This is a genomic window from Nonomuraea sp. NPDC049378 (genome assembly GCF_055586745.1).
Genome location: NZ_JBVJHP010000002.1, coordinates 1 through 53451, shown reverse-complemented (window position 1 = coordinate 53451; position 53451 = coordinate 1). Strand labels below are relative to the sequence as shown.

62 protein-coding genes and 1 tRNA gene (1 of these 63 only partly in view) are annotated in these 53451 nt (G+C 69.6%); 39 read left to right on the top strand and 24 right to left on the bottom strand.

Going from position 1 to position 53451, the window contains the following annotated elements; genetic code table 11:
- From ACZ6SA_RS04995 to ACZ6SA_RS04980, 4 genes are all read left to right on the top strand, one after another.
- Positions 1-239: the 3' portion of an STAS domain-containing protein gene (locus ACZ6SA_RS04995; RefSeq protein WP_347616849.1), read on the top strand. It extends 100 nt beyond the left edge of the window; 239 of the gene's 339 nt are visible here — the last part of the coding sequence; its start codon lies off the left edge, out of view; its stop codon occupies positions 237-239.
- A 47-nt stretch (positions 240-286) separates the two neighbouring features.
- Positions 287-1060: an SDR family NAD(P)-dependent oxidoreductase gene (locus tag ACZ6SA_RS04990; RefSeq protein ID WP_347650555.1), complete on the top strand. Its 774-nt coding sequence runs from the start codon at positions 287-289 to the stop codon at positions 1058-1060.
- A 19-nt stretch (positions 1061-1079) separates the two neighbouring features.
- The gene (locus ACZ6SA_RS04985) at positions 1080-1844 is read left to right on the top strand and encodes a crotonase/enoyl-CoA hydratase family protein (protein ID WP_465826689.1); all 765 of its coding nucleotides are present in this window, start codon (positions 1080-1082) and stop codon (positions 1842-1844) included.
- A 107-nt stretch (positions 1845-1951) separates the two neighbouring features.
- The gene (locus ACZ6SA_RS04980; protein WP_347650553.1) at positions 1952-2575 is read left to right on the top strand and encodes a rhomboid family intramembrane serine protease; all 624 of its coding nucleotides are present in this window, start codon (positions 1952-1954) and stop codon (positions 2573-2575) included.
- A 52-nt stretch (positions 2576-2627) separates the two neighbouring features.
- Here ACZ6SA_RS04980 and serC read toward each other — a convergent pair whose 3' ends face one another.
- The gene (gene serC, locus ACZ6SA_RS04975) at positions 2628-3737 is read right to left on the bottom strand and encodes a phosphoserine transaminase (RefSeq protein WP_347650552.1); all 1110 of its coding nucleotides are present in this window, start codon (positions 3735-3737) and stop codon (positions 2628-2630) included.
- An 86-nt stretch (positions 3738-3823) separates the two neighbouring features.
- On the opposite strand from serC, the gene ACZ6SA_RS04970 reads away from it, so the two are divergent.
- A complete protein-coding gene (locus tag ACZ6SA_RS04970; RefSeq protein ID WP_347650551.1) occupies positions 3824-6490 on the top strand; it encodes a type 1 periplasmic-binding domain-containing protein in 2667 nt (888 codons plus the stop codon).
- Positions 6491-6538: 48 nt separating this feature from the next.
- Here ACZ6SA_RS04970 and ACZ6SA_RS04965 read toward each other — a convergent pair whose 3' ends face one another.
- Positions 6539-7645 (bottom strand): citrate synthase 2, encoded by a 1107-nt coding sequence (locus tag ACZ6SA_RS04965; RefSeq protein ID WP_347650550.1) that lies wholly within the window; start codon positions 7643-7645, stop codon positions 6539-6541.
- A gap of 253 nt (positions 7646-7898) precedes the next feature.
- Here ACZ6SA_RS04965 and pdxH point away from each other — a divergent pair, with 253 nt between their 5' ends.
- Both pdxH and ACZ6SA_RS04955 read left to right on the top strand, forming a co-directional pair.
- Complete coding sequence (pdxH, locus tag ACZ6SA_RS04960; protein ID WP_347650549.1) at positions 7899-8552, top strand: pyridoxamine 5'-phosphate oxidase; 654 nt, start codon at positions 7899-7901, stop codon at positions 8550-8552.
- A gap of 10 nt (positions 8553-8562) precedes the next feature.
- Positions 8563-9852, top strand: coding sequence for an MFS transporter (locus tag ACZ6SA_RS04955; RefSeq protein ID WP_465826687.1), 1290 nt, complete (start codon positions 8563-8565; stop codon positions 9850-9852).
- A gap of 78 nt (positions 9853-9930) precedes the next feature.
- On the opposite strand, the gene ACZ6SA_RS04950 is transcribed toward ACZ6SA_RS04955, so the two are convergent.
- Positions 9931-10542: a UdgX family uracil-DNA binding protein gene (locus ACZ6SA_RS04950; protein WP_465826686.1), complete on the bottom strand. Its 612-nt coding sequence runs from the start codon at positions 10540-10542 to the stop codon at positions 9931-9933.
- Between the two features lie 108 nt (positions 10543-10650).
- Between ACZ6SA_RS04950 and ACZ6SA_RS04945 the strand changes: the two genes are divergently transcribed.
- From ACZ6SA_RS04945 to ACZ6SA_RS04935, 3 genes are all read left to right on the top strand, one after another.
- Positions 10651-11355: a metal-dependent transcriptional regulator gene (locus ACZ6SA_RS04945; protein WP_443154690.1), complete on the top strand. Its 705-nt coding sequence runs from the start codon at positions 10651-10653 to the stop codon at positions 11353-11355.
- A 123-nt stretch (positions 11356-11478) separates the two neighbouring features.
- Positions 11479-13701 carry an ATP-binding SpoIIE family protein phosphatase gene (locus tag ACZ6SA_RS04940; RefSeq protein WP_443154691.1) on the top strand — a complete coding sequence of 741 codons (2223 nt, stop codon included), beginning with the start codon at positions 11479-11481 and terminating at the stop codon, positions 13699-13701.
- A gap of 16 nt (positions 13702-13717) precedes the next feature.
- Entirely contained in the window at positions 13718-14485 is a 768-nt protein-coding gene (locus ACZ6SA_RS04935; protein ID WP_347650544.1) for an alpha/beta fold hydrolase, read from the top strand.
- 4 nt (positions 14486-14489) lie between these two features.
- Here the strand turns inward: ACZ6SA_RS04935 and ACZ6SA_RS04930 are convergent, their stop codons facing one another.
- Together ACZ6SA_RS04930 and ACZ6SA_RS04925 are read right to left on the bottom strand one after the other, a co-directional pair.
- Entirely contained in the window at positions 14490-14651 is a 162-nt protein-coding gene (locus tag ACZ6SA_RS04930) for a hypothetical protein (RefSeq protein WP_347650543.1), read from the bottom strand.
- 45 nt (positions 14652-14696) lie between these two features.
- On the bottom strand, positions 14697-15842 hold the full coding sequence (locus ACZ6SA_RS04925) for an acyl-CoA dehydrogenase family protein (RefSeq protein ID WP_347650542.1): 1146 nt from the start codon (positions 15840-15842) through the stop codon (positions 14697-14699).
- A gap of 178 nt (positions 15843-16020) precedes the next feature.
- Between ACZ6SA_RS04925 and ACZ6SA_RS04920 the strand changes: the two genes are divergently transcribed.
- Positions 16021-17385 (top strand): hypothetical protein, encoded by a 1365-nt coding sequence (locus ACZ6SA_RS04920; protein WP_465826684.1) that lies wholly within the window; start codon positions 16021-16023, stop codon positions 17383-17385.
- On the top strand, positions 17382-18182 hold the full coding sequence (locus tag ACZ6SA_RS04915) for a class F sortase (protein ID WP_347650540.1): 801 nt from the start codon (positions 17382-17384) through the stop codon (positions 18180-18182). Before ACZ6SA_RS04920 ends, ACZ6SA_RS04915 begins: the two co-directional genes overlap by 4 nt.
- 358 nt (positions 18183-18540) lie before the next feature.
- Here the strand turns inward: ACZ6SA_RS04915 and ACZ6SA_RS04910 are convergent, their stop codons facing one another.
- On the bottom strand, positions 18541-18996 hold the full coding sequence (locus tag ACZ6SA_RS04910) for a hypothetical protein (protein WP_465826681.1): 456 nt from the start codon (positions 18994-18996) through the stop codon (positions 18541-18543).
- 137 nt (positions 18997-19133) lie between these two features.
- On the opposite strand from ACZ6SA_RS04910, the gene ACZ6SA_RS04905 reads away from it, so the two are divergent.
- From ACZ6SA_RS04905 to ACZ6SA_RS04895, 3 genes are all read left to right on the top strand, one after another.
- Positions 19134-19892, top strand: coding sequence for a class F sortase (locus ACZ6SA_RS04905; protein WP_465826680.1), 759 nt, complete (start codon positions 19134-19136; stop codon positions 19890-19892).
- A gap of 24 nt (positions 19893-19916) precedes the next feature.
- Positions 19917-20570, top strand: a complete 654-nt coding sequence (locus ACZ6SA_RS04900; protein ID WP_465826678.1) for a hypothetical protein — start codon at positions 19917-19919, stop codon at positions 20568-20570.
- Positions 20571-20638: 68 nt separating this feature from the next.
- Positions 20639-21784 carry an acetyl-CoA C-acetyltransferase gene (locus tag ACZ6SA_RS04895; protein WP_465826677.1) on the top strand — a complete coding sequence of 382 codons (1146 nt, stop codon included), beginning with the start codon at positions 20639-20641 and terminating at the stop codon, positions 21782-21784.
- A gap of 85 nt (positions 21785-21869) precedes the next feature.
- Here ACZ6SA_RS04895 and ACZ6SA_RS04890 read toward each other — a convergent pair whose 3' ends face one another.
- On the bottom strand, positions 21870-21992 hold the full coding sequence (locus ACZ6SA_RS04890) for a hypothetical protein (RefSeq protein ID WP_347650535.1): 123 nt from the start codon (positions 21990-21992) through the stop codon (positions 21870-21872).
- Positions 21993-22308: 316 nt separating this feature from the next.
- On the opposite strand from ACZ6SA_RS04890, the gene ACZ6SA_RS04885 reads away from it, so the two are divergent.
- The gene (locus tag ACZ6SA_RS04885; RefSeq protein ID WP_465826676.1) at positions 22309-22458 is read left to right on the top strand and encodes a hypothetical protein; all 150 of its coding nucleotides are present in this window, start codon (positions 22309-22311) and stop codon (positions 22456-22458) included.
- A 300-nt stretch (positions 22459-22758) separates the two neighbouring features.
- On the top strand, positions 22759-22881 hold the full coding sequence (locus ACZ6SA_RS04880) for a hypothetical protein (RefSeq protein ID WP_465826674.1): 123 nt from the start codon (positions 22759-22761) through the stop codon (positions 22879-22881).
- Positions 22882-22891: 10 nt separating this feature from the next.
- Here ACZ6SA_RS04880 and ACZ6SA_RS04875 read toward each other — a convergent pair whose 3' ends face one another.
- From ACZ6SA_RS04875 to ACZ6SA_RS04815, 13 genes are all read right to left on the bottom strand, one after another.
- Positions 22892-23209, bottom strand: a complete 318-nt coding sequence (locus ACZ6SA_RS04875) for a gas vesicle protein K (protein ID WP_347650534.1) — start codon at positions 23207-23209, stop codon at positions 22892-22894.
- Positions 23199-23402: a gas vesicle protein gene (locus ACZ6SA_RS04870; RefSeq protein ID WP_347650533.1), complete on the bottom strand. Its 204-nt coding sequence runs from the start codon at positions 23400-23402 to the stop codon at positions 23199-23201. Before ACZ6SA_RS04870 ends, ACZ6SA_RS04875 begins: the two co-directional genes overlap by 11 nt.
- Positions 23399-24181: a GvpL/GvpF family gas vesicle protein gene (locus ACZ6SA_RS04865; RefSeq protein ID WP_465826673.1), complete on the bottom strand. Its 783-nt coding sequence runs from the start codon at positions 24179-24181 to the stop codon at positions 23399-23401. The genes ACZ6SA_RS04870 and ACZ6SA_RS04865 overlap by 4 nt, the downstream gene beginning before the upstream one ends.
- Positions 24171-24584: a gas vesicle protein GvpJ gene (gene gvpJ, locus ACZ6SA_RS04860; protein WP_443154699.1), complete on the bottom strand. Its 414-nt coding sequence runs from the start codon at positions 24582-24584 to the stop codon at positions 24171-24173. The genes ACZ6SA_RS04865 and gvpJ (ACZ6SA_RS04860) overlap by 11 nt, the downstream gene beginning before the upstream one ends.
- Complete coding sequence (gene gvpO, locus ACZ6SA_RS04855) at positions 24581-24994, bottom strand: gas vesicle protein GvpO (protein ID WP_443154700.1); 414 nt, start codon at positions 24992-24994, stop codon at positions 24581-24583. Before gvpO ends, gvpJ (ACZ6SA_RS04860) begins: the two co-directional genes overlap by 4 nt.
- A 4-nt stretch (positions 24995-24998) precedes the next feature.
- Positions 24999-25241: a gas vesicle protein GvpG gene (locus ACZ6SA_RS04850; protein WP_347616821.1), complete on the bottom strand. Its 243-nt coding sequence runs from the start codon at positions 25239-25241 to the stop codon at positions 24999-25001.
- Positions 25241-26053, bottom strand: coding sequence for a GvpL/GvpF family gas vesicle protein (locus ACZ6SA_RS04845; protein ID WP_347650530.1), 813 nt, complete (start codon positions 26051-26053; stop codon positions 25241-25243). The genes ACZ6SA_RS04850 and ACZ6SA_RS04845 overlap by 1 nt, the downstream gene beginning before the upstream one ends.
- A 1-nt stretch (position 26054) precedes the next feature.
- Positions 26055-26462, bottom strand: coding sequence for a gas vesicle protein GvpJ (gene gvpJ, locus ACZ6SA_RS04840; protein ID WP_347650529.1), 408 nt, complete (start codon positions 26460-26462; stop codon positions 26055-26057).
- 35 nt (positions 26463-26497) lie between these two features.
- Complete coding sequence (locus tag ACZ6SA_RS04835) at positions 26498-27670, bottom strand: SRPBCC family protein (protein WP_465826670.1); 1173 nt, start codon at positions 27668-27670, stop codon at positions 26498-26500.
- A 5-nt stretch (positions 27671-27675) separates the two neighbouring features.
- Positions 27676-28242 (bottom strand): hypothetical protein, encoded by a 567-nt coding sequence (locus tag ACZ6SA_RS04830; RefSeq protein ID WP_465826669.1) that lies wholly within the window; start codon positions 28240-28242, stop codon positions 27676-27678.
- Positions 28243-28366: 124 nt separating this feature from the next.
- Positions 28367-28828 (bottom strand): Lrp/AsnC family transcriptional regulator, encoded by a 462-nt coding sequence (locus tag ACZ6SA_RS04825; RefSeq protein WP_347650526.1) that lies wholly within the window; start codon positions 28826-28828, stop codon positions 28367-28369.
- A gap of 27 nt (positions 28829-28855) precedes the next feature.
- Positions 28856-29533 (bottom strand): response regulator, encoded by a 678-nt coding sequence (locus tag ACZ6SA_RS04820; RefSeq protein ID WP_465826666.1) that lies wholly within the window; start codon positions 29531-29533, stop codon positions 28856-28858.
- Positions 29530-30657: a sensor histidine kinase gene (locus tag ACZ6SA_RS04815; protein WP_465826665.1), complete on the bottom strand. Its 1128-nt coding sequence runs from the start codon at positions 30655-30657 to the stop codon at positions 29530-29532. Before ACZ6SA_RS04815 ends, ACZ6SA_RS04820 begins: the two co-directional genes overlap by 4 nt.
- A gap of 157 nt (positions 30658-30814) precedes the next feature.
- Between ACZ6SA_RS04815 and ACZ6SA_RS04810 the strand changes: the two genes are divergently transcribed.
- The 5 genes from ACZ6SA_RS04810 to ACZ6SA_RS04790 all read left to right on the top strand — a co-directional run bounded on the left by ACZ6SA_RS04810 (position 30815) and on the right by ACZ6SA_RS04790 (position 36469).
- The gene (locus ACZ6SA_RS04810) at positions 30815-31306 is read left to right on the top strand and encodes a hypothetical protein (protein ID WP_347650523.1); all 492 of its coding nucleotides are present in this window, start codon (positions 30815-30817) and stop codon (positions 31304-31306) included.
- A 57-nt stretch (positions 31307-31363) separates the two neighbouring features.
- Complete coding sequence (locus ACZ6SA_RS04805) at positions 31364-33235, top strand: acyl-CoA dehydrogenase family protein (RefSeq protein ID WP_465826663.1); 1872 nt, start codon at positions 31364-31366, stop codon at positions 33233-33235.
- A gap of 203 nt (positions 33236-33438) precedes the next feature.
- Positions 33439-34695: an extracellular solute-binding protein gene (locus tag ACZ6SA_RS04800; protein WP_347650521.1), complete on the top strand. Its 1257-nt coding sequence runs from the start codon at positions 33439-33441 to the stop codon at positions 34693-34695.
- A gap of 2 nt (positions 34696-34697) precedes the next feature.
- Entirely contained in the window at positions 34698-35582 is an 885-nt protein-coding gene (locus ACZ6SA_RS04795) for a carbohydrate ABC transporter permease (protein WP_347650520.1), read from the top strand.
- Entirely contained in the window at positions 35582-36469 is an 888-nt protein-coding gene (locus ACZ6SA_RS04790) for a carbohydrate ABC transporter permease (RefSeq protein WP_347650519.1), read from the top strand. Before ACZ6SA_RS04795 ends, ACZ6SA_RS04790 begins: the two co-directional genes overlap by 1 nt.
- A gap of 37 nt (positions 36470-36506) precedes the next feature.
- Here the strand turns inward: ACZ6SA_RS04790 and ACZ6SA_RS04785 are convergent, their stop codons facing one another.
- A complete protein-coding gene (locus ACZ6SA_RS04785; protein ID WP_347650518.1) occupies positions 36507-37250 on the bottom strand; it encodes a class I SAM-dependent methyltransferase in 744 nt (247 codons plus the stop codon).
- 124 nt (positions 37251-37374) lie between these two features.
- Here ACZ6SA_RS04785 and ACZ6SA_RS04780 point away from each other — a divergent pair, with 124 nt between their 5' ends.
- Both ACZ6SA_RS04780 and ACZ6SA_RS04775 read left to right on the top strand, forming a co-directional pair.
- Positions 37375-37914 carry an RNA polymerase sigma factor gene (locus tag ACZ6SA_RS04780; protein ID WP_465826662.1) on the top strand — a complete coding sequence of 180 codons (540 nt, stop codon included), beginning with the start codon at positions 37375-37377 and terminating at the stop codon, positions 37912-37914.
- The gene (locus ACZ6SA_RS04775) at positions 37901-38758 is read left to right on the top strand and encodes a hypothetical protein (protein ID WP_465826660.1); all 858 of its coding nucleotides are present in this window, start codon (positions 37901-37903) and stop codon (positions 38756-38758) included. Before ACZ6SA_RS04780 ends, ACZ6SA_RS04775 begins: the two co-directional genes overlap by 14 nt.
- On the opposite strand, the gene ACZ6SA_RS04770 is transcribed toward ACZ6SA_RS04775, so the two are convergent.
- A complete protein-coding gene (locus ACZ6SA_RS04770) occupies positions 38747-39772 on the bottom strand; it encodes an adenosine deaminase (protein WP_465826659.1) in 1026 nt (341 codons plus the stop codon). The genes ACZ6SA_RS04775 and ACZ6SA_RS04770 overlap by 12 nt on opposite strands.
- A gap of 92 nt (positions 39773-39864) precedes the next feature.
- Between ACZ6SA_RS04770 and ACZ6SA_RS04765 the strand changes: the two genes are divergently transcribed.
- A complete protein-coding gene (locus ACZ6SA_RS04765; RefSeq protein ID WP_465826658.1) occupies positions 39865-40590 on the top strand; it encodes a hypothetical protein in 726 nt (241 codons plus the stop codon).
- Positions 40591-40635: 45 nt separating this feature from the next.
- Positions 40636-41187 (top strand): hypothetical protein, encoded by a 552-nt coding sequence (locus ACZ6SA_RS04760; protein WP_347650513.1) that lies wholly within the window; start codon positions 40636-40638, stop codon positions 41185-41187.
- Positions 41188-41243: 56 nt separating this feature from the next.
- On the opposite strand, the gene ACZ6SA_RS04755 is transcribed toward ACZ6SA_RS04760, so the two are convergent.
- On the bottom strand, positions 41244-42452 hold the full coding sequence (locus ACZ6SA_RS04755) for a pyridoxal phosphate-dependent aminotransferase (protein ID WP_465826656.1): 1209 nt from the start codon (positions 42450-42452) through the stop codon (positions 41244-41246).
- 178 nt (positions 42453-42630) lie between these two features.
- Here ACZ6SA_RS04755 and ACZ6SA_RS04750 point away from each other — a divergent pair.
- The 8 genes from ACZ6SA_RS04750 to rplL all read left to right on the top strand — a co-directional run bounded on the left by ACZ6SA_RS04750 (position 42631) and on the right by rplL (position 47507).
- Positions 42631-42703, top strand: a tRNA-Trp gene (locus ACZ6SA_RS04750).
- 78 nt (positions 42704-42781) lie between these two features.
- A complete protein-coding gene (gene secE / locus ACZ6SA_RS04745) occupies positions 42782-43027 on the top strand; it encodes a preprotein translocase subunit SecE (protein ID WP_347650511.1) in 246 nt (81 codons plus the stop codon).
- Between the two features lie 81 nt (positions 43028-43108).
- Complete coding sequence (gene nusG, locus ACZ6SA_RS04740) at positions 43109-43876, top strand: transcription termination/antitermination protein NusG (protein ID WP_347650510.1); 768 nt, start codon at positions 43109-43111, stop codon at positions 43874-43876.
- Positions 43877-43996: 120 nt separating this feature from the next.
- A complete protein-coding gene (gene rplK, locus ACZ6SA_RS04735) occupies positions 43997-44428 on the top strand; it encodes a 50S ribosomal protein L11 (RefSeq protein ID WP_347650509.1) in 432 nt (143 codons plus the stop codon).
- Between the two features lie 62 nt (positions 44429-44490).
- On the top strand, positions 44491-45210 hold the full coding sequence (gene rplA / locus ACZ6SA_RS04730; RefSeq protein ID WP_347650508.1) for a 50S ribosomal protein L1: 720 nt from the start codon (positions 44491-44493) through the stop codon (positions 45208-45210).
- A 251-nt stretch (positions 45211-45461) separates the two neighbouring features.
- Positions 45462-46280 carry an SCO4651 family lipoprotein gene (locus ACZ6SA_RS04725; RefSeq protein ID WP_465826654.1) on the top strand — a complete coding sequence of 273 codons (819 nt, stop codon included), beginning with the start codon at positions 45462-45464 and terminating at the stop codon, positions 46278-46280.
- Between the two features lie 237 nt (positions 46281-46517).
- Positions 46518-47042: a 50S ribosomal protein L10 gene (gene rplJ / locus ACZ6SA_RS04720; RefSeq protein ID WP_347650506.1), complete on the top strand. Its 525-nt coding sequence runs from the start codon at positions 46518-46520 to the stop codon at positions 47040-47042.
- A gap of 69 nt (positions 47043-47111) precedes the next feature.
- Positions 47112-47507, top strand: coding sequence for a 50S ribosomal protein L7/L12 (gene rplL, locus ACZ6SA_RS04715; RefSeq protein WP_132518411.1), 396 nt, complete (start codon positions 47112-47114; stop codon positions 47505-47507).
- 9 nt (positions 47508-47516) lie between these two features.
- On the opposite strand, the gene ACZ6SA_RS04710 is transcribed toward rplL, so the two are convergent.
- Positions 47517-47981 carry a nuclear transport factor 2 family protein gene (locus ACZ6SA_RS04710; protein WP_465826652.1) on the bottom strand — a complete coding sequence of 155 codons (465 nt, stop codon included), beginning with the start codon at positions 47979-47981 and terminating at the stop codon, positions 47517-47519.
- A gap of 85 nt (positions 47982-48066) precedes the next feature.
- Between ACZ6SA_RS04710 and ACZ6SA_RS04705 the strand changes: the two genes are divergently transcribed.
- The 5 genes from ACZ6SA_RS04705 to rpoB form a co-directional block, all read left to right on the top strand.
- Positions 48067-48651 (top strand): TetR/AcrR family transcriptional regulator, encoded by a 585-nt coding sequence (locus ACZ6SA_RS04705; protein WP_465826651.1) that lies wholly within the window; start codon positions 48067-48069, stop codon positions 48649-48651.
- Positions 48652-48740: 89 nt separating this feature from the next.
- Positions 48741-49742: an ABC transporter ATP-binding protein gene (locus ACZ6SA_RS04700; protein WP_347650503.1), complete on the top strand. Its 1002-nt coding sequence runs from the start codon at positions 48741-48743 to the stop codon at positions 49740-49742.
- A 205-nt stretch (positions 49743-49947) separates the two neighbouring features.
- On the top strand, positions 49948-50448 hold the full coding sequence (locus ACZ6SA_RS04695; RefSeq protein WP_347650502.1) for a hypothetical protein: 501 nt from the start codon (positions 49948-49950) through the stop codon (positions 50446-50448).
- On the top strand, positions 50445-50942 hold the full coding sequence (locus ACZ6SA_RS04690; protein ID WP_347650501.1) for a hypothetical protein: 498 nt from the start codon (positions 50445-50447) through the stop codon (positions 50940-50942). The genes ACZ6SA_RS04695 and ACZ6SA_RS04690 overlap by 4 nt, the downstream gene beginning before the upstream one ends.
- A 435-nt stretch (positions 50943-51377) precedes the next feature.
- Positions 51378-53451, top strand: a 2074-nt coding sequence (gene rpoB / locus ACZ6SA_RS04685) for a DNA-directed RNA polymerase subunit beta (RefSeq protein ID WP_465826649.1), incomplete at its 3' end; no start/stop codon positions are given.

The following is a 53451-nucleotide window of genomic DNA, read 5'->3' as shown; positions in this document are numbered from 1 at the left end:
TGCGTGACGCCATCAAACAGGACGGCGCCAGGCTCGTGCTCGACCTGCAGCAGCTGTCGTTCATGGATTCGAGCGGTCTGTCGGTGCTGATCGAGGCATGGCGGCTGGCGACGGGGGAGGGTGGTGGCGTGTCCCTCGCGGCGCCGCAGGCGCCGGTGGCGCGCATCCTCCGCACGACCGGCCTCGACCGGCGGATCAAGGTGTACGCCGACGTCGACACGGCTGTGGGAGCTATTTAGCGGCCCCGAGTAGAACTTCATTCGGTCGGCGCGTTAGGGTCCGGGATATGGACGTGAACGGATCTGCAGCAATCATCTCCGGCGGCGCCAGCGGCCTCGGCGAGGCCACCGCCCGCGAGCTGGCCCGGGCCGGCGCGACCGTGGTCGTCGCCGACCTCAACGAGGAGCGCGGCAAGGCCGTCGCCGACGAGATCGGCGGCGTCTTCGCCAGGACAGACGTGTCGGACGACGCCCAGGTGCAGGCGGCCGTGGACGCCGCCGTGGCGACCGGCAAGCCGCTGCGCGTCATCGTCAACAGCGCAGGCATCGGCTGGGCGGAGCGCACGGTCAACCGCGAAGGCAACCCGCACAACCCGGCCTCCTACCGCAAGGTCATCGAGGTCAACCTGATCGGCACGTTCAACCTCATGCGCATCGGCGCCGCCGCCGTCGCCAAGACCGAGCCGGCCGACGCCGACGGGCAGCGCGGCGTAGTGATCAACACGGCCTCCGTGGCGGCGCTTGAGGGACAGACCGGGCAGCTGGCGTACTCCGCCTCCAAGGGCGGCATCGTGGGCATGACGGTGCCCGCCGCGCGCGACCTGGCGGCGATCGGCGTACGCGTCAACACGATCTGCCCCGGCATCATCGACACGCCCATCTACGGCTTCAACGACAACGCCGAGGCGTTCAAGGCCAAGCTGGTGGCGCCGGTGGTGTTCCCCAAGCGCATGGGCCAGGCCGGCGAGTTCGCGCACCTCGTGCGGTCGCTGATCGAGAACGACTACATGAACGCCGAGGTCATCCGCTTCGACGGCGGCATCCGCTTCCAGCCCAAGTAACCCCGTCGGAAGGGTTGTCATGTCTGACGAAGTGCTCGTCGAGGAGTCCGGGAACGTGGCGATCCTCACGATCAACCGGCCGAAGGCGCGCAACGCCGTCAACGGGGCGGTGGCGCGGGGGATCGCGGCGGCCCTGGACGAGCTGGACGCCCGTCCTGAAATCTCGGCGTACGTGCTGACCGGTGCCGGTGGCACCTTCTGCGCCGGGATGGACCTGAAGGGGTTCCTGTCCGGTGACTTTCCCGTGGTTGAGGGGCGCGGGTTCGGCGGGCTGACCGAGTCGCCGCCGAAGAAGCCGCTGGTGGCCGCGGTCGAGGGCTACGCGCTCGCGGGCGGGTTCGAGATGGCGCTGGCGTGCGACGTCATCGTGGCGTCGTCGGCGGCCACGTTCGGGCTGCCCGAGCCCAGGCGCGGGCTGGTCGCCGGCGCGGGCGGCATCATGCGCCTGCCCCGCAGGATCCCCTACCACGTGGCCATGGAGATCGCCCTGACCGGCGACCACTACCCGGCCTCCCGCCTGTACGAGCTCGGCCTGGTCAACCGCGTCACCGAGCCCGGCGCGGCGCTGGAGGGCGCGCTCGAGCTCGCCGGCAAGATCGCCGGCAACGCCCCGCTGGCACTCGCCGCGACCAAGCAGGTGATCATCGAGTCGCAGGACTGGTCGCGCGAGGAGATGTTCAAGAAGCAGGGCGCGATCATCAACCCGGTGTTCGGCTCGAAGGACGCCATGGAGGGCGCCGCCGCCTTCGCGGAGAAGCGCGCGCCCCGGTGGAAGGGCGAATAGCCGCGCCCCTCCCGCTCCCCCGGGGGGGCGGGAGGGGCCTCTTCAACGCGCGCGTAGCTCTTCCTGGTTACGGTAAAGGAAGAGGGCAACGACTCCGGGAGAGGCGCATGAGCGACTATTCGGGTTCACGGTTCGATTCGGCCAGACGCGGCGCCGGCGCTCTCCTGTCCGGGGCGCTGAGCATGCTGATCATCATGGTCGCCCTGCTCGCCGCGATGTGGATCCTCGAGGGCGTCGACGTCGTCCTCAACGGCTCGCTCGACCAGTACGGCATCGTCGGCTGGGACCCTGACGGCCTGGTCGGCATCCTGCTCGCGCCGTTCCTGCACGGCGGCTTCGGCCACCTCATGGCCAACTCACTGCCCCTGCTGATCCTTGGCTTCCTGGCCGGGCTGCGCGACGTTCGCAAGTTCCTCTGGGCCAGCCTGCTGATCATCCTGATCGGCGGCCTGGGCACCTGGGTGACCAGCCCCGGCGTGGTCACGATCGGGGCCAGCGGCCTGGTGTTCGGCTATTTCGGATTCATCCTGGCCCGCGGTGTGTTCGACCGCAGGCTGCTCGACCTCGCCATCGCGATCGGCGTGGGCGTCGCCTACTGGGGCATCCTGGCCGGCCTGCTGCCCAACCAGCCGGGCATCTCCTGGCAGGGCCACCTGTTCGGGCTGATCGGCGGCGTGGTGGCCGCCTGGGTGCTGCGCCGCAAGCGCGAGATCGCCGCGAGCCCTTACTGACGCGACCGCCCTCCTGCCGGACGAGCAGGCAGGAGGGCGGGAGCGGCGCCGGCTAGAGGCGCTCGACGACGTGGTCGACGCAGACCGTCAGCGCCTCGATGTCGGCCGGGTCGATGGCCGGGAACATCGCGATGCGCAGCTGGTTGCGGCCGAGCTTGCGGTAGGGCTCGGTGTCGACGATGCCGTTGGCGCGCAGCACCTTGGCCACGGCGGCGGCGTCGACGTCGTCGGAGAAGTCGATCGTGCCGACCACCTGCGAGCGGAACTCGGGGGCGGCGAACGGCGTGGCGTAGGACGACTTCTCCGCCCACGTGTAGAGACGCGAGCTGGAGTCGGCCGTGCGGGCGGTGGTCCAGGCCAGTCCGCCGTTGCCGTTCATCCAGTCGAGCTGCTCGGCCAGCAGGAACAGCGTGGCCACGGCCGGGGTGTTGTAGGTCTGGTCCTTCGCGGAGTTGTCGATCGCGACCGGCAGGCTGAAGAACTCCGGCACGTAGCGGCCGGAGGCGGCGATCTCCTCGACCCTGGCCAGGGCGCGCGGCGACATGATCGCGATCCACAGGCCGCCGTCGGAGGCGAAGCTCTTCTGCGGCGCGAAGTAGTAGACGTCGGTCTCGGCGAGGTCGACGGGCAGGCCGCCGGCACCCGAAGTGGCGTCGACCAGCACCAGCGCGTCGCCGGAGCCCACGCGCTCGATCGGCATCGCGACGCCGGTCGAGGTCTCGTTGTGGGTGAGCGCGTAGGCGTCGACGCCGTCCTCGGCGACCGCGGCGGGGTGGGCGCCGACCTCGGAGGTGATGACGCTCGGCTCGCCCAGCCAGGGCGCCTTCTTCGTGACGGCGGCGAACTTGGAGGAGAACTCGCCGAACGACAGGTGTTGTGACCGGTCGCGGATCAGCCCGAAGGCGGCGATGTCCCAGAACGCGGTGGTGCCGCCGTTGCCGAGCACGACCTGGTAGCCCTCGGGCAGCGAGAACAGGTCGGCGAGCCCGGAGCGCACGCGGCCGACGAGGCCCTTGACCGGCTTCTGGCGGTGGGAGGTGCCCATGAGGCTCGCGCCGGAGGCCGCGAGCGCGGCCAGCTGCTCGGTGCGAACCTTCGAAGGCCCGCAGCCGAAGCGGCCGTCGGCGGGCTTGATGTCAGCGGGAATCACGATGTCAGCCACGTACTGGAGCCTACCGAGCGCCGGAGAATGCCCTGGACCGGGGCCCGGCATCTGAGACATGATGAACCCCCTTCATTGATCGTTCGTTGGCTGAGCACGACGGCGGCACCGGCTGGAGGAGCGCCCAGATGGCCGATCTGCGCAGTGTCATCGAGAGGTTGATCCGCCGGCGTGCGCTCCTGCGCGCCGATCCGCCCCTGCCGACCGTGCTGGTGGTCGGCGAGCAGGCGCTCGCGGCGGTCGACCGGCTCGCCAAGCCGTTCGAGACCGCCGTCCCCTACGCCCGCGTCGCGGACGGCGCGCACGAGTCGGTGCTCGACCTGGTGAGCTCGCTGGCGGGCGACGAGGACCACACCGGCAAGGCCCGGACCGACCGTGGCCGCCTGGGCAAGCCGGTGGGCGGGTCGCTGCTGCCGCCGCCGCGCTTCCCGCTCGCGCAGTTCGTGTTGTGGGCGCGGGACAGGCCGGACGGCCGCGTCCCCGACCCGCAGTCGCACAGCGACTACCAGGCCTACAAGAAGCGGCTGAAGGACTGGCGGCGCGGCATGGCCGGTGGTGGCGGCGACGACGTCAAGACGTCGGCCGACTTCCTGGCGCGCGCCGCCACGACCTGGGTGCCGGTGGGCACCCTGGCCGTCTGGTGGGCCGGTGGCGCCGCCGACCTGGTCGGGGTCATCCCCTGGCTGCTCGGCCTCCTGGTGGCCCTGGGCGGCACCGCGGCACAGGGCATGTTGTCGATCAGAGGCTCGCTCTTCACCGGGTGGTTCAGCAGCGAGCCGAGCCTGAAGAGGCGGCGGTTCGAGCGGCTGCCCCAATACGCGCTGCGCCTGGCGGCCGCGCCGGACGACGACATCGAGGAGTTGCTGGTCCACGCCCTGATGCAGGACCTGCACGAGGCGTACAAGAAGTGGATCATTCCGTGGCCGAGCTGGGGGAGAGGCCAGTACTGCCTCCTGGTCCTCCAGATCACCGATCCCGGGGGCACCAACGCGCGGTTCCTGCGGCTGATGGAGGAGATCACCAAGAAGACCGGCCTGTTCGTGCCGATGCTCGTGCTGGCGGCCGTGCCCGGCGGCGTGCCCCCGGCGCAGGCGGCGCCGAAGCCGCTGCGCGACCTGGAGAAGGCGGTCGCGCAGTGGCGTAACGCGGCCAGGCTGGGCGTTCCCGAGCTGCGGCTGACCGTCGAGGCGACGGCCGTGCCCGCGGAGCCGCAGGACGATCCGTCGCCGCCGCGCCGCAGGCGGGCCATGGCCTACTGGACGGTGATGGCGCTGCTGGTGGTCGTTCCGCTCTCACTCGTTTACGCGATCCAGCGCGACAGGGCCGGGCACTGCGGCGGCCTGCCGTGGGTCGAGCGGATCGAGGAGGAATGCGTCGGCATCGTCAACGCGACGAGGGACACGCCCGAGACCCTGTTCGACGGCGACGTGAAAACGCTGATCAAGAAGATCGACGAGAACAACCGCTACGCGATCGACTCCGGCCGGTACATCAGCGTGGTCCTGTTCGGAGAGTTCTCGATCAAGAAGACGGCGCAGGACGACACCCGGCTCGCCGCCGCGGTCTCCGAGCTCGCCGCGGTCGAGGAATACCAGCGTACGGTCACCAGCACCCCCCGGTTACGCGTGCTGATCGCGAACGCGGGCGACAACTTCGACCACGGGCGCAGGACGGCCCAGCTCATCATCGACATGGCCGCGCGGGACCGGCACGTGATGGGGGTGGTCGGCCTGCCGCGCAGCGTGGCCGGCATCAGCGAGGCGATCAGGGAGCTGCACCTGGCGAAGATCCCGATGGTGTCGAGCACGGCGACGGCGGACCGGTTCGGCTACATCGGCAACCCCGGGCTGCCCGACCAGCCGGGCGAGCCCTCCCCCTACTACTTCCAGGTGGGGCCGACCAACGTCCGCCAGGCGGCGTTCGGCGCCCGGTTCGCCCGGCGGACCCTCCTGAAGGGCGTGGCCGAACCGGCCGCGGTCATCGTCGAGGACCGCTCGCAGGGCGACGTGTACACCCTGAACCTGGCGGACGACTTCGAGAAGGCCCTGACGGACGAGGGCGCCGACGTGGAGCGGATCTCGTACACGGTCCAGCAGGGCGGCATCTCCTCGGCGGCGGGGAAGGCGTGCGCGCTCGACCCCGACGTCCTCGTCTACGCCGGGCGGGCGTCCGAGTTCCGCGCCTTCCTGACGGCCGTCGAGGGCAACGCCTGCGGGGAGGTGAAGGTGATCGCGGGCGACGACGTCGTCAAGGTGGTGTCCGACCACGGCGACGAGATCGCCAACACGAAGCAGGCCGAGGTCTACTACCTGGCGCTGGCGCACAGGGCGTTGTGGCCGCGCTCGTCGGCCACCGCGTTCGTCAGCAAGCTGCAGGACAAGGGGCACCCGACGGCCTCCGACGACAACCTCATCCTCACGTACGACGCCGCCGACGTGGTCTACCGCGCCGCCAACGCCGCCTACCAGGCGGCCGGCATGGCCGGAGGGGAGGGGGATCTGGCGCTGCCGAGCCGGGGCGACATCCTCTACCGGCTGGCCAGGACGTCGGGCAACGCCTCATGGGCCGGATCGGGTGGGGTGGTGGGATTCGACCTCACGGAGCGGCACACGCCCATCGACAAGGCCATCGCGATCATGAAGGTGGAGAAGTCGGAATGGGGCTACAGCCGCCCCGTGAAGCGCTGCGGCCGGCTGGACACGAACGAACCGCCCACGAAGGACCCCCTGTGCGTGGACCTGCCGGACAAGTGACCTGGCGTACGGCTGCCGCAGTCCGCGCGGCAGCCGTACGGACCGTGGTCAGTAGTTGCCGACCACCTCGTCGGCGCCCGGCACGTCGCTGAGTGGGCGCGACGAGGGCCCCGTGTAGGTTGCGCTCGGGCGGACGAGCCTGCCCGTCTTCTTCTGCTCCAGGATGTGCGCGGCCCAGCCGGCCGTGCGGGCGCAGGTGAACATCGAGGTGAACATGTGGGAGGGCACCTCGGCGAAGTCCAGCACCACGGCCGCCCAATATTCCACGTTGGTGGCGAGCACCCGGTCGGGCTTGCGTGCGTGCAGCTCGTCGAGCGCGGCCTGCTCCAGCGCCACGGCGACCTCGTAGCGGGGGGCGTCCAGCTCCTGGGCGGTGCGGCGCAGCACGCGGGCGCGCGGGTCCTCGGCGCGGTAGACGCGGTGGCCGAAGCCCATGAGCCGGTTGCCCTTGTCGAGCTCGCTCTGGACGTACTTCTTGGCGTCGCCGAGCTGCTCGACGCCCTCGATCATGTGCAGCACGCGGGCCGGGGCGCCGCCGTGCAGCGGGCCCGACATGGCGCCGACCGCGCCGGAGAGCGCGGCGGCTACGTCGGCGCCGGTGGAGGCGATGACGCGGGCGGTGAACGTGGAAGCGTTCATGCCGTGCTCGGCCGCCGAGGTCCAGTAAGCGTCGATGGCCTTGACGTGCTTGGGGTCAGGCTCACCGCGCCAGCGGATCATGAAACGCTCGACGATGGTCTTGGCCTCGTCCACCCGGCTCTGCGGCACCATCGGCAGGCCCAGGCCGCGCGCGGACTGCGCGACGAAGGAGAGCGCCATCACGGAGGCGCGGGCGAGCTGGTCGCGTGCCTCCTGGTCGCTGACGTCGAGCAGAGGCTTGAAGCCATACGCGGGAGCCAGCATGGCCAGCGCGCTCTGCACGTCGACGCGGATGTCACCCGAGTGGACGGGAATGGGATAGGGCTCCGCCGGCGGCAGGCCCGGCTGGAACTGGTTGTCGACCAGCAGGCCCCAAACGTGTCCGAACGGGACACGGCCTACCAGGTCCTCGATGTCGACGCCCCGGTAACGAAGGGCGCCCCCTTCTTTGTCCGGTTCCGCGATCTCGGTCTCGAAAGCCACGACGCCTTCGAGGCCGGGTTTGAAGTCGGACATGCTTGGCCGCCTCCCTTTCTTGCCATGTCACGGCAATGCTCTGCTTACGGTCGTGGCCGCTTCGGGGCTCGTCGGCTTCGTATGCCTCGCTCTCCCGCCCCGAGCTCCACCGCTCTGTTGATGTCGAGATACCGGCGGGTCAATTTAACCCCCTCCCAGCTCACGGTCGGTCTCGGGACCCGCCGTAAGGCCAAAGCCGCTGGTGGGAGGGTCGGGTGGGATCCTCAGGAGGAGCGCGCAAGAATATCGTCCTGTGGATGCCACCCCGCGCCCGCCCGTGCTGGCTGGGCTACGCCGCACGTACGAAGGCGAGCCGCTGCTCGAGTCCGATGTCGCGCCCGACCCGACCGCGCAGTTCACGGTCTGGTTCCAGGACGCGCTCGACGCCGGGCTGCCCGAGCCCAACGCGATGGTCCTGGCCACCGCCTCCGCGGGCGGCCGGCCGAGCGCCAGGACGGTCCTGCTGAAGGGCTACGACGAACGCGGATTCGTCTTCTACACCAACTACGAGTCCCGCAAGGGCCGCGACCTGGACGAGAACGCCCGCGCGTCCCTGCTGTTCCCCTGGCATCCCATACGCCGCCAGGTGCGGGTCGAGGGCACCGTGACCCGCATCCCGCACGAGGAGTCGGCCGCATATTTCCGGTCCCGCCCGTACGGCTCGCGCATCGGCGCCTGGGCCTCGCGGCAGTCCGCGGTCGTGCGCTCCAGGGAGGAACTGGACGCCCGCTACGAGGAGCTGGCGGCACGCTGGCCGGAGGATCCGCCGGTGCCCGACTTCTGGGGAGGTTTCCGGGTGGTCCCGGTGGAGGTGGAGTTCTGGCAGGGGCAGCTCGACCGGATGCACGACCGGCTCCGCTACCGTCGCACGCCACCCGGATGGGTTCTGGAGAGACTGGCCCCTTAAAGTGCCCTAAGTGGCATTCGGGGAGCTGGTCAAACGTCATGTGGTGGACACCCGGCCGCTGGGCGTGCCGGCCTACCGGCGGATCTGGTTCGGCCAGGCCGTCTCGCACGTCGGCGTCGGCGCCACCGTCGTGGCCGTCGGCCAGCAGGTGTGGGAGCTGACCCACTCCTCGTTTTACGTGGGGCTGCTCGGCATGGCCAACCTCGTGCCGCTGATCGTCTTCGGCCTGTGGGGCGGGGCGGTGGCCGACGCCGTCGACCGGCGCAAGCTGCTCATCGTCGGCTCGGTCATCGCCTGGGCGGCGACCCTGCTCATCCTGGTGCAGGCGCTGCTCGACCTGCGCGACATCTGGCTCGTCTTCGCCGCCGTCGCGCTCAACGCCACCGGGTTCGCGATCACCGGACCGACCAGGGGCGCGATCATCCCCCGGATCCTCGACCGCGAGCTGGTGCCGGCCGCCAACGCGCTCAACTCGCTGGTGTTCAGCATCGGCGCCGTGGTGGGCCCGATGGTCGGCGCGGTGGTGCTGGCGTCGGGAGGTTACGCCGCGGCGTACGCGGTCGACGCCCTGCTGTTCTCGGGGAGCCTCTACGCGGCGCTCAGGCTGCCCTCACTGCCTCCGCTGGGCGAAGTGACCCGTCCGGGTGCCAGGGCCGTCCTGGAGGGCCTCAGCTTCATCGCCAGGAGCCCGGTGCTGCTGATGTCGTTCGTCGTCGACATCATCGCGATGGTGTTCGCCATGCCGCGGGCCCTCTTCCCCGAGTTGACCGCCGACCGGTTCGGCGGCTCCATGATCGCGCTGGGCTGGATGACCTCGGCCATGGCCATCGGGTCCGTCGCGGGCGCGCTGTTCTCCGGCTGGGTGGGCCGGGTCTCGCGGCAGGGGGTGGCCCTCGTCGTCGTCATCGCCGTGTGGGGGCTGGCCGTCGCGGCCGCAGGCCTCGTGCACGAGCTCTGGCTCGTGGTCACGTTCATGGCCGTAGGAGGGGTGGCCGACGTGATCTCGTCGGTGTGGCGGCAGTCCATCCTGCAGCTGTACGCGCCCGACGAGATGCGGGGGCGGCTGCAGGGCGCCTTCATGGTGGTGGTGGCCGGCGGGCCGCGTTTGGGCGACCTGCGGGCAGGGGCCACCGCGACGGCGTTCGGGCTGAGCGGCGCCTGGGTGGGCGGCGGCATCGCCTGCATGGTGACCGTGCTGGTCGTCGGGCTGTCGGTGGCGGGCTTCAGGAACTTCCGCGCCCAGCAGACCGCCCAGCAGACCGCCCAGGACACCGGCAAGGCGGCGCCGGAAACCGGCTAGGCGGATCACGGGGACCGGTCAGGTGGCCAGGACGCGGGTCAGGCGAACCGGGGGCCGCCAGGCGGCTCAGGACGCGGGTCAGGCGGCGGCGGCCGCGGCCCGCAGGTCCGCCAGGAATCCCTCGTACGCGTCGTCCCTGTCGGGCGCGCGCAGCACCGCCGACGGATGGACGGTGGCCACCGCGAGCGCGTCGCCGAGCGGCACCGGCTCGCCCCGGTGCCTGGTCACCCGGAACTCCCGCCCCAGCAGCGCCCTGGCCGCCGTCGCGCCGAGCACCACGACGACCCTGGGGCGTACCACGGCCAGCTCGGCGTCGAGCCACGGCCGGCACGCGTCGATCTCGGCGGCCGTCGGCTTCTGGTGGATCCGCCGCTTGCCCCTCGGGGTGAAGGAGAAGTGTTTGACGGCGTTGGTGAGGTAGCCGGATTCCCGCTCGATCCCGGCTTCCTGCAGCCCTCTGTCCAGGACGCGGCCCGCCGGGCCGACGAACGGGTGCCCCTGCCGGTCCTCCTGGTCGCCCGGCTGCTCGCCGACCAGCATGAACGCCGCCCGCCTCGGCCCTTCGCCGAACACGGTCTGGGTGGCGGCTCGGTGGAGGTCGCAGCCCTCGCAGCGGGCAGCGGCCCGGCGCAGGGCGTCGAGGTCGAGGTGCTCGGGAAGGAACCGGGCCGCTCCGGTGTTGCCGTCCATAACCATCGTCGGTCGTTCTCCCAATAGGCTTCTCGTGACTCCTGTGCCCGCTGCGGACGGGCCCAGTCCCCGCCACGACCGGCGTAGCATTCAGTTGGGAGGACTGCCTTGACCGCACACGGCCTTATCGACACCACGGAGATGTATCTCCGCACGATTTACGAGCTCGAGGAGGAGGGCATCGTCCCGCTCCGTGCCCGCATCGCGGAGCGCCTCCAGCAGAGCGGCCCCACCGTGAGCCAGACCGTCGCGCGCATGGAGCGTGACGGCCTCGTTCGCGTCGAGGGCGACCGGCACCTGTCCATGACCGAGCTGGGGCGCACGCTGGCCACCCGGGTGATGCGCAAGCACCGCCTCGCCGAGTGCCTGCTCACCCAGGTGATCGGGCTCCCGTGGGAAGAGGTGCACATCGAGGCGTGCCGCTGGGAGCACGTCATGTCGGAGTCGGTGGAGTCGCGCCTGGTGACGCTGCTCGACAACCCCACGGTCTGCCCGCACGGCAACCCCATCCCCGGGCTCGGCGAGCTGGGCGCCAGGGAGGCGGCCGAGTCCGGCGACAGCGCGCTCACCACGATGTGCGATGTCGCGGGGGCCAGGGAGACGCCCGTCGTCATCCGCCGAATTAGCGAACAAGTGCAAAGCGATCCCGCTGTGATGCTTAAACTCAAGCAAGTTGGGATACAACCCGGACGCGAGGTGACGCTCGCGGCGAGCGACGATGGTGTGCGGGTGACAGGTGACGGTGACAGTGACGACACTCCCGCGGAGCTTCCGCGTGATGTCGCCGCGCACGTTTTTGTCTCCAAGCGCTGACGCGCGCGCGGCTGCTTGGTTGAATCCCATCTGGGAGGCCCTCCACTCTCCCCTGGCCAAGACTGTTGCAGGAGCGCCCGTGGTCCGCTTTGCAGACACGCCACCCCGAGAGGTGGTCGCCGGATGAAGCGATGGGGGGATCTGTCACAGGAAGCGGCTGATCACCTTGGCGCCGGGTCCGTGCTCGACCACGCCGAGATGGCGGTGGTCGTCACCGACCGTTTCAGCAACCTGCTCTACTGGAACCCGTTCGCCGAGAAGCTCTTCGGCCACACGGTCGCGACGTCGGCGCGCGACACCTCGGTCCTGTCGCTCGGGATCATGGAGAAGGACCACCCGCTCGCCATCGAGCTGGCCAAGCACGTGCTTAAGGGCGGTGTGTGGGAGGGCACGTTCGACGTCAGGCGCGGCGACGGCGCCATCGTCTACGTCCGCGCCCAGGCCGTGCCGCTGCGCCACGAGTCGGGCTCGGTGTCGGGCATCGTCATCCTCGCCCGCGAGGCGCTGCGCAGCAACGAGCGCGAGAAGGACCGGTTCGGGCTGCTGGAGCGCATCGGCGAGCGGCTGGCCGGCTCCCTCTACGTCGAAGAGACGCTCAAGCGCGTGGCCGAGATGCTGGTCCCGCAGTTCGCCGACCACTGCTTCATCGAGTTGACGGAGGGCGACCGGCTCGTCCGCCGGGTCTCGCAGCACGTGCAGGGGTGGGCGCCTCCGTTGGGCACATGGAAGCCGGTGGGCGCGGAGATCCGCTACCCCTCCGGCCACTACGCCGACACCGCGCTGCGCCGCCAGGAGACCATCCTGGTCGAGGACTTCTCCAACAGCAGTTTCCCCGCCCCCACCGAGAGCAGCGCGCGGTTGTGCGGCGAGATCGGCATGACCTCGGCCATCGTCGCCCCCCTGACGGTGCGCGGCGAGACGCTGGGGCTGATGTACCTCGGCCTGTCCAACCTGACCGACCGGCGCAGCCCTCACTACGACGCCTTCGACCGTGACTTCGTGGGCGCCATCGCCACCAGGGTCGCGCTCGCGATCGACAACGCGCTGCTGTTCGAGGAGGAGCGTCACACCGCGGAGTCGTTCCAGAAACACCTGCTGCCCAGGGCGCTGCCGCAGCTCGACGGCCTGCAGATCGCGGTGCGCTACTACCCTGCCGCCCCGCTGGCCTCCCACGGGCAGGGCATCCAGACCCAGGTGGGCGGCGACTGGTACGACGTGATCCCGCTGTCGGCCGGCCGCGTCGGCATCGTGATCGGCGACGTCGAGGGCAGGGGAGCCAAGGCGGCGGCCGTCATGGGGCAGCTCAGGGCCGCCCTGCGGGCGTTCGCGCAGGACGACAAGTCGCCCGCCGACATCCTGGCCAGGCTCGACGAGTGGACGCGCATCATCGCCACGCCGGAGCAGGACGACAGCGGCGCCGACATCAGCATCCCGCCCATCGTGACCTGCCAGTACCTCGTCTACGACGCCTGGTCGCGCCAGCTGTCCTTCGCCAACGCCGGCCACGCGCCGCCGCTGCTGCTCGTCGACGGCCAGTGCGTGGAGCTCGACATCGAGGAGGTCGGCCAGCCGCTCGGGGTGCGTGCCAAGGGCCTGCACGCCGACCTGGTCTACAAGGAGGAGACCCGCACGCTCCCGCCGGGCGCGGCGCTGCTCCTCTACACCGACGGCCTCGTCGACCGCCGCCCCGGCCGCGACGGGCATCCGCCGAGCGAGGAGGAAACGCTCGGGGTGCTCTGCGAGGCGCTGACCAAGGTGTCCGGAGCCGAGGCCGAGCGCATCGCCGACGTCGCCACGGTCGCGGTGCCGGGCGAGATCGACGACGACATGGCGATCCTCGTGGTCCGCTCCAGCGACGTCGATCTCGACGTCGAGGAGCGCACGTTCCCCGCCCAGCCCATCATGGTGGGCGATGCGCGGCGCATGGCGTCGGAGGCGTTCGCGGGCTGGAACGTCCCCGAAGAACGCGCTGAGCTGGCCTGCCTGCTCGTCTCCGAGGTCGTGACCAACGTCGTGCTGCACGCCGCCACCTCCAGCGTGCCGCGCAGGGAGCTGGTCGTGGAGGGCCCGCCGCTGCCGTTCGAGGAGTCGTGGGACGTGCCGGGCCTCGATGACGAGGTGGTCGGCGACAAGGAGTTCACGCTGCGGCTGCGCAGGGGCGAGGAGTCGGTCTGGGTCGAGGTGTTCGACCAGGACCTCCGCCTGCCCCGCATCCGCAGCGCGGGCGAGAACGACGAGGGCGGGCGCGGCCTTTACCTGGTCGATCAGCTGGCCAGACGCTGGGGGTCGCGACCTACCAGGGAAGGCAAAGCCGTCTGGTTCGAGATTCCCACGCGCAGCAGGTGAGTGATTCACTGGGTGAATGGAGCTGGCCTTCGAACGCCGGGGCGCCGGCGCGCCGCTGATCCTCGTCCACGGCATCGGTCACCACTGGCAGGCGTGGACGCCGGTGATCGACAGGCTGGCCGCCGCCCGCACGGTGATCGCGCTCGACCTGCCCGGCTTCGGCGCCTCGCCGGGACTGCCCGAGGGCATCCCCTACACCGCCGAGTCGCTGGCCGACGCGGTCGAGTCGTTCTGTTCGCTGCTCGGCGTGCGCGAGCCGCACGTGGCGGGCAACTCGCTCGGCGGCTACATCGCGCTCGAGCTGGCCTCGCGCGGCGTCGTACGCACGGCCACCGCGTTGTCGCCGGCGGGTTTCTGGTCGCGTTCCGAGCTGGTCTACTGCCAGTCGGTGCTGCGTGCCCTGCGGGCCTCGGCCAGGGCGATGCCGCAGGGGCAGGTCGTCAGGGCGGCGGAGAACCCGGTGTTGCGGGCCGTGTCGGCCGGGGTGCTGGTCGCCCACCCGTCCCGGCTGTCGCCGACGGCGCTGATCGCGGCCACGCAGGCGCTGGGCAGGGCCGGCGGCTTCGACGAGACGCTCGCGTCGTTCTCCGGGCTGATGCCGCCCGCGCCGCCGAAGTCGCCCATCTCGATCGCGTGGGGCGAGCACGACCGGCTCCTGCTGCGGCGCCAGGCGGTGCGGGCGGCCCGCTGGTCGGGGCAGCGGGTCAAGCTGCTGAAGGGGTGCGGCCACGTGCCGATGAGCGACGACCCCGACCTCGTGGCCCGCGTCATCCTGGAGGCGTAGCGAACTACACCTTGGTCTGGCCCCAGACGAGCAGCATGGCGATGATGAAGACGATCATGACACCGGCGTAGCCGACCGGCCCCATGCGGAACGCCCGGCGCACGCGGTTGAGGCCCCACGCGGCCAGCAGTGCGAGGAAAACCAGGAGGATCAGGCCGCCGTCCATGCCGTCCAGTATGCGGCGTTGGCGGGCTTCCCGCGCGGTGACAGGTCAGAATCCGAAGGACCTGCCGATGATCTCCTTCATGATCTCGGTGGTGCCGCCGTAGATGGTCTGGACCCGGCTGTCCATCCAGGCCTTGGCGACGGGATATTCCGTCATGTATCCGTACCCGCCGTGAAGCTGGAGGCACCGGTCGATGACCTTGGTCTGCACCTCGGTGGTCCACCACTTGGCCTTGGCCGCGTCGACCGCGGTGAGCTGCCCGGCGTTGAGCGCGCGGATGCACCGGTCGACGTAGTGGCGGGCGATCTCCGTCTCGGTGGCCAGCTCCGCGAGGACGAACCTGGTGTTCTGGAACGACCCGATGTTCCGCCCGAACGCCTGCCGGGTCCTGCAGTATTCGATGGTCTGCTCCAGCACGCCCTCCGCCGAGGCCACCGCCGCCACGGCGATCGACAGGCGCTCCTGCGGCAGGTTGTCCATGAGCTGGACGAAGCCCTCGCCGTCGTTCGGCCCGAGTCGGTTGGCGACGGGCACGCGTACGTTGTCGAAGAAGAGCTCGGCCGTGTCCTGGGCCTTCATACCGATCTTGTCCAGGTTGCGTCCGCGCTCGAACCCCTCCATCCCCCGCTCCACGACGACCAGGGTGGTGCCCCGGGCTCCGGCCTCGGGGTCGGTCTTGGCCACCACGACCACCAGGTCGGCGTTGATGCCGTTGGTGATGAACGTCTTCTGGCCGTTGACGACGTAGTGGTCGCCCTCGCGGATGGCCGTGGTCCTGATGCCCTGCAGGTCGCTGCCCGCGCCCGGCTCGCTCATCGCGATGGCGGTGATCAGCTCGCCGCTCACGAAGCCGGGCAGCCACCGCCGCCGCTGCTCGTCGTCGGTCAGATCCACCAGGTACGGCGCCACGACGTCGTTGTGCAGCGAGAAGCCGAGCCCGGTGGCGTTGTTCCGCATGAGCTCCTCGACGATCACCGCGTTGTAGCGGAAGTCCCGGATCCCTGAGCCGCCGTGCTCCTCCGGCACCGAGAAGCCGAACATGCCGAGCTCGCCGGCCTTCTTCCAGACCTCGCGGGGGACCACGCCGTCCTTCTCCCATCGAGCGTGGTGCGGCACGACCTCGCGGGACATGAACGCGCGCACGGTCTCGCGGAAGAGGAGGTGCTCCTCGTCGAAGAGGTCTCGCTGCATCTGTCGCCTCCGGAATAGGGTTCTGTTACTGGGAGGTATACCCCTTTTGTCAGTACGGCGGGAGCCGTGGACACGGGTTCATTACAAGTGGTCGGAGATGGGGGGTTCGGTATGTAGAGCGGGTGTTTTCGACTCTAAGATCTACCGTCGGCGTATTTGTGGCTGATCGGAGTCTCCCGTGAGTCGATGGCGCAAGGCGTTGATCGCCGCATCGGTCGGCGCGGCCGCTTCCACCGCGTTCGTCGTGACCTCCTCCATCCCCGGCCAGGCAGAGACCTCGCTGGTGGCCACCTACCGGTGCGAGGGCGGGATCGCCGGCGCCGGAGTCGACATCGAGGCCACGATCACGCCGCAGATCGAGACCGGCGGGCTGATGAACGTGCGCTGGGGCATCTCGTACAAGGGCAATCCGAGGTTCGGCTCGCCAGGGTTCTTCCCCGCGGGCTCCTCCCTCGACCTCGAAGGCGTCGTGGACATCAGCGGCGCCTGGGTCGGCCAGTTACGGCCGAGGGGCGGCCAGGAGCAGGGCGAGCTGGTGCCGGGCGAGTTCCTCGAACTGCCCGAAGGGCTGTCCGACCAGGGATCCATCGGGCGTTCCGGAACGGTCCGCTTCAAGCCCGGCGCCCTGACCGTCAGGTTCACGCCCGCCGAGGGCGAGGTGATGGTCAACAACAACGCGCCGGACATCACGTACGAGGGTGGCTGGAGGCGGAGGACCACCGCGGAGGAGTTCGACGACCACCTCTACGACCTGCACAGGACCAGAACGCAAGAGGCCAAAGCCAAGCTCGACTTCACCGGCACGAAGGTCGCCTACATCGCCAGGCGCGAGCGCGACCTAGGCAAGATCAGGGTGATTCTCGACGGCAACGTCGTCACCGACCCGCTGGTCGAGCCGGGCAAGGACCGCAGCGGGACGCCGATGACGGGCACCGCGTCGAAGGAGGTCCTTTGGGAGTCGCCGCAGCTCGCCTATGGACCGCACACCCTGGAGATCGTCAACACCGAGGCGAAGGTCGCCTACGTTGACGCGTTCAGGGTGACGGTCAGCGACATCACCGAGCCGCCGGACCACGACCAGGCCACATGCAAGCTTCAGGGTGACCCAGGTGCCATCGACGTCACCGTGCCCGGCCCGACGCAGGACCCGACGGACCCTCCCACGGAGGATCCTGACGAGGACCCGACGGACGACCCGGACGACCCGGATGACGACCCCAGTGACGAGCCGACCGACGAGGACAGTACGCCTCCGGAGGGCGACTCCATCGGCGGCGATCACGTGGCCGTGGTGCCCACGGGTTCCAGTTCGAGCTCGTCCACGCCGAAGAGCAGTACCAGCCCGACCGCGACCCGGTACTACCGGGCGCAGGTGCCCAAGACGCCCAAGGGTGGTGTGGACAGCGGCGAGGCGCCGGCGACCGGCGAAGGGCCGCCCCTCGGGCTCATGACCAGCGGAGCCGTGCTGATGGTGGGAAGCGTCGGTGGCGGTGTGCTGCTGCGCAGGCGCAGGGCCGCGCACGCGGGAGGTGCGCGCCGATGACCGAGGGGACGACGCCGATGCAGCGCGCGCTGCCCGGCCTGCTGATCGCCGGTTCCCTCGGCGGGGTGGGCATCGTCATGGTGACGCTGCTCTCGCTGGCGCCTCCCGTGGACGACGGGTCGGGGCCGCTCGCGGCGCCGGTGGCCGCGCAGGAGACGCCGACGGAGGTCCCGACGAAGACGCCGGTGGGGAACGCGGGCGCGTTCGTGCTGCCGGCCACCGTCGGGCCCGGGGGTAAGGACGTGCCCCTGACGCCGGCCCGCCTGGACGCGCCGCCCCCGCTGGCTGCCGCACCGGTGGTGCCCGCCATCCCGAAGGCCAAGAAGAAGACCACCACCAAGGTACGGCCGACCCGCATCAAGATCCCCAAGATCAAGGTCAACGCCTCGATCCGGTCCGTCACCCTGGACAAGCAGGGCAAACTCGGCACCCCGCCGCTGAGCAAGGCGGGCCTGACCGGTTGGTACCGCCACTCGCCCCTGCCCGGCGAGCTCGGCCCCTCGATCATCAACGGCCACGTGAGCACCCGCCGGGGCCCCGCCGTCTTCGACCGCCTCCGCGAACTGTCCAAGGGCGACCAGATCTACGTGTACCGCTCGGACGGCAAGGTCACCCGCTTCACGGTCAGCGGGATCGAGCAGGCCAGCAAGAACTCGTTCCCGACCAAGCGGGTGTACGGGAACACCACCAACTCCCAGATCCGGCTCATCACGTGTGGCGGGGTCTACAACAAGACGACCCACCACTACACGGACAACATCATCGTGTACGCCACGTTGTCCAAGAAGAAGGGCTGACCGGCCGATTTCCGGGTTTACGGGAAAGTTGACAGGGACAGATCATAAGATCTCAACCTAACCGTGACCAACGGCTGGAATTCTGGCACGACTGTTGATACTGCGCTGAAATGGAGCTGGAAGTGCTGACGTCCAAGGCGCGGCGCCGCCTCGCCCTCAAGACATCCGCTATGGCCGTTCTAGGCGCAGGGATCTTCGGAGCGATACCTGTGATGGCTGCGGTGGCGGCACCGGCTCCCGTGGCTTATACCTGCGGCAGCTCGGCCGTCACTTTCACCATGGAGTTGAAGACGCCCACGACGGCCAGGCCCAGCGCGCCGGTTACGGTGACCTGGGACATTCGCCAGCCGACCTCGGGCTACCTGTCGGCAACGGCCGAGGCCACTCCGACCAGCGTTATGGCGTCGGGCACCGTCAGCCCCAGCGGTTCGCCGATCCCGGCCACTCCAGTGATCGCCAGCGGTTCCGTCGCGCCGGCGACGACGATCAGCGCCAACTCTCCCGTGCCCATCCCGACGATGACCATGGTTGTCACGCCCACCGCCACTGGAACGGTGGCTCTCAAGGGCGGTGGTTTCTCGGTCATGATCAATGGGGCTGAATACAAATGCCAGCCGGGCGCCTCCGGGGGTCCTTCCGTGAACCTGGTCGTCGGCACCGCCACCGGCACCCCGACCAACAGCCCCACGACCACCCCCACGAAGTCGCCGACCCCGACCCCTTCCAGCCCCAGGCCCACGAGGACCAGCACCCACACGGTGACTGTCACGCCGTCGTCGGAGTCCGAGCCCACCAGGAAGTCCCAGACTCCCAAGGCCGGGGCCGATACGGGCGCGGGTGGGACTATGGGGCCTGACGGTCGGTTGTTCATCCTGACCGGCACCGCGATGATAGGAGCGGCCGCCGTCGGTGGCCTGCTCATGCGTCGTCGTTCCATCAGAGGTTGACGGGATGTCCGGCTACTACCCGTACGGTGGCGGCGCTCCCGTACCGCCGCCTGAGGACAAAGGGGGCGCGGCGCTCAGGACCGTGCTGATCGTGGCGGCCATCGCCGGTGTGGTGACCGTGGTGGCCGGGTTGCTGATCGTGTTCAGGTCCCCCGACGAGTACGGCCTGGCCAGCAACCGCGACACCCTGGCCCTGGAGGCGCAGCCCAAGCCGTCGGGGCAGCCCGAGCAGGCGATGTTCCAGGGCGGGCCCGACGTGCCGCCGCCGCTGCCGCAGATCGAGGCGGCCCCGCCCATGTTGCCGTCCACCCCGATGCGGCTGGTGATCAAGCGGCTGGGGGTCAACGCGCCGATCAGGTCGGTGGGCCTGGCCAGGAACGGCACCATCCAGGTTCCGCCGTCGAACAACGCCAACCTGGTCGGGTGGTACCGGAACATGTCGACGCCGGGTGAGGCGGGACCGGCGGTCCTGCTGGGGCACAAGGACACCAAGACGAGCCCTGCGGTGTTCAACCGGCTGCCGGAGCTCAAGCACGGCGACACCATCGAGGTCAGGCGCCAGGACAAGACCACGGCGGTGTTCACGGTCGGCGGCGTGGAGCAGGCCAGCAAGAAGACGTTCCCGACCCAGCGGGTCTACGGCAGCCAGGAGAACGCCCAACTGCACCTGATCACGTGCGGCGGCACCTATGATCGTCGCACCGGGCACTACACCGACAACGTCATCGTCTACGCGACGATGACGAGCTCCTATCGAAGCTGAGCGCGGAGGCTGGGCATGGGCTGGATGGCGAAGCGACGACTGCGTACAGGCCCCACGGCGGTGCTGCCCGCGAAGCTGGATCCGGCGAAGCTGCTGCGCATCGTGCAGCTGGCCGATCCCGGCGCGCGGAAGGACGGCGACGACATCGTGGCGACCGATGTGCGGGTGTGCGCGCCGGTCGAGGCGGCGGCCGAGCTGACGGGCGGCGTGCTGGAGAAGGCGTGGGCGGTGCGGGTGGCGGCCGAGGGCCCGCTGCCGATCGATTTCTTCGACCGCTACCTCGCCGAGGGGCTGGCCTTCCGGTTGAAGGGGCTGGCGGTGTGCCGGGGCGAGGTGAGCGATCCGGCCGACGCGGCGCAGGGCGGTCCCGCCGTCATCCTCCCGGTACGCCCGACGCCCGAGGAGCTGGCCCCGTTCCTGGAGCCGGAGGACGAGGAGTTCGCGTTCACGGCGGGCGACATCAAGGCCGTGCTCGTGCCGCAGAAGGGCGGCCCGCCCGCTGCGGCGGAGCTGTTGCCGTTCGCGACCGAGCTGACGGCGATCGAGTTGCGCGGCGGGGAGCCGGAGAAGCTGGGCGCGCTCGCCCTTGAGCTGTCCGAGGCGCTGAACGGCCTGGCCGTCGACCGGTGGCGGTTCAGGATCGACGCGGCGGAGGACCTCGTACCGCCGGCGGAATGACCCCAGAACGTCGTTCTGTTGTAGTGTGCACCTAGTAACCGAATATTGCTCGGTTTCCAGGAGGCACTGTGGCAGAGGCGTACATCGTCGGGGCGGTCCGCACCCCGGTCGGCAAGAAGAAGGGCGGCCTGTCCACCGTCCATCCCACTGACCTGGCCGCGCACACCCTGAAGGCGCTGATCGAGCGCACCGGCGTCGATCCCGCGGCGGTCGAGGACGTCATCATGGGGTGCGTCATGCAGTTCGGCCCCCAGAGCATGGACATCGCGCGCAACGCCTGGCTGTCGGCGGGCCTGCCGGAGACCACCGCCGGCGTCACCATCGACCGGCAGTGCGGCTCCTCGCAGCAGTCGATCCACTTCGCCGCCCAGGGTGTCCTGTCGGGCACCCAGGACCTGGTCGTGGCGGCCGGTGTCGAGTCGATGAGCATCGTGCCCATGGGCGCCTCGATCACGGCCGCGCTCGAGAAGGGCATGCCGTTCCCGTTCGGCGAGATGTGGGTCGAGCGCTACGGCAAGCAGGAGATCTCGCAGTTCCGCGGCGCGGAGCTGATGTGCGAGAAGTGGGGCTACACGCGCGAGGTCCTGGAGCAGTACGCGTTCGAGTCGCACCAGCGTGCCGCCAAGGCCGTCGCGAACGGCCACTTCAAGGACCAGATCGCCCCCGTGAACGGCGTGGAGGACGACGAGGGCCCGCGGCCCGACACCACCCTGGAGAAGATGGCCGGGCTGAAGACGCTGAAGGAGGGCGGGCAGATCACCGCCGCCACCTCCTCGCAGATCTCCGACGGCTCGGGCGCGGTGCTGATCGCCTCCGAGCAGGCGGTCAGGGAGCACGGCCTGACCCCGCGCGCCCGCATCCACCAGCTCGCGCTCATGGGCGACGACCCGGTCTACATGCTGACCGCGCCGATCCCCGCCACGCAGCGGGCGCTGAAGAAGGCCGGCATGTCCATCGGCGACATCGACGTCGTCGAGATCAACGAGGCGTTCGCGCCGGTGCCGCTGGCGTGGATGCACGAACTCGACGCCGACCCGGCCAGGGTCAACCCCAACGGCGGCGCCATCGCGCTCGGCCACCCGCTGGGCGGCACGGGGGCGATCCTCATGACCAAGCTCCTGCACGAGCTGGAGCGCACGGGCGGGCGCTACGGGCTGCAGACGATGTGCGAGGGCGGCGGCCAGGCCAACGTCACCATCATCGAACGCCTCTGAGCGAAAAGGGCGCGAGCGCCGCCTCCAGGCGTACGGGGGAGGCGGCGCTCGCTCTTCACTACCATCCCTGGTAGTTGTCCTTCGGTCAGCGGCCCTTGGACGGCACGCGCCTCGGCGGCGCGATCGGGCGCTGCGGCATCTTCGGCATCTGCCGCGGCGTGGGCAGCTGCGGCCGGTTCTTCTTCTTGTTGCCTGCGCGAACTCGCATGAGGAAGCTCCTTTACGTAACTCTCGACGCGGCTCGGAGGCCGGTCGGCAAGCTCAGCTGCCGCGTCTGGACGGACTGGCGGTCTTGCTGGCTGAGCACGGGCGCTGAGGCCCGGCGAATCACAGGTAAAGGCGCATGCCGAAGACGCTACGGGTCAGTGAGGAGCCGCGCAACCGATTAATCCGCCCGCCGAACAGCGCGGTGAGTACGTGACGTACTTGACGTACTTGTGGCATGAGCCGGTGGCTGGTCGATCTTCATCCCAGGGCTGCCGGTCGCGGCGGATGGCCGAACCTTCGATGAGGCCGTAACGGAGATGATCGATGCGTTGCGCGAATACGCGGATGACTGGCAGGACCACCTGCTGGATGCGCCGAACCATCGCGAGAACTGGGGGCTTGTGCAGTTGATCAGCCTCAGCGATGATGGCCAGTTGCGTGAATGGCTGGTGGGGAAGGGCCGGTGACCTGGCCTCAACCCACTCGGGAGCACCATGATCGGTTCTGTCAGATCGAGGGCTGGCGTCTCGTACGGAACGCTCGCGGAAGAACGGTGACCCGTCACGTCACCTATGAACTAGATCTTGCCGATGGCCGGATCTTGCGCACGCGGGTTTCCCATCCGGTCGATCGAAGCTCCTACGGCCAGAGCATCTGGCGTCACATCCTCCGTGACCAGGTGCAGGTGGATGAGCCGACGTTCTGGGCCTGCGTCAAACGTGGTGTCGTGCCCCGATCGCGGACAACTCGAGCCGCCCTCGAACGCCTTGCCTGTCGAGGTCGTTCACCTGCTCATCTCCAAGGTGGGTCTGGACGAGGCCGACGTCGCAGCCATGACGAAGGAGGACGCCGTCGCCAGGTTGCAGAAATACTGGGTGGAAGGCGTCTGAGGGTGTCCGGCTAGTCCTTCGGGAGGAGGCTGCCGAGAGGGCCCAGGTCGAGATTGAGGTCCGACGGCTCCAGGTCGAACCGCTCGCAGAGTTCCTCCATGGCCTCCTCCAGCCGCATCAGGGTCATGCCGAGCTGTTCGATCTGCTCGTCGGACAGGTCGCCCTGCTCCATCCTCCGTACGGACTGCCGCTCGACGAGCTGGCGCAGCAGCTCGACCAGCGTGAGCACGAGCCGGGACAGGTCGCGCTCCACCGCCTCCGCGTCGGTGTCGATCCGCAGCCGCGGCTTCCTGGCCTGGCGGGCGGGCTCGGCGGGGTCACTCGTCATCGCGGATCGAGGTGATCAGTGCGTGGATGGAGATGCGTACGAGGTCGATGTCGGCGATCGACAGGACGAGGTCGCCGCTCACCACGACGCCGCCGGCGAGCAGCCGGTCGAGCAGGTCGACCAGCGCCACCCGCTGGGCGGGCAGCCGGCCCTCCTCGGCGAGCATGGCGCCACGAGGCTCCGGATACGTCATGGTTCACCCCCTTCGTCCAGCGCGGCGAACGAGTACGGCGCCCACGGGCCGGTCAGCTCCAGCTCCCCGCCCTCGCCGCGCAACTCGTCCACCGTCCGTACGAACTCCGCGTGCCGCTCCTCGTCGACGAGGTAGGCGCCGTTGAGGATCATCCATTCCTTGCGCCCGGAGAGCTGCGGGTCCTGGGCCCGGTGGCGGCGGCCGGCGACCGCGACGGAGGCCAGCCGGTCGTGGACCCGCTCGGCCCGGGCACTCGCCCGCCGCCACGCCTCCTCCCTGTTGCGCAGCCCCGCCTGGCGCTTGCGCAGGTACGCCGCTCCCGGCCCGGACGCGGCGCCACCACCCTCCTGCGCGGCGGCGGGCTCGGCCTGCTCCGAGGGGTCGGCGTACACCTTCACCCCCCACTCCTGGCGGCCGGTGATGCGGTCGAGCGCGTGGCAGAAGTCGTCGTGCCGGTCCTCCAGCAGGCCGGCGACCTGCTCGTCGCCGCTGTAGACGGTGACCAGCCGCACGGGTACGGCGGGCACCGTCACCGCCACCGCCTCGACCACGTGGTGGTGCGCCCTGGCGGTCGCGTCGAGCCAGTCCAGGTCCTCCATGGACCGCTGCAGCGGCTCCTCCCCGAAGTCGGCCAGCGGCACGGTGCTCACGTACGCGACCAGCCCGGAACGGTTGATCGCCCGCACCGGCGTCCCCGCCACCCCCGCCAGGCCTTCGGGGGAGGGGGCGCCGGAGTCGCGCGCGACCACGTACAGGTACGTGCCTGCGTCACCCGTCATCTCTTCTCCTTCCGGCGCCACGCCGCCGCGGCTCGACGTCTTCCTCCTCCTCGACGTGGCCCTCGATGGCGGGCGGGGCGGAGCGGCCATCCTCCAGGGCGGCGAGCCTCCGGCGCAGCCGGCGGTTCTCCTCCTCCAGGCCGCGGTCCTTCCCGGTCAGCCACGGGTCGTGCTCCCACCAGTCGATGCCCATCTCCTTGGCGGTGTCGACCGAGGCGACGACCAGCCGCAGCTTGATCGTCAGCAGTTCGATGTCGAGCAGGTTGACCCGGATGTCGCCCGCGATGATCACGCCTCTGTCGAGCACCCGCTCCAGGATGTCGCCCAGGTTGGCCGGCTCCCGCCCGCTGCCCGTCGAGGACGGGTAGGCGCGGCCCGCCGGGCGGGCCGGCTCCATCATCATCCGCCCTCCCCCTGGTCGCCGCTGGCCCGCCGGTAGCGGCGCAACCTCCGGTACGACTGGAGCTCGCCGTCCGCGTCCAGCTCGGCCTGGTAGAGCGCCAGCACGTCGCCCGAGGACGGGATGCGGCGGTCCTCCACGACTTCGACGCCCACCACCCAGCCGTCTCCCTCCGGCTTGACCAGCGTGATCCCCTCGGACTCCCGGCCGGTCAGCTCGACGATGTGGCGCAGCCCAGCCGCGCCTGCGCTGGACGCCGACAGGCTCCTCGCACGGGAGCGGGACCGCGGCTCCTCGTCGTGCGCGGCCTCCCCGTCCGGCTCCTCGTCGGCCTGCTGCTCCTCCACGGCCTCCTCGGGCTCGGCGTCCTGCTCGGCAGGGCGTCGTGCGCGGACCCTTCGCTGGGCGGGCACACGATCACCTCCTTCCTTCCCCGGGCGGGCCGGTCAGCCTGGCGAGGATCTCCTCCATGGCCTGGGCGGCCTCGTCCTCCGACATGCGGCCCTCGTTCCTGGCCTCCTCGATCGCTTCCAGCTCCCGCCGCACCACCGCCGGATCGTGCAGCTCCCGGTCGACCTGCTCCTGGATCAGCTCACCCAGCCTGATCACGCCACGTACGGGCGCGAGCGGCCAGGTGAACAACGAGCTGATCAGCCCCATCAGCCGCCACCGGAGCCCTGCGCCACGATGAAGTCGTACGCGGCCAGCGGCCCGAGCAGGCGCAGCTCGACCCTGCCCGACCAGCGCTCCTCGATCTGGCCCAGCGCCTGTTCCAGCTCGCCCTCGCGCGACGTCTCGACGAGGACCGCGAGGTGCACGGCGTCCAGCTCGTGGCTGGGGTCGCGCAGCGAGGTGAGCGTGGCGACCGGGGTGACCGCGTCGAGCACCTCCTGCGTGTCGGCCTCCCGCTTCGCGTTGATGGCCTGGTCGACGATCTCGCCGATCTGGATGCGCGCGTCCCTGGTCGCCTCCTCGGGCTGGTCCTTGATCTGCGTACGCAGCTCGGCCAGCTGAGGGTGCTCCTCCATGATCTCGGTGAGCACGGCCCGCTCGACGTAGCGGCCCTTGACGACGTACTGGGCCCGGCCCTCCAGCTCGTCGAGCGCCGCGTGGAACTCGTCGTGGTGCGGCGCGAGCAGCTCCTCCACGACCGCCTCCGGGTTCGTCACGACCGCGCCGAAGCGTACGGGCAGCACCGGCACCTCGGCGGCGGTGGCGTCCAGCAGTCCCTCGTGGGCCATGAGATCGTCGGGCGTGCCCAGCGGCCGGTCCAGCCGCAGCTCGCTGACCAGCGCGGCGATGTCGCCATGCCGGACCACCGTCACCTTCGCCGACGGGTCGCCGACGCCACCGCCGGCGTCGTCGGACACCTCGACGTCAGCCGGGACGATGCCGTAGACGTACGTGCCGACGCGGGTCTCAGGCTCCGCCCCGTCTTTCTTGTGCCGTTCGGTCGCCTCGGAGGTCGACATGTCAGTCACCACCCTTCCGCCGCCGGGAGGGCTGCCGTTCCTGATCGTCCGCCGAATCGCCGACCAGGCCGCCCAGCTTGTCGGCGGCGGATTCGAGCACTCCCTGGACCGCGTCCTTGCCCTTGTCGGCGACCATGCCCTGCTTCATGTTCTGCATGAGCTCGGGCAGTCCCTGGCCGCCGGACTCCGACAGGTCCAGCCGGTTCACCGCCTCGGCGTAGCGCAGGTAGGTGTCGACGCTGGCGACGACGATTCGCGCGTCGATGGTCAACAACTCGATGCCGACAAGCGAGACCCTGACGTAGGCGTCGATGACCAGCCCTTTGTCCAGGATGCTGTCGATCACGTCGGCCAGGCCTGTCGCGGTGGGGCGTTGCGCCACACCACCTGAGGCCGGCTGCACAGTCATAGTGCCCTCCTCATGATCCGCGGATGGGGGACGGCTCAGCCGCCGCTGCGGCTCGCCGTCCTGCGGCGTACCGGAGCCCGCCGGGCGCGGGGGCGCGCCTCTTCCTCGGGCTCCTCTTCGGGCTCTTCCTCGGGTTCCTCTTCCTCTTCTTCTTCCTCCTCGTACTCGTCCTCGGCTTCGCCGCCCTTCTCAGGCTTCTCGGGCTCCTCTTCCTCCTCCTCGTACTCGTCCTCGGGCTCGCCCTCCTCCGGCTCCTCCTCTTCCTCCTGCTCGCCGGCGGACTCCTGCTCCTCCTGGACGGCCGTGTCGTGGTCCTTGACCACCTCGCTGTCGCGGATCTCGCCGCGCCAGCCGCCCTCGGCGATCTCGTCCGGGTGCAGCATGACCTGGCTCATGACATGCCGGGCGAAGTGCTTGAGCTCCAGCCGTACGCGGCGGCCCTGGGCCCGCCAGAGGTTGCCGGTGCCCTCGAAGAAGCCCCTGGGGTGGTATTCGAGGGTGACCATGATCCTGGTGAGGTCGGGGGTGAGCTCGTGGAAGCTCACCGCGCCGTCGACGTACCCCTTCGCGCCCTCCGAACGCCAGATGACGCGCTCGTCCGGCACCTGTTCGCGGATCGTGGACTTCCACTCGCGGTGCGACCAGAAGATCTGCGCCTTCCAGGTGAGCTTCTCGTCGGCCTCCTGGTTGACCGCCTCGACCTTCTTCATGAAGCTCGGGAAGTCCTGGAACTGCGTCCACTGGTTGTAGACGATCCGGATCGGGGCGCCGACGTCGATGGTCTCGACGATGTTGGTGACCTTGAGCTTCTGGCCGCCCCCGCCCTTGCCGCCCAGCTTGCCGACCAGGCCTTTGAAGGCGCCCTTGGCCGCGCCGGCCACGGCCGAACCGCCGACGGACTTGTCGGAGCCGGTGACCGCGCCGAGCAGATTGCCGCCGCCGCCCTCCGCGAAGTCGGACAGCCGTCCGGTCACGCCCTCGACCTTGTTCGTCACGGACGACAGCGCGTAGTGCGTCGCGGCCTGGCCGAGCTTGCGCAGCCCGGACTTGATCGGGTTGCCTCCACCGGGCACCTGCTCGCCTGCCTGCTTCGCCGTCTTGCCGGCCGTCTCCGCCGCCCTGCCAGAGCCCTCGCGTACGGCCTTGCCCGCCTTGCCTGCCTGGCCTGCGGCTTTGCGGAGCGGCTGGGCCTTCGTCGCCTCGGTCATCGCGCTCACCCCGCCGATCTCGTCACGGGCGCGGGACGCTTGCGACCTGTGCCCGGCTTACGGGCCCGCGTGCCCTTGGCCAGCGCGCCCTGCTGGGGACGGGCCCTGCGGGCGCGGGGCGGCTCGGGCTCCTCCTCCGGCACGGAGGTCTCCTGCTCGGGTTCGGAAGCCTCGTCCGCGGGTTCGGCGGCCTCTTCGTCGTCCTCGTACTCGTCTTCCTCGTCTTCGGCGTGCTCGTCCCGGGGCTCTTCCTCGGCCTGGTCGCCGCTCTGGAAGGATTCGGTCCGCTCCTGGAGCTTCTCGGTGAGGGAGTTGATCTGCCGGGTGGCGGCGGCCATGACGGCCGCCTTGCCGACGTCCATGAACTGGCCGCGCAGGCGGTTGGTCAGCTCGTCGATCTCCGGCGAGGACCCAAGGATCTTGCCTCCCTGCGCCAGCAGCCCGCCGTCGCCCTTGCGGTATTTGCCGGCGACGCTCGCCGCGGCGAGCATGGCGGCCGTGCGCAGCTTGTGACGCCGGCCGAGGTAGTAGCCCGCGGCGAGAGCCAACGCCACTCTGGCCTTATCACTCATGGCATGCGCTCCTCTGTCCTCTCGGGGTGACCGGTACGTGGCCGGACGGTCCCCCCGTGCCCGAGAGGGGGATAAGGAAACACATATCCATATAAAACGGGCATTTTCCAGAATTAGGTCGGGTTTACGGTGGAGGCAGCGGCGTCGGAATGGTCTTCTGCACCTGCTGGTACACCACCGACGTGCGAAACCCGACGATCTCCTTGCGCTTGCTCAGCCTGTCCAGCAGGAACGCGTGCAGGTGGTCCAGGTCCTGCACGGCCACGTGCAGCAGGAAGTCATCGCCCCCCGCCAGCACGAACACGCTGAGCACCTCCGGCATGCCGGCCGCCGACGTCTTGAACTCCTCGATCACCGCCCTGCTCAACGGCCGCACCTGCACCGACACCATGGCCTGGACGCCGCGGTTGAGCGCCGCCGGGTCGATGTCGGCGTGGTAGCCGCGGATGACGCCGCGGCGGGTGAGCGCCCTGACCCTCTCCAGGCACGTCGAGGGCGCGACGCCGAGCCGGCGCGCCAGCTCCCTGTTGGACTGCCGCGCGTCAGTCTGCAGCAGCCGTACGATCGCCGAGTCGAGTTCGTCCATGACCCTGATGGTTCCACCGCCGCAACCTCAGCGCCCGCCCTCCGCCCGCCGCCCCGGGGTGACCAGGCCCGACTCGTAGGCGTACACGACGAGCTGGGCGCGGTCGCGGGCGCCGAGTTTCGTCATGGCCCTGCTGACGTGGGTCTTGGCGGTGAGGTGGCTGATCGTCAGGTGTTCGGCGATCTCCTCGTTGGACAGGCCGGCGGCGACCAGCGTCATGATCTCGCGCTCCCGGGCGGTGAGCGCGTCCAGCGCGGGCGGCGCGACCGGTCGCGGCGGCGTGGCGACGAACTGCTCGATCAGCCCGCGCGTCACGGCCGGGGCGAGCAGCGCGTCGCCCCTGGCGGCCACCCTGACGGCCTGGATGAGCTCGGCGGGCTCGATGTCCTTGACCAGGAAGCCGCCGGCTCCCGCGCGCAGCGCCGCGAAGACGTACTCGTCGAGCGCGTAGTTGGTGAGCATCACCACGTGAACGGCCGCGAGCGCGGGGTCGGCGGCGATCCGCCGGGTCGCCGCGATGCCGTCGAGCAGCGGCATCCTGATGTCGATCAGCGCCACGTCGGGCAGCTCCGCACGGGCCAGCTCGACCGCCCGCGCCCCGTCGCCGGCCTCGGCGACCACCGAGATGTCGGGCTCGGCGTCGAGCATCGCCTTGAACCCGCCCCTGATCAGCGGCTGGTCATCGGCGAGCAGCACGCGGATCATGCCGGACCCGCCAGCGGCAGCTCGGTCTCGACCCGGAACCCGCCGCCCGGCCTGGGGCCCGCCGACAGGGAGCCTCCCGCCGCCACCGCGCGTTCCCGCATGCCGATCAGCCCCATCCCGTGCCCCGGCCTCCCGTCCACCGGCTCCCCGTCGTCCGTCACCCGGAGCGTGACCGTGCCCCCGCCATATTCGGCGATCACGCGGGTGGCGGGCGTGCCCGCGTGCTTGAGCACGTTGGTGAGGGCCTCCTGCACGATGCGGTACGCGGCCAGGTCGGCCCCCTCGGCCGGCGGCCTGGGCTCGCCCAGCACCTCGTACGTGACCGGCAGCCCGGCCCGCCGCGCCCGTTCGACCAGCGCCGGCAGCCTGGCCAGCCCCGGATCGCCTCCGTCGTCGACCCGGCGCAGCACCCCCAGCGTGGCGCGCAGCTCCCGCATGGCGTCCTGGCTCGACGCCCTGATCGCCGCCAGCGCGTCGCCCGCCGGCGCCGGGTCACCCTGGGCGAGCAGGTGCGCGGCGGCCCCTGCCTGGACGTTGATGACGGAGATGGTGTGCGTGAGCGTGTCGTGCAGCTCCTGCGCGATCCACAACCGTTCCTCGCCGGCCCTGCGCAGCGCCGCCTCCTCCCGGGTCCGCTCCGCCTCGGCCGCGCGGAGCTCGACCTCGCGCAGGTAGGCCCGATGGGTCGCCACCATCTGCCCGATGACGACGACCGCGGCCAGGAACCCGGCGGTCCACCACACGCCGTCGAACACCGCGTAGGCGCCGTGCGGCACCGCGACGGCGAGGTAGAGAGCCGCGTCGAAGGCCACCGCCACGACCACGCCCTCCGGCAGGCGGCCGAGCGCGACCACGGTGTAGACGGCCAGCAGCACGGGCGCGGCGGCGAAGATGCCCGGATAGAGCAGCGCGTAGTAGGCCACGCAGGCCGCCGCCGAGGCCACGGCCACGGTGACCGGACGCGCCCGCCGCCAGGCCAGGGGCAGCGCGGCGGCCAGCAGCAGCGCGCAGCCCAGCACGTCGAGCGCGCGCTGCTCGCCGGTCCTGGCCACGGCCAGGCTGCCCGCGACGAGCCCGGCGGCCAGGGCAGCGGCGACGGCCGCGTCCGTCGTCCACCTGGTCATCCCGTCACGCTAGCCGAGCCGCGCGCCGCCGGCGGCCCGGCGTACTTCCCTCGCAGTACGCGAGCGCCGCCGCCGGCGCGAAGCCTTCCCCGGCAGTACGCGCGACGCCTTCGCCGGCAGGACGATTTCCCCGCCGCGCGTCGCCAGCGTTGACGGCATGACGAGAGACGTTCCCACACCCTGGACGCGCCGCCTGCAGATCCTCACCGCCGCGGCGTCGGCCGTCTTCACCGCGGGCACCGCGCTGCAGAACTTCCTGATCATCAATCTGGAGATGATCGAGCACAGCATGCGCCTGGCCGGGCTGAGCCCCGCCGAGGCGGCCGCCGCGGCTCCCGGCCTGCTGGCGTTCCTGCGCGGCGTGGGGGTCGCGTTCATCGCCGGCAACGCGCTGGGCCTGCTGGCGCCGCGCGGCTGGACCTGGGTGTTCTGGGTCGTGCTCGCGGTGAACCTGGGGCAGGCCGCGGGGCCGTTCGGGATGATCCCGCCGGAGGTCTATCAGGCCAGCCTGGACCTGTACGGCCCGGCGGGCATCCTGCCGACGGCGGTCACCGACGGCGGGGCGGCGATTCTGGCGATCGTGCTGCTGATCTCCCTGGCGGTGTTCCGCCGCCCATGGGCGCGTTCGTCGTACGAGAAGGCGCGATAGACGCCGGCAGGCCGGGCAGTACTCCTACCACAGGACGGCCCAACGCCGGGAGGTTCCATGACCGAGCACGCCAAGTACGCGGAGTCCAGAGAGGTCGGCGAGCAGGCGCGCGAGACGGAGTGGACGCGGCCCAGCTTCGCCAAGCAGCTCTTCCTCGGAGACTTTCGGCTGGACCTGGTGCATCCGGTTCCCTCGCTGCCCGGCGACGCGACCCGGCGGGGCGAGGAGTTCGTCCGGGCCATGCGCCGCTTCCTGGACGCGGAGGTCGACCCCGCGCTCATCGAGCGGACCGCGCAGGTGCCCGACGAGGTGGTCAAAGGGCTGGCACAACTCGGCGCGTTCGGGATGACGATCGGCAAGGAGTACGGCGGGCTCGGGCTGCCGTACCTGTACTACTGCCGCACGCTCATGCTCGTCGGCTCGTACTGCCCCGCGCTGGCCACGCTGCTGTCGGCGCACCAGTCGATCGGGGTGCCGCAGCCGCTCAAGCTGTTCGGCACCGAGGAGCAGAAGCGCGAGTTCCTGCCGAGGTGCGCGAGGGGGGAGATCTCGGCGTTCCTGCTGACCGAGCCCGACGTCGGCTCCGACCCGGCCCGCCTGTCGACCACGGCCGTGCGTGACGGCGACGACTACGTGCTCGACGGCGTCAAGCTGTGGACGACGAACGGCGTCGTCGCCGACCTCCTCGTGGTCATGGCGAGGACCGGCAAGAAGATCAGCGCGTTCGTGGTCGAGGCCGACTCGCCGGGCATCACGGTCCGGCGGCGCAACGGCTTCATGGGCCTGCGCGGCATCGAGAACGGTGTCACCGAGTTCTCCCAGGTCAGGGTGCCGGCGAAGAATCTGATCGGCAAGGAGGGGCAGGGCCTCAAGATCGCCCTCACCACGCTGAACACCGGCCGGCTGTCGTTGCCCGCGACGTGCGCGGGCAACACCAAGTGGGCCGTCAAGATCGCCCGCGAGTGGGGCAACGAGCGTGTGCAGTGGGGGCGCGAGGTCGGCAGGCACGAGGCGGTGGCCACGAAGATCGCCTTCATCGCGGCAACCGCGTACGCGCTCGAAGCCGTCTGCGAGCTCACCAGCCGCATGGCCGACGACCAGCGCAACGACATCAGGATCGAGGCGGCGCTGGCCAAGCTGTTCGCCTCCGAGCTGTCGTACCAGGCGCTGGACGAGCTGGTCCAGATGAGGGGCGGGCGCGGCTACGAGACCGCCGAGTCGCTGGCCGCCCGCGGCGAGCGCGGGGTGCCCGCCGAGCAGATGTTGCGCGACTCCCGGATCAACCGCATCTTCGAGGGCTCGTCGGAGATCATGCACCTGATGATCACGCGGGAGGCGGTGGACGCCCACCTGTCGGCCGCCGGCGAGCTGATCAACCCTGACGCCTCCCGCCAGGAGCGTGCACAGGCCGTGCGCCGGGCCGGCCGCTTCTACGCCACGTGGCTGCCGACGCTGGTGGCGGGCACCGGCAACCTGCCCACCGCGTACGCCGGCTTCGGCCCGCTCTCCGCGCACCTGCGCTTCGTGGAGCGGACCAGCAGGAAGCTGGCCCGGTCCACCTTCTACGGCATGTCCCGCTGGCAGGGCGGGCTGGAGCACAAGCAGGCCTTCCTCGGCCGGATCGTGGACATCGGGGCCGAGCTGTACGCCATGACGGCCGCCTGCGTCAAGGCGGAAGAGGACTCCAAGGACCTGGGGCAGCGCCCCTACGAGCTCGCCGACACCTTCTGCCACCAGGCGCGGCACCGCGTCGCCGCGCTGTTCGAGCGGCTCTGGGACAACAGCGACCACCAGGACGTGCGGCTGGCCGGATACGTGCTCGACGGCCGCTACGACTTCCTGGAGGAGGGCGTGCTCGACCCGTCCATCGAGGGGCCGTGGATCGGCGCGCCGGAGGGTGGGGAGAACGTACGGAGAAGAATCCTCTGACACCCGGTCTAGACCGGATGTGAGCTTTCTCAGGTCTGAGTGTTGCCGAACTGATACGGGCCGGTATAGACCGGTTGCTGAACTCAGGCTTACAGTGACGCAAACGCGTGGAGCTGTGGCTCGCGCGCCCCCCAACCCCTGGGCGGGGTCCGTTGGCTGGTACGGACCAGCGTCACCCGTCCGACGAGAAGGCGGTATCTCCAGTGAAGACGAAGCTTGCGGGCGGCGCCGTTCTCGGCCTCGCCACGGTGCTGGTCCTGTCCAGTTGCGGATCCGGCGGCGGTGCCCAGGAGTCGGGCGACGGTCAGGTCACGCTGAAGATGGTCGCCGCCGACTACGGCGACGGCCCCGGTAAGCCGAACTCGGGCGAGACGTTCTGGAAGGGCGTCGTCGACGAGTTCGAGGCCGCCAACCCCACCATCAAGGTCGACGTCCAGGTCATCAACTGGAACGACATCGACAAGCAGGTCGCCACCATGATCCAGAACGGTCAGGTGCCCGACATCCTGCAGACCGGCGACTATTCCGGCTTCGTCAAGGACGGCCTGCTCCACAAGGTGGACGAGGTGCTCTCGCCGAACGTCTCCGGCGACATGCTGCAGAAGTTCGCCGAGTTCGGCAAGGTCGACGGGACGCAGTACGGCATCCCGTTCGTCTCCTCCGCCCGCGCCCTGTTCTACAACAAGGACCTCTTCGACAAGGCCGGCGTCAAGGAGCCGCCGAAGACGTGGGACGAGCTCAAGGCCGCCGCGGGCAAGCTCAAGGAGGCCGGCGTCACGCAGCCGTTCGGCCTGCCGCTCGGCCAGGAGGAGGCCCAGGCCGAGTCGTTCCTGTGGATGCTCGGCAACGGCGGCGGCTACACCGACGCCTCCGGCAAGTGGACGATCGACTCGCCGCAGAACGTCGAGACCTTCACCTACATGAAGGGCCTGGTCGAGGCCGGTCTGACGACTCCCAACCCGGGCACCAAGGACCGCAAGACGGTCTGGGAGGACTTCGGGGCCGGCAAGGTCGGCATGGTCAACGGCGGCCCCATGTCCATCCCGATCTTCGACGCCGCCGGGCTGGAGAACTACGGCGTCGTGCCGATCCCCGGCAAGACCGGCCCGCTCGACACCACCCTCGGCGTCATGGACTGGATCATGGCGTTCAACAAGAACGGCCACGCCGCCGAGATCAAGAAGTTCTTCGACTTCTTCTACACCGGCAACGCCGCCCAGAAGATCTCCGAGACGTACAAGCTGCTGCCCGTCACCAACGGCGGCATCGAGAAGCTGTCGGGCGACGAGAAGCTCAAGCCGTTCCTCGACGCGCTGCCGAACGCCAGCTTCTACCCGTTCCAGGACCCCAAGTGGGCCGTCGTCAACCCGGCGATCAAGCAGACCATCGGCGGTGCCGTCAAGGACGACCCGGCCAAGGTTCTCGGCGAGCTCCAGAAGACGGCCGAAGCGGCCGGCTAATCATGAGAAGGTTGCGTGCCCTGGAGCCGCTCGCGTGGGTCGGGCCCGCCGTGCTGCTGATCGTGCTGGTCGTGCTCTGGCCCGTGATCGAGATGATCAGGTCGTCGTTCCTCAAGATCAGCCGGTTCGGCATCGTCCAGGGCGGCAACGGCCTGGCGAACTACGAGAAGCTGGTCGGCGAGAAGGACTTCGCCGACATCATGGTCCGCAGCGTGGTCTGGGTGGTCGCGGTCGTCGTGCTCACCGTGCTGATCTCGCTGGCCCTGGCCCAGCTGTTCAACCAGCACTTCCCGCTGCGCAAGCTCGCCCGATGGGCGCTGATCGCGCCCTGGGCCGCGTCGGTGCTGATGACGGCGATCATCTTCAAGTGGATGCTCGACCCCGAGGTCGGCGTGATCAACCAGATCCGCGTCAAGCTCGGGCTGATCGACGCGATGGGCGGGGCGGCTGCCGACCAGCTCGGCGACGCCTCCACCGCCATGCCGTGGCTGGTGTTCGTCGCGGTGTTCGTGTCGGTGCCGTTCACCACGTACGCGCTGCTGGCCGGCCTGGCGACGATCCCGTCCGACGTCTACGAGGCGGCCAGGATGGACGGCGCGGGCCGGCTGCGGACGTACTGGTCGATCACGCTGCCGCTGCTGCGCCCCGCGCTCACCGTGGCGGCCCTGATCAACGTCATGAACGTCTTCAACAGTTTCCCGATCATCTGGGCCATGACCCACGGGCAGCCCGGCTATTCGACGGCCACCTCCACCATCTTCATGTTCATCCTCAAGAGCTCCGACATCGGCGAGTCGGCGGCCATGTCCGTGGTCAACTTCGGCATGGTGATCGTGCTGACCGTGATCTTCCTCAAGGTTTCCCGCTGGAACAAGGAGGTCACGTGATGGCCGTCAACACCATGGCGCCGCGGACCAGGCCCCGCCCCCACGTCCGGCCCGATCGCGGAGCGCCGCGCCGCATGCCGAAGCTGAAGACCGTGATCGTCGCGGCCGCCGCGTACGTCATCTCGTTCCTGTTCCTGTTCCCGTACGTGGTGATGCTGCTCACCTCGCTGCGCTCCCAGGACTCGCTGCGCGAGGTGTCGTTCTGGCCCGAGGAGTGGGTGTGGTCCAACCTCACCAACTTCTGGACCAGCGGCCTGGCCGGCAACCTGTGGGTGACGCTGAAGGTGGCCGCGGGCTCGACGGTGCTCGTGCTGCTGGTGGCGCTGCCCGCGGCCTACTATTCGGCGCGGCACAGGTTCAGGGGGCGCACGGCGTTCCTGATCCTCGTGCTGATCACCCAGATGTTCCAGCCCACCGCCATGCTGGTCGGCATCTACCGCGAGTTCTTCCAGTTCGGGCTGGTCGACTCGATCTGGTCGCTGATCCTCGTCAACGGCGGCTTCAACCTGGCGTTCGCGGTGTGGATCCTGAACGCGTACTTCGCCTCGATTCCGCGCGAGCTGGAGGAGGCGGCCTTCATCGACGGCAACGGGCGGTTCGGCGCGCTGTTCAGGATCACGCTGCCGCTGGCCCTGCCGGGCGTCATCACAGCGCTGATCTTCACGTTCATCGCCGCGTGGAACGAGTTCGTGGTCGCGCTGACCCTCACCACGACTCCGGAGAACCAGCCGCTGACCGTGGCGCTCAACTCGTTCATCGGCCAGTATCAGGTCGACTGGCAGAACCTGTTCGCCGGCTCCGTGATCGCCACCATCCCCGTGATCATCCTCTTCGCGCTGATCGAACGGAAGGTGGTCGGCGGGCTGACCGCCGGGTCCATCAAGTGACGCGCGGCCCGGCCGCCACCCGCGGCCGGCCTCGCCGTCACTGCTTGGGCTTGGGCACCCGCGCGACGCAGAACACCGTCTGGCCGAACGGCGGGCGGACGAAACGCTCGATGAAGCGGGTCAGCGGGACCACCGTGCGGTCGTAGACCTTGACCAGGCGCGGGTCGGGATAGCCGACGCCGCCCCGGCGCACGGCCGCCCACCAGGCGATGCCGCCCAGGAAGTTGATCGGCTTGAGCACCTCGACGTCGAGCCCGGCCTTGGCGACCGCGGTGCCCAGCGTCTTGGGCGTGTAACGCTGGACGTGCCCCACCTTGCGGTCGAAGTCACCATAAAGCTGCATGTAGCCGGGCACCCAGATGATGATCCGCCCGCCGGGCAGCGTCACGCGGGCCAGCGAGCGCAGCGCCTCGGCGTCGTCCTCGATGTGCTCGAGGACGTTCATCATGACGACGGTGTCGACCTTGTTCTCCAGCGGGATGTCGGTGGGCAGCCCGAACTGCAGGACATCGATCTCGTCACGGTCCGCGAAACGCTTCTCCAGCTGCTCGACGCAGTAGGGGTCGAAGTCGCTCACGACGAGCCGGTCGAGCCGCGGCAGGAACTGCTCGGCGAAGTGGCCGAGCCCGGAGCCGATCTCCAGCATCGAACGCCCGACATGCGGGGCGACCATGTCGAACTCGTACTGCCGATAGTTCTTGGCCTCGTCCCCACCCAGGTGGTTCTCCAGGGCCTCGTCACCGGCCGCCGGTTGTACTACACGGTCATACCCAGAAGACATAATCCCGTTCCTTCTAGGGGCTGATGGATTGCCCGAGTCTAATGCCCCGATCAACGGCCACGTTCACCTGAACAGCGAAACACCCTTCCGCGCGCCGCCAGGATGCGATGGAATCTGAGCCGCCATGGACGACGACGAGGCGATCGCGCGCTCGCTCACCGGTGACCTGGCCGCCTACGAAGCGCTGGTCACCCGCTACAGCGCGCTCGCCCACCGTACCGCCGTCATGCTGGGCGCGGGCGACGAAGCCCAGGACGTCGTGCAGGAGGCGTTCGTCAAGGCGTACCGGCACCTGGCGAGTTTCCGCAGGGACGCGCCGTTCCGCCCGTGGCTGCTGCGCATCGTCGCCAACGAGACGCACACCCTGACCCGGTCGCGAGGGCGCAGGGGAGAGCTGGCACTCCGGCTCGGGGCGACCGCCGGCACGGCGGCGCCCGACGACCCCGAGGGCGCCGCCGTCGCCGCCGACTGGCGCACGCGGCTCCTCGCGGCGGTGCGCGACCTCCCAGAACGGGAACGCCAGGCCGTGGTCTGCCGGTATTTCCTACAGCTGACCGAGGCGGAGACCGCGCAGGTGCTCGGCTGGCCCGTCGGCACCGTCAAGTCCAGCACCCACCGCGGGCTGGCCCGGCTGAGGAAGGGGGTGGGCGATGAACTCGCCTGAGCCGTACGACGAGCTCGAGGCCGAACTGCTGGCGCTCGGCGACCGCATCGACGTCCCCGGCCTGCCTGCCTCCGACGTCGCCGCCGCCGTACGCGCCCGCCTCGAACCCACCCCCGAACCGCGCGCCACCGAGCCGCCCACCCCGAACCCGCGCGCCACCGAGCCGCCCGCCCTGGACCGGCCCGCCGGCGAGCGCTCCAGGACACCGGAGGTGGCGGGCCGGCGGGAGGCGGCGGGACGTGGACGGCGGCCCCCGGGGAGAAGACGGGCGCGGTGGAAGGTCGTGACCGCCGTCGTCGTGGCCGTCCTCGCCGTCACCGCCGCCACCCCCCAAGGACGCGCCGCCGTGGCGACGATCCTGCGCTTCGCCGGAGTCGAGGTGGAGCTCGGCGACACCCCGCCCGAGCCGGTCACCACCCGGACGCCCCTGCCCGCCGAGCGGACGGCGTCCCTCGCCGATCTCCCCGAGCTGGTGGACTTCGCGGTCAGGGTTCCGGCCAGTCTCGGGAAGCCGCAGCGCGTCACGGTCGCCGACCACGGCAGGGTGGTGTCGATGTACTGGCCGGGCGGTGTGCGGCTCGACCAGTTCAGCGGCACGGTGGGGCCGTACTTCTACAAGCAGCTCGGCCCGCCGTGGCCCGACCGCGTCATGGTGGGCGCGTACGAAGCCTGGTGGCTGCCCGGGGAGCACCCGCTCGGCTACATCAGGCGCCAGGACGGCACCCACGTGCCCCTGCGGCAGGCGGCCCCCACCCTCGTCTGGCAGCAGGGAACGCTCAACTACCGGCTCGAAGGCGCCGGCAACGTGGGCGAGGCGGTCGCCGTCGCCACGTCACTCGGGTGAGGGCGAGCTCGTCAGCCACTCGTCCACACCCTGCAGCAACTCCTTGCGCACCGACTCAGGAGCCGTCGACGACCGTACGGACTGCCGCGCCAGCTCGGCCACCTCGGCGTCGCTGAAGCCGTGCACCTCCCTGGCCAGCTCGTACTGGCGCAGCAGCCGAGTGCCGAACAGCAGCGGGTCGTCGGCTCCCAGGGCGATGGGCACCCCCGCGTCGAACAGCCGGCGCAACGGCACGTCCGCGTCCCTCTCGGCCACCCCGAGCCCCACGTTGGACGAGGGGCAGATCTCGCAGCAGATCTGCCGGTCGGCCAGCCGCTGCATCAGCCACTCGTCGTCGGCCGCCCGCACCCCGTGGCCGACGCGGTCGGCCCCCAGGTCGTCGACGCACTGGGCCACGCTGCGCGGCCCCATCAGCTCGCCGCCGTGCGGCACGGCCAGCAGCCCGCCGCGTCTGGCGATCCTGAACGCCCGCTCGAAGTCGCGCGCCGCACCCCGCCGCTCGTCGTTGGACAGCCCGAACCCGACCACCTTGCCGGCGTACTGCGTGGCGAGCCTGGCCAGCGTGTTCGCGTCGAGCGGATGCCGGATCCTGTTGGCCGCCACGATCACGGCGATCCCGATCCCGGCGTGCTCGGCCGCCCGGTCCGCCGCGTCGAGCATCAACTCGAGCGTGGCCGTCAGCCCGCCGAACCGCGGCGCGTAACCCGACGGGTCGACCTGGATCTCCAGCCACCGCGACCCGGCCGCGACCTCGTCCTCGGCGGTCTCGGCCAGCAGCCGGTAGACGTGCTCCGGCCGGTTGAGCACGGACCGCGCGATGTCGTACAGCCGCTGGAACCTGAACCACCCGCGCTCGTCGGTGGCCCGCAGCTTCGGAGGCCAGTCCTGCTCCAGCGCGTCGGGCAGGTGCAGGCCCTGCTCCCTGGCCAGCTCGATCAGCGTCGAGTGGCGCATCGAGCCGGTGAAGTGCAGGTGGAGATGGGCCTTGGGAAGCGCGTGCAGGGGCCTTGGCATCCGCATATTTTGCCACCAGGGCCGAAAAGATCGCGGCAGGAGTCTGCGGGAACACGCGGTACGGGGGAGACCTCACGGGGGATCATCGAGAAATGATCCCCGAGGCGCGGGCCGGCAGGCAGGGATGGCGCACGGCGCTGGCGGCGCTGGCGTTCGCGGCGGCGGCCCTCATCATCTACGGTCTCTTCTCCTCAGGGTTCGGACGCCCCCCGCGGGCCGCCGTGGAGACACCGCAGCCCGTTCCCGCACCGCCCCCAACGGCGGACCGTACGCCCGCGCCCGGCGCGGCGAGCCGTACGCCCGCGACCGAGAACCGTACGCCCGCGGCGGAGGACCGGATCACCGCGGCGGAGGGCCGCACGCCCACGCCCGCGGCGGAGGACCGGGCCGCGGCGGCGGCGGCCGTTCCCGCCAGGCGTGCCGTGGCGCCCGCGCTCGCGGTGATCTCCGGCGACCTGTGGCTCACCTACCTGCCCGCCGGGCTGGCGCGCTCCGGCGGCGGAGCGATCGGGCATGAGCCGGGCGTCGAGGGCCGCTGGGCCAGGTGGAGCGCGGGCGGTGACATCGTCGAGGCCCGGGTCGAGCAGGGCGCCGTGGCGGCCGGCTGGGCGCGCTACCGCGAGCGGGTCGCCGTGCTGAACGCCCGCGCCATCACCGTGCGGGGCAGGCCCGCCGTGGTGGGCGAGCACCCGAAGGGCGGCCGGATGATCGCCTGGCTGGAACGGGCGGGCACCGGTGCGTGGGTCAGGGTCAGCGACTCTCTTGCCGGTGAACTGCTCACTATTGCGACCTCGGCCAGGGCTCCTGTAGGAGACTGAAAGCCTTTGCCCGGCATATGCACTCACGTCATGGGGGGTTGGTCAATGCGGCGTACGGCAGCCGTGCTCCTCGTGTGTGGGCTCATGCCGGGGCTGGCCGCCTGCGACGCCCTCGCCGGCCAGGTGCCGCCGACGGACCCCGGCACCGACGCGGGCAGCCGGTCGGCGCTCTCGGCGTCGCCGCGCCCCGAACCGGACACCCAGCGCCGGACCATCGCCCTGGCCTGCGGATCGACCGAGGTGCACATTCCCGCCTCGCCCGCCGGCCTGGCACGGGCGGGCTCGTTCAACCGCCTCGAGTCGCTCCGGCGCCGGACCAAGGTCAGGGGTCTGGCCTGGCTGCAGAACGACGAGCGCCTGTACGTCGGCGTGGTGTGCGGCGTGCGCACCGCCGAGCAGTTCGTGACGCTGGTGCCCAGGTCGACGCTGAGCGCGTACTGGGGCAGGCCGGCGCTGCACTGGACCACGCGCAACGGCCTGCGCAACTTCATGTGGCTGGAGCGGCCGGGCACCGCCATCTACATCGCCGCGACACCCGGCCTGGCCGACGAGATCAGGCCGCTCGCCTCCGAGATCGCGCAGAGCGTGGCCCAGTGACGTGCGCGCGGGTTGCGCGGTGAGTGACCCGGTGAGTGGTCCGGTGAACGGTGGACTCAGCGGGCCTCGGCCAGCAGCTTGCCCAGCCGGCTGACGCCCTCGACGAGGTCGTCGTCGCCCAGCGCGTAGGACAGCCGGAAATATCCCGGGGTTCCGAACGCCTCGCCGGGCACCACCGCGACCTCGGCCTCCTCCAGGATCAGCTCGGCCAGCTCGCCGGACGACGCGGGCCTGTGGCCGCGCAACTCCTTGCCGAGCAGCTCCTTTACAGAGGGGTACGCGTAGAACGCCCCCTTTGGTTCCGGGCACAACACGCCCGGGATCTCGTTGAGCATCCGAACCATCGTCTGGCGGCGCCGGTCGAACGCCGCGCGCATCTCCGCCACTGCGGACAGATCTCCCGAAACCGCGGCCAGCGCGGCCATCTGGGCGACGTTGGAGACGTTGGAGGTGGCGTGCGACTGCAGGTTGGTCGCCGCCTTGACCACGTCGGACGGGCCGATCAGCCAGCCCACGCGCCAGCCGGTCATCGCGTACGTCTTGGCCACGCCGTTGAGGATCACGACCCGGTCGCCCAGTTCGGGGACGGCCGTGGCGATGCTGGTGAACTCGGCGCCGCCGTACACGAGGTGCTCGTAGATCTCGTCGGTGACGACCCACAGCCCGTGCTCGGCGGCCCAGCGGCCGATCGCCACCGTCTCCTCGCGCGAGTGGACGGCGCCCGTCGGGTTGGACGGCGAGACGAACAGCAGCGCCTTCGTCCGCTCGGTGCGCGCCGCCTCGAGCTGCTCGACGCTCGCGAGGTAGCCGGTGGACTCGTCGGTCACGACGCTGACCTGTGTGCCCCCGGCCAGCTTGATCGCCTCGGGGTAGGTCGTCCAGTAGGGGGCCACGACGAGGACCTCGTCACCGGGGTCGAGCAGCGTCGCGAACGCCTGATAGACGGCCTGCTTGCCGCCGTTGGTGACCAGCACCTGCGACGCCTCGGCCTGGTAGCCGGAGTCGCGCCGGGTCTTGTCGGCGATGGCCTGCTTGAGCTCGGGCAGGCCGCCGGCCGGCGTGTACTTGTGGAAGCGCGGGTCGCGGGCCGCCTCGATCGCCGCCTCGACGATGTAGCCGGGCGTCGGGAAATCGGGCTCGCCCGCGCCGAAGCCGATGACGGGGCGTCCGGCCGCCTTCATGGCCTTGGCCTTGGCGTCGACGGCCAGCGTGGCCGACTCGGAGATCGCGGAAATTCTCGCTGAGATGCGGGGTCGGGTGGACATGCGTCCATGCTCCCACGGGGCACTTCGCAGGCCACACGCCCGCGTGACCTGGGCCATCAGGATTTGGTTCGACGTGGCAGGCATTCCCCCGTATGCTTTCGCGTGGTCCTTCCGCCGCATGTCGGCGAGCGGTTCGGTCCAGGCAGTGAGTCGATCAGGGTAGTCTGGTCGATGACATAGGGCACTGGCGCAATTGGTAGCGCACCGGTCTCCAAAACCGGCGGTTGGGGGTTCGAGTCCCTCGTGCCCTGCGAGTGCGGTCCGCGCAATAATGGGCGTGTAAGCGCGCCGCAAAACTGCGTTGGATACGACTGATTCAGGTGAGGACTGTGGCGATCGACACGCGCGGCGAGACCGCAGGCAAGCCGGGTGGCGAAAAGAAGACACGCACTTCACCTGCCCTTTTCTATCGGCAGGTCGTCAACGAGCTCCGCAAGGTCATCTGGCCGACACGCAAGGATCTCATCACCTATACGACGGTCGTTCTGATATTCGTTCTGATCATGGTTGCGATCGTTTACGGGCTCGACAGCGCCCTGGGATGGCTGGTTCTGCGGATCTTCGGCGGAGCCTGATCGAGAGCCCGGCCGGTGTCGTCTGACGGAGTCGCCATTCGATACGAGAGCAAACGACAAGACGAAAGAGGAAGAGTCACCGTGTCCGAGTCTTCAGTTCCGGCCGAGGAGCCCCGCGGCGAGTGGGGCGACGAGCTGGAAGAGGCTGCCGAGGAGGCCGCCGAGTCGGCCGTCTCCGAGGCCGAGGTCGCGGAGAGCGACGAGGCAGCCGATGCCGAGGCTTCCGCCGTCGAGGACGATGCTGCTCTTCTTCCTGAGGTCGATCCGGTCGAGGAGTTCAAGAGCTCCCTGCGCGGCCTGCCCGGCGAGTGGTACGTCATTCACTCCTACGCCGGCTACGAGAACCGCGTGAAGTCCAACATCGAGAGCCGCAACGTCTCGCTCAACATGGAGGACTACATCTACCAGGTCGAGGTGCCGACGCACACCGTCCAGGAGTTCAAGAGCGGCAAGAAGGTGCCGGTCAAGGAGCGCGTGCTGCCCGGCTACGTGCTGGTGCGCATGGAGCTGACCGACGAGTCCTGGGCCGCCGTCCGTAACACGCCCGGGGTGACCGGCTTCGTCGGCCTGTCCAACAAGCCCAGCCCGCTCAGCCTCGACGAGGTCGCCAAGCTGCTGGCGCCGGAGCCGACCGAGGAGAGCAAGAAGGCCGCGGCCAAGACGACCACGGGCCCGACCGTCGAGTTCGAGATCGGCGAGTCGGTCACGGTCATGGACGGCCCCTTCGCCACGCTGCCCGCCTCGGTGAGCGAGATCAGCCCCGAGTCGCAGAAGCTCAAGGTGCTCGTGTCGATCTTCGGCCGTGAGACTCCCGTCGAGCTCTCGTTTAACCAGGTCTCGAAGATCTAGGACGATCACCTACACTTAGACGTTCGGCTGGCCGCCCTGTCGCGAGGGGTGGCCTTCCGACATGTCAGGGCTGCATCCGCAGTCCGGCAAGCATCGCAATCAGGACCCGGAGAAGGACACATGCCTCCGAAGAAGAAAATCGCCGCACTGGTCAAGGTGCAGCTGCCTGCCGGTCAGGCCACCCCGGCGCCGCCCGTGGGCACCGCCCTCGGTCCCCACGGCGTCAACATCATGGACTTCGTGAAGCAGTACAACGCTGCCACCGAGGCCCAGCGGGGCAACATCATCCCCGTTGAGATCACCATTTTCGAAGACCGCAGCTTCTCCTTCATCACGAAGACGCCGCCGGCGCCCGAGCTGATCAAGAAGGCTCTCGGCATCGACAAGGGCAGCGCGGTCCCGCACCGTGACAAGGTCGGCAAGCTGAGCCGCGAGCAGCTGCGCAGCATCGCCGAGACCAAGATGCCCGACCTCAACGCCAACGACGTCGAGGCGGCCGAGAAGATCATCGCCGGCACCGCCCGGTCGATGGGCATCACGATCGCCGACTGACACCCTTTTCCCGTTCGTGGGAGGGCCCAGCGGGCCCGCGGACCACTCAGGAGTCACAAGACATGAAGCGCAGCAAGGCGTACAAAGACGCGGCCGCCAAGGTCGACAGCGACAAGCTCTACTCGCCCGCCGACGCCGCGAAGCTGGCCAAGGAGACGTCGCCCACCAAGTTCGACGGCACCGTCGAGGTCGCACTGCGGCTGGGCGTCGACCCTCGTAAGGCCGACCAGATCGTGCGCGGCACGGTCAACCTCCCGCACGGCACCGGTAAGACCGCCCGGGTCCTGGTCTTCGCGACCGGTGACCGTGCCGAGGCAGCCCGCGAGGCGGGCGCCGACATCGTCGGCGCCGACGAGCTGATCGACGAGATCTCCAAGGGCAACCGGCTCAACGAGTTCGACGCCGTCGTGGCCACGCCCGACCTGATGGGCAAGGTCGGCCGCCTGGGCCGCGTGCTCGGTCCGCGTGGTCTCATGCCCAACCCCAAGACCGGCACCGTGACGCCCGACGTCGCCAAGGCCGTCACGGAGATCAAGGGCGGCAAGATCGAGTTCCGCACCGACCGGCAGGCCAACCTGCACTTCGTCATCGGCAAGACGTCGTTCAACGAGCGCCAGCTCGTCGAGAACTACGCCGCCGCCCTTGACGAGGTGATGCGTCTCAAGCCGTCGGCGGCCAAGGGGCGCTACCTGAAGAAGGTGACCTTCTCCACGACGATGGGCCCCGGCGTTCCCGTCGACCCCAACGTCACCCGCGGCCTCACCGCCGACCTGGAGGCCTGACCTTCCGCACTCCTCGCAAAGAGCCTCGCCCCTGTTCAGGGCGGGGCTCTTTCGTCGTTGCCGCCGTTACGAGCCTTCCCGGAGCTCCGAGGTCCGTGCGCGGGGGCGGTGCCGTCGAGGCGTGGGATGCCGGGCGGCGGGGCACCACTTGTGGAGAAGATGTGTGGGGTCTGTGAGGGTTAACCCTGGGTTTTCCCTTAGTTCTCGGGGGAAGGCGCCACGGCGGCGGAACTTAAACGTAAGGTCAAAACATGCTGAAGCGCATAAGTCTCTCCGCGGCCGGCGCCGCGCTCGTCGTGGCAGCGGTCGCCGGTTGTGGATCGAACGCCCAGCCCATCCAGGTCAATCTGGCCGCCTCGGAGGTCCTCTCGCAGGCCGCGCAGAAGACCGCGGAGGTGACCAGCTACACCGTCGACGCCGTCGTCAACGTGACGCATCCCCAGGAGGGGACCGGCAAGGTGCAGGGCCGCATGCTCTACCAGAGCAAGCCCCAGCTCGCCGTGGACCTCACCCTGGACACCGCCGACATGGGAGGCAGGAGCCTGCCGGGTGGCGCGCGCGCCGTCCTCCAGGACGACACCGTCTACGTCAAGGTCGAGGCACTCAACGACCTCGTGGGCGCCACCAAGCCGTGGATCAAGGTCCCGCTCAGCGGGATGGCCGACTCCAGCCAGGTCAACCAGGTGCTCACCCAGATCCAGCAGTTCGATCTGGGCAACATGACCAAGCTCATCACGGCCTCGCAGGACGTGAAGTCGGTCGGCAACGAGAGCGTCAACGGCGAGGACACCACCCACTACAGCGGCACCTTCCCGGTCGACGCGGCCGTCCAGCAGCTTCCCGCCGACAAGCAGGAGAACGCCAGGACGGGCCTGGCGGAGCTGAAGGACGTCAAGTTCGACATCTGGGTGGCCGCCGACGGCCTGCCGCGCAAGCTGACCCTGAACGGCTCGAAGGAGGGCGGCACGCTCGACGCCACCCTGTTCTTCAAGGGGTTCAACGAGCCGGTCTCCATCGACGCTCCGCCCGCGGACCAGGTGGGTGAGCTGCCCAAGGGCAAGACCAGCTGAGAACGATTTGGAAACTCGGCCGCCAGCACGTAGTCTGGTCGGTGCCGAAGACCGCCGGTCGTCGTCAGGTGCCTCAAAGCCTGGCGACCGAAGGATCCACATCATGTGGACGGCCCGCGCAGGTGTGATGCGAGTTTCCCACATGGTGTGATCCGTGTGTGAGCCCCGTGCGCCCTGCGCTCGGGGCTGTTCTCATGTCGAGGGGCCTTCGCCGGTGGCACATCTGGAAGGAGGCCCATGGCGAGGGCGGATAAGGCGACAGCGGTTGCCGAGCTCAAGAACGAGTTCGAGGGCAGCGCTGCCGCCGTTCTGACCGAGTACCGCGGTCTCACCGTCGCGCAGCTCAAGGAGCTGCGCACCTCTCTCGGTGAGAATGCGAAGTTCGCCGTGGCGAAGAACACCCTGACCAAGATCGCGGCCGACGAGGCCGGTCTCGCGGGCCTCGAGAGCCTGCTCACCGGTCCGACCGCGATCGCCTTCGTCAACGGCGACGTTGTCGAGGCGGCCAAGGGTCTGCGTGACTTCGCCAAGGCCAATCCCCTTCTGGTGATCAAGGGCGGCGTCCTTGACGGCAAGACGCTTGACGCCACCGAGATCACCAAGCTTGCCGACCTCGAGTCCCGCGAGGTCCTCCTCGCGAAGCTGGCCGGCGCCATGAAGGCGAAGCAGAGCGCTGCTGCCGCGATGTTCGCCGCGCTGCCGACCAACATGGCCCAGCTGGCCGACGCCCTGCGCGCGAAGCGCGAAGAGGCCGGCGAGTAACACGGGGGTTGCCGCAACTCCGCGGTCCCGTTCCTAGTTCTCAGCACGTCCTAACGTAAGGAAACCATCATGGCGAAGCTCAGCACCGACGAGCTGCTCGACGCGTTCAAGGAGATGACCCTCCTCGAGCTGTCCGAGTTCGTGAAGCAGTTCGAAGAGGTCTTCGACGTCAAGGCCGCCGCGCCCGTCGCGGTCGCCGCCGCCCCCGCCGCCGGTGGCGCCGGTGCCGAGGCCCCCGCCGCCGAGGAGCAGGACGAGTTCGACGTCGTCCTCGAGGCCGCCGGTGACAAGAAGATCCAGGTCATCAAGGAGATCCGCGCCCTCACGTCCCTGGGCCTCAAGGAGGCCAAGGACCTGGTCGACGGCGCTCCCAAGCCCGTGTTCGACGGCAAGGTCAACAAGGAGCAGGCGGAGAAGGCCAAGGCTGCCCTCGAGGGCGCCGGCGCCACCGTCACCGTGAAGTAACTTCCCCCTTCACGCTCGCTCTACGGAAAGAGGCGGCTGCACCCTGGTGCCGGGTGCGTCCGCCTCTTTTCGCGTCTCCGGGGGCGCTCCCGCCGACCGGACCCGCGTGACGGCGCTGGTGTCCATGTAGTCCCTGGTGTGGACGATCTCGCCGTCCCTGATCCGGAGAACCAGCAGGCCGGGAACCGCGACCAGCTCCCCGCCCACCTCCACGACGGCGTCCTGCTCCACCACCACGACCTCCGGGTCGTCGGTGCGCCGCAGGGCACGCCGGCGCACCTCACGCACCGCGAAGGGCATCCGGTCCCACATGTCGCGGTAGCCCGTACGGACCTCCTCGCGGCCCCTGAACGGCGGCAGCCCGCCGAACGGGAACTCGTGCAGCCCGGTTTCCGCGTAGAGGTCGGCCAGCTCGTCCGGGGACTTGTGCAGCATCGCCGTGTGGTAGCCCGTGACGATCTCTTCGATGGACATGATCGAGCCTTTCGCTCAACGTACGTTGACTCAACGAGCGTAGAGTGAAAGGGGAGGGTCGGTCAACGCGAGTAGAGTCGGGTCGATGGGCGAGAGAGTGCTACCCCGGGCCGAGAGGCGGCGCAGGACCGAGAGGCGGATCCTCGACGCGGCCAGGGCGCTGTTCGCCGAAGTCGGCTACGAGCGCGCCACGATCAGGGCCGTCGCCAGGTCGGCCGAGGTCGACCCCGCCCTCGTGATGCAATATTTCGGCAGCAAGCAGGAGCTCTTCCAGCAGTCGGTGCGCGGGGTGGCGGCCTCCGGCACGGACGAGGGCGAGGGTCAAGGCGAGGGTGCGGAGGGCCTCGTCGAGCGGTTGCTCGGCACGCTCGGCATGAAGCTGGGCGAGATGCCGCAGGGCTCGCTGGCCATGATGCGGTCGATGCTCACGCACCCCGAGGCCGCCGCGTCGGCGCGGCAGGTCCTGGGCACGCAGATCGACCGGCTCGCGGAGTCCATCCCCGGCGAGGACGCGCGGTTGCGCGCCGCGCTGATCATGACGGTCATGGTCGGCGTGACCGTGGGCAACCAGCTGCTCGAGCTCGACGAGCTGCGCGGGGTGCCGCCGGAGGAGATCGCCCGGCTGCTCCGTCCCAGCCTGCGCGCGCTTACTGGACCCGAAGTCTCATAACCGGCCCGTAACAAGTCGCCGGATCGGGTTCACATCAGGCGGATCGCCGTTACCGTGGAGCCACATCCCCCGGAATGCCGAGGTGGCCAGTGGGCGTCGAAGTCGTGGTCGACGGGTTGACCAAGTCGTTCGGCCGGCAGGTCATCTGGGAGGACGTCTCCCTCACCCTCCCGCCCGGCGAGATCTCCGTGCTGCTCGGCCCTTCGGGCACCGGCAAGTCGGTCTTCCTCAAGTCCCTCGTCGGCCTGCTCAGGCCCGACCGCGGCCACATCTGGATCGACGGCTACGACCTGGCCCACTGCGACGAGGGCAGGCTCTACGAGCTGCGCAGGTTGTTCGGCGTGCTGTTCCAGGACGGCGCCCTGTTCGGCTCGCTCAGCCTCTACGACAACATCGCCTTCCCGCTGCGCGAGCACACGAGGAAGTCCGAGAGCCAGATCCGCGCGGTCGTTATGGAGAAGATGGAGCTCGTCGGGCTGCTCGGCGCCGAGTCGAAGCTGCCGGGGGAGATCTCCGGCGGCATGCGCAAGCGGGCGGGGCTGGCCAGGGCGCTGGTGCTGGACCCTGAGATCATCCTGTTCGACGAACCCGACTCCGGCCTCGACCCCGTGCGCACCGCGTACCTCAACCAGCTCATCGTCGACCTCAACGCCGAGATCGAGGCGACGTTCCTGATCGTCACCCACGACATCAACACCGCCCGCACGGTCCCCGACAACATCGGGCTGCTCTTCAGGCGCGAGCTGGTCATGTTCGGGCCGCGCGAGATGTTGTTGTCGAGCGACGAGCCGGTGGTGCGCCAGTTCCTCAACGCCAGGAAGCACGGGCCGATCGGCATGTCCGAGGAGAAGGACGTCTCGGAGCTGGAGGCCGAGGCGCTACTGGGGCACGATCCCGGCGCGCTGCCGCCGATCCCGCCGCAGCTCATGCCGAGCGACAACTCGATCCGCAACAGCCAGCGGCCGCCCGGCACGTGGCTGGCGGCCAACGGCGTGATCCCGCCGCAGGGCTCGTTCGTGGACGAGCGCGGCCGCAACTGGCTGGAGGAGTATCCGCGCCTGGTCAACTCCCACCTCCACGGCGCCAGATAGCGCACAGGCGGCGGGGCCACCACTCGACAGGCGATGTGCGTCGTCGACGCCTCAGCGGGGCTCTCAGGCCCGGCCAGGGGCATTCACGGGTTTTCGGCTGGCTCGTCATGAGCTGGTGAAATGCCGCCTCGGTTGGTTGAGGGGCTCCACGCGCGAATGCCAGGTTATGATCCCGGCGACCGGCCGTGGAAGGGGTGAGCGCGTCGTGGCAGGGCTCGCGGTTCGGCCCGCTCGCATCCTCATGGCGGCACTCGGCGGGGTGCTGGTGGCGCTCGTGGGCACGGGCGTGTGGCTCGCCGCGCAGACGCGCGACGAGCAGGCCAGGGCGGACGACAAGCAGGCCGCGCTCCAGGCGGCGAGCACCCACGCGATCAACCTCATCTCGCTCGGGCACCGCACCGTCGACGACGACATGAAGCGCATCCTCGACACCTCCACCGGACCGGCCAGGGCCGAATACGAGGCCGACGCCGGCAAGCTCCGGTCGACCACCGTCGCGAACAAGGTCGTCCAGCACGGCGTCCTGCGCGCGACCGGGCTGGTCTCGCTGACGGGGGCCGTCGCGAAGGTGCTGGTCGTGGCCGACGTGGAGATCCGCTGGGACGGCTCCGACAACCCGCCGCAGGAGCGCTACTACCGGTGGTCGATGGACGTCACCAGGACCGGCGGCGCCTGGCTGGTGTCTAAGGTGGTGCAGGTCGCGTGAGGATCTTCACGATCGCGCTGCTCGGCCTCCTGGTGGCCGTGGCGGGGGTGCTGGTCCCGGTGATGTGGTTCGATCTGCGCTCCCTGCGCGCCGCGGACGAGGCCGCGGCGGAGGCGCTGTCCGCCGCCAAGAGGGTGGCGCCTGACCTGCTCTCGTACGACTACCGGACGGTGGACAAGGACCTGGCGCGCGCGAAGGAGCACACCACGGGGGGACTGACCACGTACTACGGGCAGCTGGCGACGAGCCTGGCGTCCAGGGCGAAGGCCCAGAAAATCATTCAGACCGTGTCCGTGGCGGGGGCCGGCGTCGAGCGGGCAGAACCCGACCGGGTGGAGGTTCTGCTCGTCGTGAACACGGGTACGGTCAAGGAGAGCTCCGGCAAGGACGGGCCCCAGCAAGGGTTCACACAGAACCGGGCAAGGTTGGTGATGGTTCGGCAAGAGTCCCGATGGCTGGTGGCCGATCTGTCGACCCTGCTCGGGACCGCCTGACCCCCGGCGCGCCGCTTCCTTCAATTGTTATCAAAAAACAGGTTTAGTGCGGTCAATGCCAGGGGTACCTCAGTCACAGCTACACCGGTTGCCGGCATGGGTTCGGCCCTCGGTGTGACAGAGCGTTAACCGCCCCCGTTCGCGGGTATCGTCTTGGGCCTGGCGGTAGGCGATCGGTCACACAGGGGAGAAAACCCAAGCGTCCGGGCCCCTAGTCGGCTAAAAGTCGCGCTTGTGGGCTTGACGTATCCGCCTGAACGGGCGATGCTGCGACCAACGTGGAGCATGCAGCGAGAGTGAAGTGGACAGGCGTGTGCCGTTCGGCTACACTGCCCCTTTGCGCTGCCCTTTGACGACCCGCGATGCTTGCTCACGTTGCGAGGTTGTCTGGCGTGCGTGTAGTCAGTCCGCCGCGAGCCCTCGGAAGGACATCTGTTGGCAGCCTCGCGCAACGCCTCCGCCGTACCCGCTGGTCCCCGTCGCGTGTCATTTTCGCGCATCCAGGAGCCTCTCGAAGTTCCTGACCTTCTCGCTCTGCAGACCGAGTCGTTCGACTGGCTGCTCGGCAACGAGAAGTGGAAGGCCCGGGTAGAGGCGGCTCGCCAGGCCGGGCGCAGGGACGTCCCGACCCAGTCGGGTCTCGAAGAGATCTTCGAAGAGATCAGTCCGATCGAGGACTTCTCGGGGACCATGTCCTTGTCGTTCCGCGACCACCGGTTCGAGCCGCCGAAGTACTCCGTAGACGAGTGCAAAGACAAGGACATGACCTTCTCCGCCCCGATGTTCGTGACGGCGGAGTTCATCAATAACACCACCGGTGAGATCAAGAGCCAGACGGTGTTCATGGGCGACTTCCCGCTCATGACGCCGAAGGGCACGTTCATCATCAACGGCACCGAGCGTGTCGTGGTCTCGCAGCTGGTCCGTTCGCCCGGCGTCTATTTCGAACGTAACGTCGACAAGACGTCCGACAAGGATCTGTACGGCTGCAAGGTCATCCCGTCCCGGGGTGCCTGGCTGGAGTTCGAGATCGACAAGCGCGACAGCGTCGGTGTGCGCATCGACCGCAAGCGCAAGCAGGCCGTCACCGTGCTTCTCAAGGCACTGGGGTGGACCAACGAGAAGATCCTCGAGCGTTTCGGCCAGTACGAGTCGATGCGGGCCACCCTGGAGAAGGACCACACGGCCGGCCAGGATGACGCGCTGCTCGACATCTACCGCAAGCTGCGGCCGGGCGAGCCGCCGACCAAGGAGTCGGCGCAGACCCTGCTGGAGAACCTCTACTTCAACCCCAAGCGGTACGACCTGGCCAAGGTGGGCCGCTACAAGATCAACAAGAAGCTCGGGGTCGACGCCGAGATCACCCAGGGCACGCTGACCGAGGACGACATCGTCGCCACGATCGAGTACATCGTCCGCCTCCACGCGGGCGAGGAGTCGATGCCGGGCGCCAACGGAGAGGTCATCGTCGAGATCGACGACATCGACCACTTCGGCAACCGCCGCCTGCGCAGCGTCGGCGAGCTCATCCAGAACCAGGTCCGCCTGGGTCTGGCCCGCATGGAGCGCGTCGTGCGCGAGCGGATGACCACGCAGGACGTCGAGGCGATCACGCCGCAGACCCTGATCAACATCCGCCCGGTGGTCGCCTCCATCAAGGAGTTCTTCGGCACCTCGCAGCTGTCGCAGTTCATGGACCAGACCAACCCGCTGGCCGGGCTGACGCACAAGCGGCGTCTGTCCGCGCTGGGCCCCGGCGGTCTGTCGCGTGAGCGGGCCGGCTTCGAGGTCCGTGACGTGCACCCGTCCCACTACGGCCGGATGTGCCCGATCGAGACCCCTGAAGGCCCCAACATCGGCCTGATCGGGTCGCTGGCCTCCTACGGCCGCATCAACGCCTTCGGCTTCGTCGAGACCCCCTACCGCAAGGTGGTCGACGGCAAGGTCACCGACCAGATCGACTACCTCACCGCCGACGAGGAAGACCGTTTCGTCAAGGCGCAGGCCAACACGGTGCTCAACCCCGACGGGTCGTTCGCCGACTCCCGGGTCCTCGTGCGCACCAAGGGCGGCGAGACCGAGCTCGCCCGTGCCGAGGAGGTCGACTACATCGACGTGTCGCCGCGCCAGATGGTGTCGGTGGCCACGGCGATGATCCCCTTCCTCGAGCACGACGACGCCAACCGCGCTCTCATGGGCTCCAACATGCAGCGCCAGTCGGTGCCGCTGCTCAAGAGCGAGGCGCCGCTGGTCGGCACCGGCATGGAATACCGCGCCGCGACCGACGCCGGCGACGTCATCAGCGCCGAGAAGGCGGGCGTGGTCGAGGAGGTCTCGGCCGACTACGTCACCGTCATGAACGACGACGGCACCCGCACCACCTACCGCGTCGCCAAGTTCAAGCGCTCCAACCAGGGCACCTCGTTCAACCAGAAGCCCATCGTCGCCGAGGGCGACCGGGTCGAGGTCAACCAGGTGATCGCCGACGGGCCGTGCACCGACCAGGGTG

Bases quoted from the DNA above. Each gene is read 5' to 3' on its own strand.
- ACZ6SA_RS04965 (WP_347650550.1), bottom strand. From the start codon at position 7,645: ATGTCCGACTTCAAACCCGGCCTCGAAGGCGTCGTGGCTTTCGAGACC.
- ACZ6SA_RS04900 (WP_465826678.1), top strand. From the start codon at position 19,917: ATGGCGAAGCGACGACTGCGTACAGGCCCCACGGCGGTGCTGCCCGCG.
- ACZ6SA_RS04710 (WP_465826652.1), bottom strand. From the start codon at position 47,981: ATGTCCATCGAAGAGATCGTCACGGGCTACCACACGGCGATGCTGCAC.
- ACZ6SA_RS04885 (WP_465826676.1), top strand. From the start codon at position 22,309: ATGATCGATGCGTTGCGCGAATACGCGGATGACTGGCAGGACCACCTG.
- rplA (WP_347650508.1), top strand. From the start codon at position 44,491: ATGAAGCGCAGCAAGGCGTACAAAGACGCGGCCGCCAAGGTCGACAGC.
- ACZ6SA_RS04990 (WP_347650555.1), top strand. From the start codon at position 287: ATGGACGTGAACGGATCTGCAGCAATCATCTCCGGCGGCGCCAGCGGC.
- ACZ6SA_RS04890 (WP_347650535.1), bottom strand. From the start codon at position 21,992: ATGCGAGTTCGCGCAGGCAACAAGAAGAAGAACCGGCCGCAGCTGCCC.
- ACZ6SA_RS04760 (WP_347650513.1), top strand. From the start codon at position 40,636: ATGCGGCGTACGGCAGCCGTGCTCCTCGTGTGTGGGCTCATGCCGGGG.
- ACZ6SA_RS04935 (WP_347650544.1), top strand. From the start codon at position 13,718: ATGGAGCTGGCCTTCGAACGCCGGGGCGCCGGCGCGCCGCTGATCCTC.
- ACZ6SA_RS04835 (WP_465826670.1), bottom strand. From the start codon at position 27,670: ATGACCGAGGCGACGAAGGCCCAGCCGCTCCGCAAAGCCGCAGGCCAG.
- ACZ6SA_RS04775 (WP_465826660.1), top strand. From the start codon at position 37,901: ATGAACTCGCCTGAGCCGTACGACGAGCTCGAGGCCGAACTGCTGGCG.
- ACZ6SA_RS04815 (WP_465826665.1), bottom strand. From the start codon at position 30,657: ATGACCAGGTGGACGACGGACGCGGCCGTCGCCGCTGCCCTGGCCGCC.
- ACZ6SA_RS04905 (WP_465826680.1), top strand. From the start codon at position 19,134: ATGTCCGGCTACTACCCGTACGGTGGCGGCGCTCCCGTACCGCCGCCT.
- ACZ6SA_RS04755 (WP_465826656.1), bottom strand. From the start codon at position 42,452: ATGTCCACCCGACCCCGCATCTCAGCGAGAATTTCCGCGATCTCCGAG.
- ACZ6SA_RS04805 (WP_465826663.1), top strand. From the start codon at position 31,364: ATGACCGAGCACGCCAAGTACGCGGAGTCCAGAGAGGTCGGCGAGCAG.
- rplJ (WP_347650506.1), top strand. From the start codon at position 46,518: ATGGCGAGGGCGGATAAGGCGACAGCGGTTGCCGAGCTCAAGAACGAG.
- ACZ6SA_RS04770 (WP_465826659.1), bottom strand. From the start codon at position 39,772: ATGCCAAGGCCCCTGCACGCGCTTCCCAAGGCCCATCTCCACCTGCAC.
- gvpJ (WP_347650529.1), bottom strand. From the start codon at position 26,462: ATGACTGTGCAGCCGGCCTCAGGTGGTGTGGCGCAACGCCCCACCGCG.
- ACZ6SA_RS04950 (WP_465826686.1), bottom strand. From the start codon at position 10,542: ATGGACGGCAACACCGGAGCGGCCCGGTTCCTTCCCGAGCACCTCGAC.
- ACZ6SA_RS04915 (WP_347650540.1), top strand. From the start codon at position 17,382: ATGACCGAGGGGACGACGCCGATGCAGCGCGCGCTGCCCGGCCTGCTG.
- ACZ6SA_RS04725 (WP_465826654.1), top strand. From the start codon at position 45,462: ATGCTGAAGCGCATAAGTCTCTCCGCGGCCGGCGCCGCGCTCGTCGTG.
- ACZ6SA_RS04780 (WP_465826662.1), top strand. From the start codon at position 37,375: ATGGACGACGACGAGGCGATCGCGCGCTCGCTCACCGGTGACCTGGCC.
- ACZ6SA_RS04795 (WP_347650520.1), top strand. From the start codon at position 34,698: ATGAGAAGGTTGCGTGCCCTGGAGCCGCTCGCGTGGGTCGGGCCCGCC.
- ACZ6SA_RS04940 (WP_443154691.1), top strand. From the start codon at position 11,479: ATGAAGCGATGGGGGGATCTGTCACAGGAAGCGGCTGATCACCTTGGC.
- ACZ6SA_RS04765 (WP_465826658.1), top strand. From the start codon at position 39,865: ATGATCCCCGAGGCGCGGGCCGGCAGGCAGGGATGGCGCACGGCGCTG.
- ACZ6SA_RS04850 (WP_347616821.1), bottom strand. From the start codon at position 25,241: ATGGGGCTGATCAGCTCGTTGTTCACCTGGCCGCTCGCGCCCGTACGT.
- ACZ6SA_RS04845 (WP_347650530.1), bottom strand. From the start codon at position 26,053: ATGTCGACCTCCGAGGCGACCGAACGGCACAAGAAAGACGGGGCGGAG.
- ACZ6SA_RS04925 (WP_347650542.1), bottom strand. From the start codon at position 15,842: ATGCAGCGAGACCTCTTCGACGAGGAGCACCTCCTCTTCCGCGAGACC.
- ACZ6SA_RS04825 (WP_347650526.1), bottom strand. From the start codon at position 28,828: ATGGACGAACTCGACTCGGCGATCGTACGGCTGCTGCAGACTGACGCG.
- ACZ6SA_RS04930 (WP_347650543.1), bottom strand. From the start codon at position 14,651: ATGGACGGCGGCCTGATCCTCCTGGTTTTCCTCGCACTGCTGGCCGCG.
- ACZ6SA_RS04865 (WP_465826673.1), bottom strand. From the start codon at position 24,181: ATGACGGGTGACGCAGGCACGTACCTGTACGTGGTCGCGCGCGACTCC.
- ACZ6SA_RS04875 (WP_347650534.1), bottom strand. From the start codon at position 23,209: ATGACGAGTGACCCCGCCGAGCCCGCCCGCCAGGCCAGGAAGCCGCGG.
- ACZ6SA_RS04820 (WP_465826666.1), bottom strand. From the start codon at position 29,533: ATGATCCGCGTGCTGCTCGCCGATGACCAGCCGCTGATCAGGGGCGGG.
- ACZ6SA_RS04980 (WP_347650553.1), top strand. From the start codon at position 1,952: ATGAGCGACTATTCGGGTTCACGGTTCGATTCGGCCAGACGCGGCGCC.
- ACZ6SA_RS04985 (WP_465826689.1), top strand. From the start codon at position 1,080: ATGTCTGACGAAGTGCTCGTCGAGGAGTCCGGGAACGTGGCGATCCTC.
- ACZ6SA_RS04705 (WP_465826651.1), top strand. From the start codon at position 48,067: ATGGGCGAGAGAGTGCTACCCCGGGCCGAGAGGCGGCGCAGGACCGAG.
- ACZ6SA_RS04830 (WP_465826669.1), bottom strand. From the start codon at position 28,242: ATGAGTGATAAGGCCAGAGTGGCGTTGGCTCTCGCCGCGGGCTACTAC.
- ACZ6SA_RS04785 (WP_347650518.1), bottom strand. From the start codon at position 37,250: ATGTCTTCTGGGTATGACCGTGTAGTACAACCGGCGGCCGGTGACGAG.
- rplL (WP_132518411.1), top strand. From the start codon at position 47,112: ATGGCGAAGCTCAGCACCGACGAGCTGCTCGACGCGTTCAAGGAGATG.
- ACZ6SA_RS04810 (WP_347650523.1), top strand. From the start codon at position 30,815: ATGACGAGAGACGTTCCCACACCCTGGACGCGCCGCCTGCAGATCCTC.
- ACZ6SA_RS04870 (WP_347650533.1), bottom strand. From the start codon at position 23,402: ATGACGTATCCGGAGCCTCGTGGCGCCATGCTCGCCGAGGAGGGCCGG.
- ACZ6SA_RS04790 (WP_347650519.1), top strand. From the start codon at position 35,582: ATGGCCGTCAACACCATGGCGCCGCGGACCAGGCCCCGCCCCCACGTC.
- gvpJ (WP_443154699.1), bottom strand. From the start codon at position 24,584: ATGATGATGGAGCCGGCCCGCCCGGCGGGCCGCGCCTACCCGTCCTCG.
- rplK (WP_347650509.1), top strand. From the start codon at position 43,997: ATGCCTCCGAAGAAGAAAATCGCCGCACTGGTCAAGGTGCAGCTGCCT.